Origin of the sequence: Aeromonas sp. MaB10011B (assembly GCF_017939325.1) — a bacterium.
GTDB classification, from domain to species: Bacteria; Pseudomonadota; Gammaproteobacteria; order Enterobacterales; family Aeromonadaceae; genus Aeromonas; species Aeromonas caviae.
In genome coordinates, this window is the sequence record NZ_JAGKRK010000002.1 from 115,147 (window position 1) to 171,073 (window position 55,927).

53 protein-coding genes, 1 tRNA gene and 3 pseudogenes (2 of these 57 running past the window's edge) are annotated in these 55,927 nt (G+C 63.0%); 29 read left to right on the top strand and 28 right to left on the bottom strand.

Annotated features, from left to right (window positions below; translation table 11 throughout):
- Both mgtE and rraA read left to right on the top strand, forming a co-directional pair.
- On the top strand, positions 1 to 627 hold the end of the coding sequence (gene mgtE / locus J9893_RS01280; protein ID WP_185975496.1) for a magnesium transporter. 798 nt of this gene lie to the left of the window's left edge; the window shows 627 of its 1,425 coding nt (coding positions 799-1,425); the start codon falls outside the window, past its left edge; it ends in the stop codon at positions 625 to 627.
- Positions 628 to 780: 153 nt separating this feature from the next.
- A complete protein-coding gene (gene rraA, locus J9893_RS01285; RefSeq protein ID WP_010676045.1) occupies positions 781 to 1,266 on the top strand; it encodes a ribonuclease E activity regulator RraA in 486 nt (161 codons plus the stop codon).
- Between the two features lie 271 nt (positions 1,267 to 1,537).
- Here the strand turns inward: rraA and J9893_RS01290 are convergent, their stop codons facing one another.
- From J9893_RS01290 to J9893_RS01300, 3 genes are all read right to left on the bottom strand, one after another.
- A complete protein-coding gene (locus J9893_RS01290; protein ID WP_010676046.1) occupies positions 1,538 to 2,212 on the bottom strand; it encodes a 7-cyano-7-deazaguanine/7-aminomethyl-7-deazaguanine transporter in 675 nt (224 codons plus the stop codon).
- A 144-nt stretch (positions 2,213 to 2,356) separates the two neighbouring features.
- On the bottom strand, positions 2,357 to 2,644 hold the full coding sequence (locus J9893_RS01295) for a DUF3630 family protein (RefSeq protein ID WP_041211964.1): 288 nt from the start codon (positions 2,642 to 2,644) through the stop codon (positions 2,357 to 2,359).
- A gap of 10 nt (positions 2,645 to 2,654) precedes the next feature.
- Positions 2,655 to 4,082 carry a protein adenylyltransferase SelO gene (locus tag J9893_RS01300; protein WP_143236914.1) on the bottom strand — a complete coding sequence of 476 codons (1,428 nt, stop codon included), beginning with the start codon at positions 4,080 to 4,082 and terminating at the stop codon, positions 2,655 to 2,657.
- Positions 4,083 to 4,186: 104 nt separating this feature from the next.
- On the opposite strand from J9893_RS01300, the gene J9893_RS01305 reads away from it, so the two are divergent.
- The gene (locus J9893_RS01305; protein ID WP_143236913.1) at positions 4,187 to 4,489 is read left to right on the top strand and encodes a cytochrome c; all 303 of its coding nucleotides are present in this window, start codon (positions 4,187 to 4,189) and stop codon (positions 4,487 to 4,489) included.
- Between the two features lie 48 nt (positions 4,490 to 4,537).
- Here J9893_RS01305 and recQ read toward each other — a convergent pair whose 3' ends face one another.
- A complete protein-coding gene (recQ, locus tag J9893_RS01310; RefSeq protein ID WP_039039660.1) occupies positions 4,538 to 6,373 on the bottom strand; it encodes an ATP-dependent DNA helicase RecQ in 1,836 nt (611 codons plus the stop codon).
- A 131-nt stretch (positions 6,374 to 6,504) separates the two neighbouring features.
- Between recQ and J9893_RS01315 the strand changes: the two genes are divergently transcribed.
- Together J9893_RS01315 and J9893_RS01320 are read left to right on the top strand one after the other, a co-directional pair.
- Positions 6,505 to 6,969, top strand: a complete 465-nt coding sequence (locus J9893_RS01315) for a thioesterase family protein (protein WP_039039661.1) — start codon at positions 6,505 to 6,507, stop codon at positions 6,967 to 6,969.
- A 123-nt stretch (positions 6,970 to 7,092) separates the two neighbouring features.
- The gene (locus J9893_RS01320) at positions 7,093 to 7,620 is read left to right on the top strand and encodes a hypothetical protein (RefSeq protein ID WP_010676052.1); all 528 of its coding nucleotides are present in this window, start codon (positions 7,093 to 7,095) and stop codon (positions 7,618 to 7,620) included.
- 241 nt (positions 7,621 to 7,861) lie between these two features.
- Here the strand turns inward: J9893_RS01320 and J9893_RS01325 are convergent.
- The 9 genes from J9893_RS01325 to J9893_RS01365 all read right to left on the bottom strand — a co-directional run bounded on the left by J9893_RS01325 (position 7,862) and on the right by J9893_RS01365 (position 17,163).
- Positions 7,862 to 7,938 (bottom strand) — tRNA-Pro (locus tag J9893_RS01325).
- A 140-nt stretch (positions 7,939 to 8,078) separates the two neighbouring features.
- Positions 8,079 to 8,804, bottom strand: coding sequence for an MOSC domain-containing protein (locus J9893_RS01330; protein ID WP_210557758.1), 726 nt, complete (start codon positions 8,802 to 8,804; stop codon positions 8,079 to 8,081).
- A 48-nt stretch (positions 8,805 to 8,852) separates the two neighbouring features.
- Positions 8,853 to 9,695: an ABC transporter permease subunit gene (locus J9893_RS01335; protein ID WP_010676054.1), complete on the bottom strand. Its 843-nt coding sequence runs from the start codon at positions 9,693 to 9,695 to the stop codon at positions 8,853 to 8,855.
- Positions 9,692 to 10,597: an ABC transporter permease subunit gene (locus J9893_RS01340; RefSeq protein WP_010676055.1), complete on the bottom strand. Its 906-nt coding sequence runs from the start codon at positions 10,595 to 10,597 to the stop codon at positions 9,692 to 9,694. The genes J9893_RS01335 and J9893_RS01340 overlap by 4 nt, the downstream gene beginning before the upstream one ends.
- On the bottom strand, positions 10,594 to 11,748 hold the full coding sequence (potA, locus tag J9893_RS01345; RefSeq protein WP_010676056.1) for a polyamine ABC transporter ATP-binding protein: 1,155 nt from the start codon (positions 11,746 to 11,748) through the stop codon (positions 10,594 to 10,596). The genes J9893_RS01340 and potA overlap by 4 nt, the downstream gene beginning before the upstream one ends.
- 76 nt (positions 11,749 to 11,824) lie before the next feature.
- The gene (locus J9893_RS01350; protein WP_050498258.1) at positions 11,825 to 12,910 is read right to left on the bottom strand and encodes a polyamine ABC transporter substrate-binding protein; all 1,086 of its coding nucleotides are present in this window, start codon (positions 12,908 to 12,910) and stop codon (positions 11,825 to 11,827) included.
- Positions 12,911 to 13,027: 117 nt separating this feature from the next.
- Complete coding sequence (locus tag J9893_RS01355; RefSeq protein WP_143236911.1) at positions 13,028 to 14,125, bottom strand: polyamine ABC transporter substrate-binding protein; 1,098 nt, start codon at positions 14,123 to 14,125, stop codon at positions 13,028 to 13,030.
- 54 nt (positions 14,126 to 14,179) lie between these two features.
- Positions 14,180 to 15,541: an aspartate aminotransferase family protein gene (locus tag J9893_RS01360; RefSeq protein ID WP_005306621.1), complete on the bottom strand. Its 1,362-nt coding sequence runs from the start codon at positions 15,539 to 15,541 to the stop codon at positions 14,180 to 14,182.
- A 290-nt stretch (positions 15,542 to 15,831) separates the two neighbouring features.
- Complete coding sequence (locus tag J9893_RS01365) at positions 15,832 to 17,163, bottom strand: glutamine synthetase family protein (RefSeq protein ID WP_010676060.1); 1,332 nt, start codon at positions 17,161 to 17,163, stop codon at positions 15,832 to 15,834.
- A gap of 462 nt (positions 17,164 to 17,625) precedes the next feature.
- Here J9893_RS01365 and J9893_RS01370 point away from each other — a divergent pair, with 462 nt between their 5' ends.
- The 9 genes from J9893_RS01370 (at position 17,626) to malZ (ending at position 26,385) form a co-directional block, all read left to right on the top strand.
- Complete coding sequence (locus J9893_RS01370; protein ID WP_010676061.1) at positions 17,626 to 18,012, top strand: TraR/DksA C4-type zinc finger protein; 387 nt, start codon at positions 17,626 to 17,628, stop codon at positions 18,010 to 18,012.
- Between the two features lie 156 nt (positions 18,013 to 18,168).
- Positions 18,169 to 19,029 carry a hypothetical protein gene (locus tag J9893_RS01375; RefSeq protein WP_010676062.1) on the top strand — a complete coding sequence of 287 codons (861 nt, stop codon included), beginning with the start codon at positions 18,169 to 18,171 and terminating at the stop codon, positions 19,027 to 19,029.
- A 285-nt stretch (positions 19,030 to 19,314) separates the two neighbouring features.
- Complete coding sequence (locus J9893_RS01380; RefSeq protein ID WP_041214237.1) at positions 19,315 to 19,761, top strand: Mpo1-like protein; 447 nt, start codon at positions 19,315 to 19,317, stop codon at positions 19,759 to 19,761.
- Positions 19,762 to 19,782: 21 nt separating this feature from the next.
- Positions 19,783 to 20,262, top strand: coding sequence for a CreA family protein (locus J9893_RS01385; protein WP_041214236.1), 480 nt, complete (start codon positions 19,783 to 19,785; stop codon positions 20,260 to 20,262).
- Between the two features lie 77 nt (positions 20,263 to 20,339).
- Positions 20,340 to 21,329 carry a 2-hydroxyacid dehydrogenase gene (locus J9893_RS01390; protein WP_010676065.1) on the top strand — a complete coding sequence of 330 codons (990 nt, stop codon included), beginning with the start codon at positions 20,340 to 20,342 and terminating at the stop codon, positions 21,327 to 21,329.
- A 104-nt stretch (positions 21,330 to 21,433) separates the two neighbouring features.
- On the top strand, positions 21,434 to 22,795 hold the full coding sequence (gene yegD / locus J9893_RS01395; RefSeq protein WP_109111942.1) for a molecular chaperone: 1,362 nt from the start codon (positions 21,434 to 21,436) through the stop codon (positions 22,793 to 22,795).
- Between the two features lie 178 nt (positions 22,796 to 22,973).
- Entirely contained in the window at positions 22,974 to 23,393 is a 420-nt protein-coding gene (locus J9893_RS01400; protein ID WP_143236910.1) for an META domain-containing protein, read from the top strand.
- A 68-nt stretch (positions 23,394 to 23,461) separates the two neighbouring features.
- Complete coding sequence (locus tag J9893_RS01405; protein ID WP_039039670.1) at positions 23,462 to 24,310, top strand: HDOD domain-containing protein; 849 nt, start codon at positions 23,462 to 23,464, stop codon at positions 24,308 to 24,310.
- A gap of 245 nt (positions 24,311 to 24,555) precedes the next feature.
- Positions 24,556 to 26,385, top strand: a complete 1,830-nt coding sequence (gene malZ / locus J9893_RS01410) for a maltodextrin glucosidase (protein ID WP_029314873.1) — start codon at positions 24,556 to 24,558, stop codon at positions 26,383 to 26,385.
- 154 nt (positions 26,386 to 26,539) lie between these two features.
- Here malZ and J9893_RS01415 read toward each other — a convergent pair whose 3' ends face one another.
- The gene (locus J9893_RS01415; RefSeq protein WP_042016441.1) at positions 26,540 to 27,073 is read right to left on the bottom strand and encodes an ATP--cob(I)alamin adenosyltransferase; all 534 of its coding nucleotides are present in this window, start codon (positions 27,071 to 27,073) and stop codon (positions 26,540 to 26,542) included.
- A 94-nt stretch (positions 27,074 to 27,167) separates the two neighbouring features.
- Positions 27,168 to 28,289, bottom strand: a complete 1,122-nt coding sequence (locus J9893_RS01420; protein WP_128296676.1) for a DUF5610 domain-containing protein — start codon at positions 28,287 to 28,289, stop codon at positions 27,168 to 27,170.
- Positions 28,290 to 28,458: 169 nt separating this feature from the next.
- Between J9893_RS01420 and trmA the strand changes: the two genes are divergently transcribed.
- The 6 genes and pseudogenes from trmA (at position 28,459) to J9893_RS01445 (ending at position 32,463) form a co-directional block, all read left to right on the top strand.
- Positions 28,459 to 29,592 (top strand): tRNA (uridine(54)-C5)-methyltransferase TrmA, encoded by a 1,134-nt coding sequence (trmA, locus tag J9893_RS01425; RefSeq protein WP_042882517.1) that lies wholly within the window; start codon positions 28,459 to 28,461, stop codon positions 29,590 to 29,592.
- Positions 29,593 to 29,849: 257 nt separating this feature from the next.
- A complete protein-coding gene (gene rstA / locus J9893_RS01430; RefSeq protein ID WP_113977661.1) occupies positions 29,850 to 30,557 on the top strand; it encodes a two-component system response regulator RstA in 708 nt (235 codons plus the stop codon).
- A 25-nt stretch (positions 30,558 to 30,582) separates the two neighbouring features.
- A pseudogene (locus J9893_RS21505) lies at positions 30,583 to 30,672 on the top strand (two-component system response regulator RstA); the annotation flags it as partial.
- A gap of 25 nt (positions 30,673 to 30,697) precedes the next feature.
- Positions 30,698 to 30,787 (top strand): annotated as a pseudogene (locus J9893_RS01435) (two-component system response regulator RstA); the annotation flags it as partial.
- A 113-nt stretch (positions 30,788 to 30,900) separates the two neighbouring features.
- Complete coding sequence (rstB, locus tag J9893_RS01440) at positions 30,901 to 32,226, top strand: two-component system sensor histidine kinase RstB (protein ID WP_113977659.1); 1,326 nt, start codon at positions 30,901 to 30,903, stop codon at positions 32,224 to 32,226.
- Positions 32,227 to 32,280: 54 nt separating this feature from the next.
- Positions 32,281 to 32,463 carry a hypothetical protein gene (locus tag J9893_RS01445; protein WP_010676075.1) on the top strand — a complete coding sequence of 61 codons (183 nt, stop codon included), beginning with the start codon at positions 32,281 to 32,283 and terminating at the stop codon, positions 32,461 to 32,463.
- A gap of 72 nt (positions 32,464 to 32,535) precedes the next feature.
- Here J9893_RS01445 and J9893_RS01450 read toward each other — a convergent pair whose 3' ends face one another.
- From J9893_RS01450 to rpmE, 3 genes are all read right to left on the bottom strand, one after another.
- Positions 32,536 to 33,792 carry a malic enzyme-like NAD(P)-binding protein gene (locus tag J9893_RS01450; protein ID WP_045522880.1) on the bottom strand — a complete coding sequence of 419 codons (1,257 nt, stop codon included), beginning with the start codon at positions 33,790 to 33,792 and terminating at the stop codon, positions 32,536 to 32,538.
- A 179-nt stretch (positions 33,793 to 33,971) separates the two neighbouring features.
- Positions 33,972 to 35,405, bottom strand: coding sequence for a DUF2867 domain-containing protein (locus J9893_RS01455; RefSeq protein WP_010676077.1), 1,434 nt, complete (start codon positions 35,403 to 35,405; stop codon positions 33,972 to 33,974).
- 116 nt (positions 35,406 to 35,521) lie between these two features.
- The gene (rpmE, locus tag J9893_RS01460) at positions 35,522 to 35,737 is read right to left on the bottom strand and encodes a 50S ribosomal protein L31 (protein WP_010676078.1); all 216 of its coding nucleotides are present in this window, start codon (positions 35,735 to 35,737) and stop codon (positions 35,522 to 35,524) included.
- Between the two features lie 147 nt (positions 35,738 to 35,884).
- Here rpmE and priA point away from each other — a divergent pair, with 147 nt between their 5' ends.
- Positions 35,885 to 38,092 carry a primosomal protein N' gene (gene priA, locus J9893_RS01465; protein ID WP_143236908.1) on the top strand — a complete coding sequence of 736 codons (2,208 nt, stop codon included), beginning with the start codon at positions 35,885 to 35,887 and terminating at the stop codon, positions 38,090 to 38,092.
- On the opposite strand, the gene J9893_RS01470 is transcribed toward priA, so the two are convergent.
- Complete coding sequence (locus J9893_RS01470; RefSeq protein WP_103859075.1) at positions 38,089 to 38,628, bottom strand: TetR/AcrR family transcriptional regulator; 540 nt, start codon at positions 38,626 to 38,628, stop codon at positions 38,089 to 38,091. The two genes, priA and J9893_RS01470, sit on opposite strands and share 4 nt — an antisense overlap.
- A 150-nt stretch (positions 38,629 to 38,778) precedes the next feature.
- Here J9893_RS01470 and J9893_RS01475 point away from each other — a divergent pair.
- Positions 38,779 to 39,174, top strand: a pseudogene (locus J9893_RS01475) (HPP family protein).
- A gap of 52 nt (positions 39,175 to 39,226) precedes the next feature.
- Here the strand turns inward: J9893_RS01475 and ompA are convergent.
- The 6 genes from ompA to ilvG form a co-directional block, all read right to left on the bottom strand.
- Positions 39,227 to 40,357, bottom strand: coding sequence for a porin OmpA (ompA, locus tag J9893_RS01480; RefSeq protein ID WP_048209598.1), 1,131 nt, complete (start codon positions 40,355 to 40,357; stop codon positions 39,227 to 39,229).
- Positions 40,358 to 40,605: 248 nt separating this feature from the next.
- Entirely contained in the window at positions 40,606 to 42,138 is a 1,533-nt protein-coding gene (gene ilvA, locus J9893_RS01485; RefSeq protein WP_041211987.1) for a threonine ammonia-lyase, biosynthetic, read from the bottom strand.
- A gap of 64 nt (positions 42,139 to 42,202) precedes the next feature.
- Positions 42,203 to 44,044 (bottom strand): dihydroxy-acid dehydratase, encoded by a 1,842-nt coding sequence (gene ilvD / locus J9893_RS01490; RefSeq protein ID WP_210600498.1) that lies wholly within the window; start codon positions 44,042 to 44,044, stop codon positions 42,203 to 42,205.
- Between the two features lie 146 nt (positions 44,045 to 44,190).
- Complete coding sequence (locus J9893_RS01495) at positions 44,191 to 45,135, bottom strand: branched-chain amino acid transaminase (RefSeq protein WP_039039680.1); 945 nt, start codon at positions 45,133 to 45,135, stop codon at positions 44,191 to 44,193.
- Positions 45,136 to 45,147: 12 nt separating this feature from the next.
- Positions 45,148 to 45,405 carry an acetolactate synthase 2 small subunit gene (gene ilvM / locus J9893_RS01500; protein ID WP_010676086.1) on the bottom strand — a complete coding sequence of 86 codons (258 nt, stop codon included), beginning with the start codon at positions 45,403 to 45,405 and terminating at the stop codon, positions 45,148 to 45,150.
- A complete protein-coding gene (ilvG, locus tag J9893_RS01505; RefSeq protein ID WP_039039681.1) occupies positions 45,402 to 47,048 on the bottom strand; it encodes an acetolactate synthase 2 catalytic subunit in 1,647 nt (548 codons plus the stop codon). The genes ilvM and ilvG overlap by 4 nt, the downstream gene beginning before the upstream one ends.
- Positions 47,049 to 47,432: 384 nt before the next feature.
- Between ilvG and J9893_RS01510 the strand changes: the two genes are divergently transcribed.
- The 3 genes from J9893_RS01510 to J9893_RS01520 all read left to right on the top strand — a co-directional run bounded on the left by J9893_RS01510 (position 47,433) and on the right by J9893_RS01520 (position 50,946).
- Entirely contained in the window at positions 47,433 to 48,950 is a 1,518-nt protein-coding gene (locus J9893_RS01510; protein WP_201894991.1) for a YifB family Mg chelatase-like AAA ATPase, read from the top strand.
- A 132-nt stretch (positions 48,951 to 49,082) separates the two neighbouring features.
- Entirely contained in the window at positions 49,083 to 49,982 is a 900-nt protein-coding gene (locus tag J9893_RS01515; protein WP_143236905.1) for an acyltransferase, read from the top strand.
- Between the two features lie 7 nt (positions 49,983 to 49,989).
- On the top strand, positions 49,990 to 50,946 hold the full coding sequence (locus J9893_RS01520; protein ID WP_143236904.1) for an acyltransferase: 957 nt from the start codon (positions 49,990 to 49,992) through the stop codon (positions 50,944 to 50,946).
- Here J9893_RS01520 and J9893_RS01525 read toward each other — a convergent pair.
- Genes J9893_RS01525 through J9893_RS01535 form a run of 3 tightly spaced genes read right to left on the bottom strand, consistent with a single transcriptional unit; the run spans position 50,892 to position 52,334 of the window.
- Entirely contained in the window at positions 50,892 to 51,365 is a 474-nt protein-coding gene (locus J9893_RS01525; protein WP_143236903.1) for a DUF523 domain-containing protein, read from the bottom strand. The genes J9893_RS01520 and J9893_RS01525 overlap by 55 nt on opposite strands.
- Positions 51,362 to 51,667 (bottom strand): hypothetical protein, encoded by a 306-nt coding sequence (locus J9893_RS01530; protein WP_143236902.1) that lies wholly within the window; start codon positions 51,665 to 51,667, stop codon positions 51,362 to 51,364. Before J9893_RS01530 ends, J9893_RS01525 begins: the two co-directional genes overlap by 4 nt.
- Positions 51,668 to 51,683: 16 nt before the next feature.
- Positions 51,684 to 52,334, bottom strand: coding sequence for a DNA mismatch repair protein MutT (locus J9893_RS01535; protein ID WP_104454977.1), 651 nt, complete (start codon positions 52,332 to 52,334; stop codon positions 51,684 to 51,686).
- Between the two features lie 74 nt (positions 52,335 to 52,408).
- Between J9893_RS01535 and J9893_RS01540 the strand changes: the two genes are divergently transcribed.
- The 4 genes from J9893_RS01540 to J9893_RS01555 all read left to right on the top strand — a co-directional run.
- Complete coding sequence (locus J9893_RS01540) at positions 52,409 to 53,044, top strand: nicotinamidase (protein WP_043153394.1); 636 nt, start codon at positions 52,409 to 52,411, stop codon at positions 53,042 to 53,044.
- A 1-nt stretch (position 53,045) separates the two neighbouring features.
- Positions 53,046 to 54,224 (top strand): nicotinate phosphoribosyltransferase, encoded by a 1,179-nt coding sequence (gene pncB, locus J9893_RS01545; RefSeq protein WP_104452104.1) that lies wholly within the window; start codon positions 53,046 to 53,048, stop codon positions 54,222 to 54,224.
- Between the two features lie 124 nt (positions 54,225 to 54,348).
- Positions 54,349 to 55,194: a putative selenate ABC transporter substrate-binding protein gene (locus J9893_RS01550; protein ID WP_043153390.1), complete on the top strand. Its 846-nt coding sequence runs from the start codon at positions 54,349 to 54,351 to the stop codon at positions 55,192 to 55,194.
- On the top strand, positions 55,191 to 55,927 hold the 5' portion of the coding sequence (locus tag J9893_RS01555) for an ATP-binding cassette domain-containing protein (protein ID WP_043153387.1). It continues 25 nt past the right edge of the window; the window shows 737 of its 762 coding nt (coding positions 1-737); the start codon lies at positions 55,191 to 55,193; its stop codon lies beyond the right edge, outside the window. Before J9893_RS01550 ends, J9893_RS01555 begins: the two co-directional genes overlap by 4 nt.

The window sequence follows — 55,927 nt, forward strand, 5'->3', positions numbered from 1 at the left end:
ATGGGACGGCTCACCGTCGCCGAGGTGGTGGACCTGGTCTATGAGGAGAGCGACACCGACCTGCGCCGCATGGGGGGGATCAGCGAGGAAGAAGATGTGTTCGCCCCCGTCTCCAAGGCGGTCAAGACCCGCTGGGCCTGGCTCGCCATCAATCTCTGCACCGCCTTCGTGGCATCGCGGGTGATCGGCCTGTTCGAGCACACCATCTCCCAGCTGGTGGCGCTGGCGGCCCTGATGCCTATCGTCGCCGGGATCGGCGGCAACACCGGCAACCAAACCATCACCATGATAGTGCGGGCGTTGGCGCTACAGCACATCCAGACCGGCAACGTCTCCTTCCTGCTGTGGCGCGAGCTGGGGGTAGCCCTGATCAACGGCCTGGTGTGGGGCGGCATCATGGGCATCGCCACCTTCCTGCTCTATCAGGATGCGGCGCTGGGCGCGGTGATGACGCTCGCCATGATCCTCAACCTGCTGGTGGCGGCCCTGATGGGGGTCATCATCCCCATGACCATGAGCCGGCTGGGGCGCGACCCGGCGGTGGGGGCCAGCGTGATGATCACCGCCATCACCGACACCGGCGGCTTCTTCATCTTCCTGGGGTTGGCGACCCTGTTTCTGCTCTAGGGCCCGAGGCTGACCGTCTGCGGCTCCTGCCATGACGCGGGGCCGCTTTCGCGCAAAACGGCATTTCCCGCCACTGGGCAAGGAATAGTCGTTGAAATGCCAACCCCACTCCTTATACTGGATCCACCTGTTTCCAGCGGTGGATCTGACACAATGGAATACAACACTTCAGAACTGTGCGACATCTATCAGGACATGGTGGATGTACTCGAACCCATGCTCTGCTCCTTCGGCGGCCGCGCCTCTTTCGGCGGCGTCATCACCACGGTCAAATGCTTCGAATCAAACGGCCTAATCCGTGAACTCGTCAAAGAGAACGGCGTTGGTCGCGTGCTGTTGATCGACGGTGGCGGCTCCATGCGTCGTGCCCTGATCGACAGCGAGATCGCCACCACGGCGGCGGAAAATGAGTGGGAAGGGATCGTCTGCTACGGTTGCGTCCGTGAGGTCGATATCCTGGAAGATCTCGACATCGGCATTCAGGCCCTGGCGGCCATTCCGGTGGGCGCCGACAGCAAGGATATCGGGGAAACCGATCTGCCGGTCAACTTCGGCGGCGTCACCTTCCTGCCGGACGACCACCTCTATGCCGATACCACAGGGGTGATCCTCTCCCCCGATGCCCTCGACATCGAGTAAACAGCGCTGAGTGAAAATGGGAGCCCTGGCTCCCATTTTTTATGCCCGCTGATGGCGGAAAAGACGCAAAAAAAGAGGGCCAGTAAACTACTGGCCCCTTAACTGGAAGCAATGTGAGCAATGTCGTGCCTTCACAAGAAGTCCATCACGTTGGAACAAATGAAGTCTTTCCCGGAAAACAAGTTAACAATAATCATTCTCATTTAACTGTGCAAGCCTTATTTGTGAAGATCACAAAAAAATTGACCACCCATGGGGGTGGTCAATCTCATCAGGCTTGTCGCGTAGCAGCTTGCAGGCCAGCCAATCCGGCCTCCCCCACCAGCTTGCGGCTGAGATAGCGCAGCAGCACACCGTAAAGCGGCACAAATAACCCCAGACTTATCAGCAACTTGAATACGTAATCCACGGTCGCGATCTCGACCCAGTGCTCGGCCATGAAGGGATCCGTGCTGCGCCAGAAGGCGATGCTGAAGAAGGCGATGGTATCCACCAGATTGCCGAACAGGGTGGAGGCCGCCGGTGCCACCCACCAGGCTTTCAGCAGGCGCAGGCGGTTGAACACCACCACATCCATGAACTGTCCCACCAGATAGGCCATAAAGCTGGCTAACGCGATCCGGGCAACAAAGAGATTGAACTCTGCCAGATTGCCCACCCCCTGGAAGCTCCCTTCGAAGAAGAGTACCGAGAGCACGTAGGATACGGTCAATGCCGGCAGCATCACGGTCTGGATGATCTTGCGCGCCAGGCCTGCGCCGAAAATCCGCACCGTCAGATCGGTGGCCAGGAAAATGAACGGGAAGCTGAAGGCACCCCAGGTGGTGTGGAAGCCAAAGATGGTGATCGGCAGCTGCACCAGGTAGTTGCTGCTGGCAATGATCAGGATGTGGAACAGCGAGAGACGCATCAGTGCCGTCTGGTACTGAGCCGGAGTCAGGTTCATATTGTGACCTTTTTGGTTAATGGGGTTAGGGAACCCATATCGCCACCATGGCGATAATCAAGGGGCGAGATTATACGCCCCCAAATTGATAGTTCAATCTTTATGCGGTTATCTCAAGGGATTGACTCGCATCGCACGCCAAGCTCACTCCCGGGACTGCCGAGCCAGCCAGAGCAGCGCCTCCGCGTCATCCGGCTGCACCGCCGCCAGCCAGCAGCCGCTGTAATGTTCGTACTCGAGCCGAAAGCGGCTGCCTTCAAACTCCAGCAGCCAGCTGTGGCGATCCGCCCCCCACTCCCGCTCGAGGGCCGCCAGCTCCCACTCCTGCAACAGGGCCTCTGCCAGAGTCGGGAAGCTGTCCCAGTCAAGGCCCGGGCAGGTCAGCATCACCACCCCGGCTTCCCTGTCTGTCTGCGTGATACGCCAGTTCATCTGCGGCTCCTCAACTGCTGCACGAGAGCTCGCCCCCGCAATACCAGCCCGGATGCGGGGTGGCGAGATCCTCGTATTCCGGTTGCTCATCATAGGGGTGCTGCAGGGCCGCAAACAGCCGCTCGAACGGCGCCATGTCGCCCCGTTCAGCCGCCTCTATTACCTGCTGGGCCAGGGCGTTGCGCAGCACATACTTGGGATTGACGGCGTCCATCTGCCCCTTGCGCACGCCATCCTCGCTCCCTTCCCGGGCGAGGCGCGCCCGATAGGCCTCAAGCCACCCCTGCCAGACGGCAGGATCGGGCAACAGGGCCAGCAGGCTGGCGGGCCATGCTCCCTCTCGCGTCACCTCACCGAGACGTCGCAGGAAGAGGTGGTAATCCACCTTGTGCGCCGCCAGCAGCCGGAACAACTCGCGGAACAGCGCCGGATCCTCCTCTTCCCACACCGCCAACCCCAGCTTGGCGCGCATCAGCTCGGAGTAGTGCAACATCAGCTGGTGCTCGTACTGGGCCAGGGCCGACGCGAGCGCGTCGCCATCCACATGGCCGGCCAGCGCCTGGGCCAGCTTCTGCAGGTTCCAGTAGCCGATCGCAGGCTGCTGATCCAGCGCATAGCGGCCATCCGGATCCGAGTGGTTGCAGACGAAGTCCGGCACATAGGCGTCGATGAAACCATAGGGGCCATAATCCAGGGTCAACCCGAGCAAGGACATGTTGTCGGTGTTCATCACCCCGTGACAGAACCCCGCCGCCTGCCACTTGGCGATGAGCCGCGCGGTGCGGCGAACTACTTCGGCAAACAGCTCGGCGCCATCGGTCAGCTCGGGGAAGTGGTAACACCGCGCATAGTCGATGAGGGCCGGGATCTTCTCCCCCTGCCCGCTCCAGGCGAAATACTCGAAGTGACCGAAGCGCAGATGGCTCGGCGCGGTGCGCAGCACGGTCGCCCCGCTCTCCACCTGCTCCCGGTAGACAGGCTCGTCACTGCCCAGCAGCACCAGAGCCCGGGTGGTGGGAATGCCGAGGGCATGCAGCGCCTCGGAAGCCAGGTACTCGCGAATGCTGGATCGCAGCACGGCACGGCCGTCGCCGAAGCGGGAGAATGGCGTCTTGCCCGCCCCTTTGAGGTGCAGGTCCCAACGGCCCCCATCCGGCGCCAGCTGCTCTCCCAGCAGCAGGGCGCGGCCATCCCCGAGACGCGGGCTGTAGCCGCCGAACTGGTGGCCCGCATAGACCTGAGCCACCGGCTGCATGCCCGGCAGGGGCTGCCCCTGGCCGCAACAGGCGAGCCACTGCGCCTCGCTCACCTTCCCGAGCCCCAGCTCCCCAAGCAGCGCACGGTTCAGATGCAGCAATCTGGGGCCATGCAGCGGCTGCGGGGCAACGGGCTCGCAAGCCCAGGGGAGTTCGGTGGCAAAAGTGTTGATCAACTTCATGGTGATGAGGGTTGTCCCTGCGTATGCTCGTGTCACTCTTTATACCGCCGTCGGCTCGTCGAGGCTAACAGGCGATCACGATTATTCATTTCAAGGAGAAGACGATGCCAAAGTGGGTCTATACCCTGCCCCTGCTGGCGCTTGCCTGGGGCCATCAGGCCAAGGCGGCCGACATAGACGCAGGCAAGGCCAAATCCGTGGTCTGTGCCGCCTGTCATGGCCCGGATGGCAAGGCGAGCGTCCCGATCTACCCCCACCTCGCGGGCCAGAACCAGGCCTATCTGCTCAAGCAGATGAAGGCGTTCAAGGAGGGGGCCCGTACCGAGCCGCTGATGGTTCCCTTCATGGCGATGCTGACCGAGGCGGACATGGAGAATCTGGCGGCCTATTACGCCAGCCTCAAATAATGCATGGCGCCGACCAACGGGCGCCTTTCCACTGTTTGTTGTGCCAGCCTACCGACGGCAATAGTCGATGATCAGGTCCATAAAGGCCTCACCGAAGCGCTCCAGCTTGCGGTGACCGACACCGTTGACCGCCAGCATTTCCTCCTCGGTCATCGGCATGAGCTGTGCCATCTCCACCAGGGTGGCGTCGTTGAACACCACATAGGGCGGCACCTCTTCATCCTCGGCGATCTGCTTGCGCAGGGCGCGCAGCTCCTTGAACAGCCGCTTGTCGTAGTTGGCGTTGTCGAGCAGGCCGTTGCGCTTCTCCTTGCGGCTGGAGATGGGCTGCAGGCGGGGTACCGCCAGTTCCAGCTTCATCTCGCCGCGCAGCACGGGGCGGGCCGCTTCGGTCAGCTGCAACACCAGATTGCGGGTGATGTTCTGGGTCAGCAACCCCTTGTGGATCAGCTGGCGGATGACGCTCATCCAGTATTCGTGGCTCTGATCCTTGCCGATGCCGTAGGTCGAGAGCTTGTCGTGACCGTGATCCTTGATGCGCTGGTTCAGCGATCCGCGCAGCACCTCCACCACATAACCCACCCCGAAATTCTGACCCACCCGCCAGACACAGGAGAGCGCCTTCTGGGCGTCTTCGGTGCCGTCATAACTCTGGGGCGGATCGAGGCAGATGTCGCAGTTGCCGCACGGCTTGTCGTTGTATTCGCCGAAGTAGTTGAGCAGCACCTGACGGCGGCAGGTCTGCGCCTCGGCGAAGGCCGCCATCACGTTGAGCTTGTACTGCTCCACCTGCAGCTGCTGGGGGTTTTCGATGTTGTCGAGCAGCCGGCGCACCCGCCCGATGTCGGCGGGATCGTAGAGCAGCAGCGCCTCGGCCGGAGTGCCGTCACGCCCGGCGCGGCCGGTTTCCTGATAGTAGGATTCGATGTTCTTCGGGATGTCGTAGTGCACCACGAAGCGCACGTTGGGCTTGTCGATGCCCATGCCGAACGCCACCGTCGCCACCACGATCTCGATGTCATCCTTGAGGAAGGCCTCCTGGGTCTGCTGACGCAGCTCCAGCGGCAGACCGGCATGATAGGGTGCCGCCTTGCAGCCGTGACGGGATAGCCGCTCGGCCACCTCCTCCACCCGATTGCGGCTGGAGCAGTAGACGATGCCGCAGTTGCCCTTCTGGCTCTGCACGTAGCGCAGCAGCTGCTCCGCCGCCTTGAACTTCTCCACCAGGCTGTAGCGGATATTGGGCCGATCGAAGCTGGCGGTGTGGATGAAGGGATCGTTCAGTTCCAGCCGGTGCAGCATGTCGCTGCGGGTCGCCTCGTCGGCGGTGGCGGTGAGCGCCACCACGGGCACCTGGGGGAACCACTGCTTGAGCCGTCCCAGCGCCGCATATTCCGGCCGAAAATCGTGCCCCCACTGGGAGACGCAGTGCGCCTCGTCGATGGCGAACAGGCCGAGGGGCAGCTCCGCCAACCGGTCCATGAACTCGTGCTGCAGCAAACGCTCGGGGGACACATAAACCAGCTTGATCTCGCCTCGGCGCATGGCGGCAAAGTTCTGGATCATCTCCTCCCGGCTCAGGGCCGAGTTGATGTAGACCGCCGCCACGCCGTTGGCACGCAGGGTGTCGACCTGATCCTTCATCAGCGAGATGAGGGGGGAGACCACCACCCCGAGCCCAGGTCGCAGCAGCGCCGGGATCTGGTAGCAAAGCGACTTGCCGCCGCCGGTGGGTTTGAGCACCAGGGCATCGCGCCCTGCCACTATCTGCTCGATGATCTCGAGCTGGCCCGGCCGAAACTGCTGATAGCCAAACACCGCCTGCAACAAGGCAAGGGGATTCTCTGGCTGAGGGTCAGGCAGGGTTTCGGCAATGACGGTCATGGGCTCTCCTTTGGGGTCGCCATTCTAAAGCAGCCGCCGCCCACAATAAACCTGCCATTGCGAGTGTTAAGGAAGTGTTGCAGACTGGCTGGGGTTTTTACTCGGCTTTGATGACAGGGCGGACTCAAGGAATGAAACAGATGCTCAAGAAGATGGCGCTCAGTGGCATAGCCAACCTGTTCGCCGAAAAGATGCCCTTCAACAAGCTGATCGGCATGCAAGTCACCCACTACGACTTCGATAAAGTGGAGCTGCGCATCAAGATGGAACAGAAGCTCATCGGCAACCCTTTCCACAACATACTGCACGGCGGCGTCACCGCCAGCCTGCTCGACGTGGCGGGCGGCATGATAGTCGCAGCCTCCTGCATCGACGAGCTGGAGGACTTCTCCCCCAGCTATCTCAAGGAGCGCTTCTCGCGGCTTGGCACCATCGATCTGCGGGTGGACTATCTTCGTCCCGGTCGCGGCAACGAGTTCATCGCCACCGCCCACATCATCCGGGCAGGCAGCAAGGTCGCGGTCGCCCGCATGGAGCTGCACAACGAAGAGGGCACCCACATCGCCTTTGGCACGGGCACCTACCTCGTCGGCTAATGGTTTTTATTGCATAAAAAGTGCGCTTCTAAGCTGATTTTAATCATTAGAATTCTTACCCCCTCCTCCGCTCAGGGTCCATACTGAAAGTCGGGATTCTGTGCAGAGGGAGGATTGCAGACGATGAGCGCGATACTGGCTACCCAACCATCCAGAGCCTTGCTGACACGACTTGAGGCCATGCGCGAAGAAGTGCAGACCCCAGAGTGCCGTCACTGGTTGGAACAGGAGCTGGAGGGGTATTCTCTCTGTTCACCCCTGCCCTGGTATCGCATCATTGCCTGTCGGCAACGCGGTCACTTCCTGAATCTGAAGACGGGGAAATATCTGACTTGCCATATCGGCAGCCAAACGCTAAGCCAACGCGACCTGGCCCAAGTTCAGTTCATCTATGCCCGTGAACCCGCCGCCCACTATTTACTGCGTCACGATTCCCATATCGAGCCCTGGCCGGAATCACTGCTGGAAGCGTATCGAGAGCAGCTGATCCCTGGTCATCTCTGCCTGCAAGCCTGGCATGAGCCCGTGTCTTCGCTGCGTTCACAACTGATGGAGGGAATAGCACATTTCATTAGTGAGTACCCCAAGCATGCGGCCCTGCAAACCCAACACGGTTTCAAGGCATTGCGGCATCAACACTGGCATATCTGAATGAGCGCCTGGGGCGCAAGGAGGGCACCATCGACAAGACCCATAACGAGATTGTCACAATCTAGAGTGCCGGAGTCAGGATCAGACTCCACCAGTGGGGCCACCGAGCGGTGGCCCTTTTAGTTGGGCAAATGAGGGGGATCGGAGCAGGAACAGGAACAGCAATCGACAATGGAAATGTCAGCTTTGCTTCAACAGACCAAATGCGAAAAGGCCGCTCATTGAGCGGCCTTTTCAAATGTGGTCGGTGTGAGAGGATTCGAACCTCCGACCCCTTCGTCCCGAACGAAGTGCGCTACCAAGCTGCGCTACACACCGATGTCTGCGGGGCGAGAATTTACCGAAAGCCCCGACCCGACACAAGCCTTTTTTTGCATTCACTCTAAAAAAATGGCTTTACGCTCAATAATTCAGCGAGTAGCAGCAAAAATCGCCACAAGGCATCTTTCCGCCTGCCTTCAGCCCTGTCGAGACAACCTGAACTCGGTCGGCCCCAGCAAACGCCGGCTCCAATCCGCCACCACTCCATGTTCCAGCCAATGAGCCGCATGCTGGCGCCAGTTGGGAGAGAGCGCCGGGTTCTCCAGCAGCAGTTGCAGCTCTTCCTCGTTGCGGGCCTGGTTGAACAGGATGTCGGCGGTGCGCTTCACCGTCAGCTCAGGGTAGGGTCTGTCCACCAGTGTCAGCTCCCCCTGCGGATCCACCCTTCCCTCTTCCAGCACCCGCAGCAGCCAGCCACAGCGGCCACTCAGCTGCATCACCTGGGAGAGCTGGCTATAGCCAAAGCGCTGGTTGAGCTTGAAACAGGGGGATCTGGGCTGACTTATCTGGATCAGCGCCTCTCCCAGTCGATAGACATCGCCGATGCAGGCCTGCGCCTCGGTCAGCCCCGAACCAGAGAGATTCTCACCAAAGGCAGCAGGCTGCCAGGGTGTGCGTGGTACAGGCAGCCCCAGCGCGGTTTGCCAAGTCTTCCACCAGGTGTAGTGCTCCGCCGGGTAATGGTGCAGGGCCCGATCCGGGCCGCCATGATGGCGTCTGTCGCTCTGCTCATCCCCGCGAAGGCCGAGGAAATCACACCACAGAGGGGCGTCGGCAGGCTGCTTGTGGATGGCACTGATGAGGCCGGGGGCCTGCTCTGGGTTCAGTTCGGCGCTCTGGCCGATGAAGAGGGAGATCCGCATTCCATTCTCCTGACGGATGGGGGAATGCGGATCTTATCACGGGGCAGGTCAGGCAACTGCCTGCATCTGGGTAGTCATGGCGATCTCGGCGCGACGGCGTTTCTCCGCCCGGGCCATCAGATACCAGCTACCGAAGGTGAACAGGGATACCGACAGCAGGATCAGGCTCGCGATGGCGTTGATCTCGGGCTTCACGCCGAGGCGCACCGCCGAGAACACTTCCATCGGCAGGGTGGTCGAACCCGGGCCGGAGACGAAGCTCGCCAGCACCAGGTCATCCAGCGACAGGGCGAACGACATCATGCCACCCGCCGCCAGCGACGGGGCTATCATCGGGATGGTGATCAGGAAGAACACCTTCCAGGGCTTGGCTCCCAGGTCCATGGCCGCCTCCTCGATGGAGAGATCCAGCTCCCGCAGCCGCGCCGACACCACGATCGCCACATAGGCGGTACAGAAGGTGGTATGCGCTATCCAGATGGTCAGCATGCCCCGCTCCGCGGGCCAACCCACCAGCTGGGCCATGGCCACGAACAGCAGCAGCAGGGAGAGACCGGTGATCACCTCGGGCATCACCAGCGGCGCCGTCACCATGCCGCCGAACAGGGTCCGGCCACGGAAGTGAGGGATCCGGGTCAGCACGAAGGCCGCCACCGTCCCCAGCGCCACCGCCGCGATGGCAGTGTAGAAGGCGATCTCCAGGGAGCGGAACACGGACCCGATCAACTGTTTGTTGTCGAGCAGGCCGAAGTACCACTTGAGCGACCAGCCTCCCCACACCGTCACCAGCTTGGAGGCGTTGAAGGAGTAGATGACCATGATGATCATGGGCAGGTAGATGAACAGCAGACCCAGCCACAGCATCAGCTTGGCAAAACCGAAACGTCTCATGCCTTGCCCTCCAGCTCTTTGGCCTGGTTGCGGTTGAACAGGATGATGGGAATGATCAGCACCGCCAGCATCACCACCGCCAGGGCGGAGGCCACCGGCCAGTCACGGTTGTTGAAGAACTCCTGCCACAACACCTTGCCGATCATCAGGGTCTCCGGACCACCCAGCATCTCGGGGATGACGAACTCGCCCACCACCGGGATGAAGACCAGCATGCAACCGGCGATGATGCCGTTCTTGGAGAGTGGCACCGTGATCTGCCAGAACCGGGTCAGGTTGCGGGCACCCAGATCGGAGGCCGCCTCCAGCAGGCTCTGGTCGTGCTTGACCAGGTTGGCGTAGAGCGGCAGCACCATGAACGGCAGGTAGGAATAAACGATGCCGATATAGACCGCCAGGTTGGTATTGAGGATCTGCAGCGGTTCGTCGATCACCCCGATGCCCAGCAGGACACTGTTGAGCAGGCCGTTGTTGCTGAGGATCCCCATCCAGGCGTATACCCGGATCAGGATCGCCGTCCAGGTCGGCATCATGATGAGCAGCAGCAGAACGGTCTGGGTCTCCTTGTTGGCCCGCGAAATGGCGTAAGCCATGGGATAACCGATCAACAGGCAGAGCAGGGTGCTGACCAGGGCTATCTTGAGGGACCCCAGATAAGCCGCAATGTAGAGCTCATCCTCCTGCAGCAGCAGGTAGTTGCCCAGGTTGAGCAGTATGGTGAGCTGATTGTCTGCCCAGCTCACCACGTCCGTGTAGGGCGGGATGGCCACGTCCGCTTCGGCGAAGCTGATCTTCACGACGATGATGAAGGGCAGCAGGAAGAAGAGGAAGAGCCAGAAGAAGGGGATGCCGATGACCAGCTGCCGCCCTCCCACCTGTTTGAGTCGTCTCAATGCCTTCATGATTGCAGCACCACGCCGCTGTCATCTTCCCAGTAGAGGAACACCTGGTCATCCCAGGTCGGCCGTTTGCCGTGGCGTTCGGCATTGGCGATGAAAGCCTGAACGATTTTGCCCGAGGGCAACTGGATGTGATACACGGAATGGCCGCCCAGATAGGCGATGTCATAAACCTCGCCTTTGGTCCAGTTGAAGTCCGGATGCTCGATCTCTTCCGGCTTTTGCAGGCTCATCAGCAGTTTTTCCGGACGCAGGGCATAGGTGACCTTCTTGTTCTCCGCCCGGGAGCTGATGCCGTGACCCACATAGATGGGCTGCTCCAGATCCGCACAGGCGATGATGGCGTGGTCCTGCTCATCCTCCACCAGCAGGCCGTCAAACAGGTTGACGTTGCCGATGAACTCGCACACCAGCCGGCTGGCCGGGGTTTCGTAGATGTCCATCGGGCTGCCGATCTGCTCGATGCAACCGAGGTGCATGATGGCGATCCGCTCGGCCATGGTCATGGCTTCTTCCTGATCGTGGGTCACCATGACGCAGGTCACGCCGACCCGCTCGATGATCTCGACCAGCTCGAGCTGCATGGTGGAGCGCAGCTTCTTGTCCAGCGCCCCCATGGGCTCGTCCAGCAGCAGCAGCTTGGGACGCTTGGCCAGGGAACGGGCCAGGGCCACCCGCTGACGCTGACCACCGGAGAGCTGGTGCGGCTTGCGGCGGGCGTACTGGGTCATCTGCACCAGCTTGAGCATCTCTTCCACCCGGGCATCGATCTCCGCCTTGGGCAGGCCATCCTGCTTGAGGCCGAAGGCGATGTTCTGGGCCACCGTCATGTGGGGGAACAGGGCGTAGGACTGGAACATCATGTTGATGGGGCGTTCATAGGGCGGCATGTCGGTAATGTCGACGCCGTCGAGGAACAGCCGTCCTTCCGTGGGTCGCTCGAACCCGGCCAGCATCCGCAGCAAGGTGGACTTGCCGGAGCCGGACCCACCCAGCAGGGCGAAAATCTCGCCCTTGTGGATGTTGAGAGACACGTTGTCGACCGCCAGCGTTTCGTCGAACTGCTTGCTTACCCTGTCTATTTTGACCAGCACTTCTTTACGCTGCTGGCTGCCCTCGAGGGCTTTCTTGTAGGCACTGGAGGCTATCGCCATTACCAAACTCCCAAAGGTGATTCCGGCCTGGGCCGATCCATCAATACAATCTGGCGCCCCGGGATGGGCGCCAAGGTTAGGTTCCGGATTTGATCTTGGTCCAACTCCGGGTGATCAGGCGCTGCACCGAGCGGGGATGTGCTTCCTGCACATACAGACGCTCAAGCACCGCCTGGGGGGGATAGACTGACTCGTCCTCGCGAACGGCCTTGTCCATGAACTCTCCCGCCTTGATGTTCGGGTTCGCGTAACCCACATAGTCGCTCACCTTGGCGATGACCTGCGGTTCGAGAATGTAGTTGATCAGGGCGTGAGCCTCTTTCACGTTGGTGGCATCGGCCGGGATCGCCATCATGTCGAACCAGAGATTGCCACCCTCCTTGGGGATGCTGTAGGCAATCTTGATCCCCTTGCCCGCCTCCTCGGCCCGGGACGCCGCCTGCAGGATGTCGCCGGAGAAACCCGCCGCCACGCAGATGTTGCCGTTGGCGAGGTCACCGATGTACTTGGAGGAGTGGAAGTAGGCCACATAGGGGCGCACCTTGAGCAGCTGCTCTTCGGCCCGCTTGATATCCGCCGGCTCATGGCTGTTGGGGTTGAGCCCAAGGTAGTTGAGGGCAGCCGGGATCATCTCGTCCGCCGAATCGAGGAAGGCCACGCCGCACTGGGAGAGCTTCTTCATGTTTTCCGGCTCGAAGATGGTCGCCCAGGAGTCAATCTTGTCGACACCCAGCACTTCCTTGATCTTGTCGACGTTGTAACCGATGCCGTTGGTGCCCCAGAGGTAGGGCACGGCGTACTGATGGCCCGGATCCACCTTCTCGAGCTGCTTGAGCAGCAAGGGGTCCAGGTTGCTCAGGTTTGGCAGCAGGGTGAGGTCCAGCTTCTGGAAGGCCCCCGCCTTGATCTGCTTGGCCAGGAAATTGTTGGAGGGCACGACCAGATCGTAGCCGGTGCGTCCGGTCAGCAGCTTGCCTTCCAGCGTCTCGTTGGAGTCAAACACGTCGTAGACGGTCTTGATCCCGGTCTTCTGCTGAAAGTCACTGAGGGTGGTCTCGCCGATATAATCGGACCAGTTGTAAAAATGAACCACAGGGGCTGCCTGGGTCAGATTTGCAAACCCCAGGGTCAGGGCCAGCGTTGCCATCTTGGTCATGTGCACTTATCAGTCCTCATTTGTGTGATTTTGCCAGTCGCGCATCCATACGCGCCGTCCAACCTGTCGGGTGGTCACCACCCTCCCGGCCGAACTGCGGACCGGGAGGGGTACTCGTCACTCTTACTTGCCTGACTTGATCTTGGTCCAGCTGCGGGTCATCAGACGCTGCACCTTGGCCGGCAGATCCGGGAAGGTGTAGATCTTCTTGAGGGTATCCGGCGTCGGGTAGATACCCGGGTCGGTACGGATCGCCTCGTCCACCAGCGGCGTGGCCGCCTTGTTGCCGTTCGGGAACTGCACCACGTTGGTGATGTTCGCGATCACGTCCGGCTTCATCAGGTAATTGATGAAGGTGTGGGCCGCCTCGACGTTCTTGGCATCCGCCGGGATGGCGATCATGTCGAAGAAGCTGCCCGCCCCCTCTTTCGGAATGGTGTAAGTCAGGCTGACACCGTTCTTGGCCTCGGCGGCACGCGCCTTGGACTGCTGCAGGTCACCGGAGTAACCCACTGCCACGCACAGGTTGCCGTTGGCCAGATCCGAAATGTACTTGGAGGAGTGGAAGTAGGCGGTGTAGGGACGGATGGAGAGGAACAGCTCCTCCGCCTTCTTCAGCTCGTCCGGCTTCTGGCTGTCCGGCTTGAAGCCCAGGTATTGCAGGGCGGCCGGCAGCATTTCAGTCGGCGAGTCGAGGAAGGAGACACCGCACTCCTTCAACTTGGCCATGTTTTCCGGTTTGAACACCAGATCCCAGGAGTCCACCGGTGCCTTGTCACCCAGCACGGCTTTCACCTTCTCCGGGTTGTAGGCATAACCGATGGTGCCCCACAGGTAAGGAATGGAGTACTGGTTACCCGGGTCGCTCGGTTCGAGCGCCTTGAGCAACGAGGTATCCAGGTTTTGCCAGTTGGAGAGCTTGGACTTGTCCAGTTTCTGGAACACGCCCGCCTTGATCTGCTTGGCCAGGAAGGGGTTGGACGGCACCACGATGTCATAACCCGAGCTGCCCGCCAGCAACTTGGCTTCCAGCACCTCGTTGCTGTCGAACACGTCGTAGACCACCTTGATGCCCGTCTCTTTCTGGAAGTCTTCCAGGGTGTTCGGCGCGATATAGTCGCTCCAGTTGTAGACGTGCAACACCTTGTCTTCGGCCATCGCCGCGCCGCTCATCATGACCAGCGCCACCGAGGCTGCAATCATTCCCGTTTTGAAAGACATCGTCCTTGTCTCCTAAGCAAATTGTATGCGCAAGCCAACCTGCCCGGCGCCCGTCTATCCCCGCAGCTTTGCCGCCGTCAGATCCAGACTGAGCCTGGCCAGATTGACCAATTCATCCACCTGTTCCTCGGTGATCACCAAGGGGGGCGATATGATCATGGTATCGCCGACCGCCCTCATCACCAAGCCATTGTTAAAGCAGAACTCCCGACAGGTCATACCGGCCTGCAGCTCAGCCGGGAAGCGGCTGTTGGTCTGCTTGTCCTGCACTATTTCCAGCGCGGCCACCAGGCCTTTGCCACGGGTTTCGCCCACCAGCGGATGGTCCGCCAGCTCCGCCCAGCGACGCTGCAAATAGGGGCCGATACTATCATGAACTCGCTTAACTATGCTTTCGTTTTGCATAAGCGTAATGTTGGCAATGGCCACGGCGCAGGCCACCGGATGACCGGAGTAGGTGAAGCCGTGGTTGAACTCCCCCCCCTCTTCCACCAGCACCTTGGCGACCCTGTCCCCCACCATCACGGCCCCCATCGGCAGGTAGCCGGAGGTGATCCCCTTGGCCAGGCACATGAGGTCCGGCTTGATGCCAAAACCCTCGCTGGCGAACCAGTGGCCGGTGCGGCCAAAGCCGCAGATCACCTCGTCGGCGATGAGCAGGATGCCGTACTTGTCGCAGATGCGCTGGATCTCGGGCCAGTAGCTGTCGGGCGGAATGATGACGCCGCCGGCGCCCTGGATCGGCTCGCCGATGAAGGCGGCCACCTGGTCCACCCCCAGCTCCAGAATCTTCTCCTCCAGCTGACGGGCACGGGCCAGCCCGAATTCGTGGGCGCTCATCCCCTGCCCCTCGCCGAAGTGATAGGGCTGATCGATGTGCACTATGCCGGGGATCGGCAACCCGCCCTGGGCGTGCATCCCCTTCATGCCGCCTAGGCTGGCCCCGGCCACGGTGGAGCCGTGGTAGGCATTGTGGCGGCTGATGATCACCTGCTTCTCCGGCTGCCCCTTGCTGGCCCAGTAGTGGCGCACCATGCGCAGCACGGTATCGTTGCACTCGGAACCCGAGCCGGTGAAGAAGACGTGGTTGAGGTGGGAGGGCGTCACTTCGGCCAGCAGGGTGGCCAGCTCGGCGGCAGGCGGGTGGCTGGTCTGGAAGAAGAGGTTGTAGTAGGGCAGTTGCTGCATCTGGCGGGTGGCGGCGTCCACCAGCTCCTGGCGACCGTAACCCAGGTTGACGCACCACAGACCCGCCATGCCGTCCAGAATGCGCTTACCTTCAGAGTCTTCCAGATAGACCCCCTCGGCACGGGTGATGATGCGGCTGCCTTTCTTGTTCAGCGCCTGAAAATCGGTAAACGGATGCAGATGATGGCTGGCTTCCAGTTGCTGCCACTCACGGGTGGTGTGCTGCATTGCTTGCTCCTCGGTTCCTTCGATTCGGCGAATCTTGTCGCCATTCATGAGGGCACGGATGGCCGGCCCGGTCACTGCCATTCACGGGGCTGGCACTCTCTTGCCTGCTCGATGCCTTTCCATGGGGCGAACATCGTCGCCAGTTGATTGCAGGTGACCCCCTCTCCATTGCGGGAGCGGGCCTCACCTTTACTCGGTGCCTTCCGGGTCGCGGGCGCCGCCGCGAGACGGGCCTTCAGCCCCTTGCTTGCGATATGACGGGGAGAGGCCTCGCCTCCCCCGGGGACAGATCAGACGTTCAGCAGCAGGAATTCCCGTTCCCAGCGGCTGATCACGCCGAAATAGGTCTCGTACTCCTTGCGCTTGACGGCCACGAAGGCGCGGATGAAGCGCTCCCCCAGCATGTCCTTGATGGGTTCACACTGCTCCAGGTGGCTCAGCGATTCCTCCAGCGAGCGGGGCAGGCTGTAGGGCAGGTCATAGGCACTCGCCTTCATCTCCTGCATGGGTTCGAGCTTCTCCAGCATGCCGAGGTAGCCGCAGGCCAGGGTGGCGGCCAGAGCCAGATACGGATTGGCATCGGCCCCGGCGAAGCGGTTCTCGACCCGGCGTGCGCTCGGTTCGGAGAAGGGGACCCGCAGGCCGCAGGTGCGGTTTTCCACCCCCCACTGCACGTTGCGCGGCGCACTCTCGCCAAAGGTGAGGCGGCGGTAGGAGTTGACGTTCGGCGCCAGCAGGGCGGTCACTGCCGGGGTGTATTTCTGCAGGCCGGCGATGAAATGCATGAACAGATCGGAGTTGCCCCCTTCGCTGGTACCAAACAGGTTGTTGCCATCCATGTCTTCCAGGCTCTGGTGGATGTGCATGGCGGAACCCGGTTCGTTGCTCATGGGCTTGGCCATGAAGGTGGCATAGATGCCGTGGCGATGGGCGGCCTCGCGCATGGTGCGCTTGAACAGAAACACCTGGTCGGCGAGATCGATGGCATCCCCGTGCAGGAAGTTGATCTCCATCTGGGCGGCGCCGGATTCGTGGATCAGGGTGTCCACCTCAAGCTCCTGGGCCTCGCAGTAGTCGTACATGTCCTCGAAGATGGGGTCGAATTCGTTCACCGCATCGATGCTGAACGACTGGCGGGCCGTTTCCGGGCGGCCGTTGCGGCCCACCGGCGGCACCAGCGGATAGTCGGGATCTTCGTTGCGGGTCACCAGGTAGAACTCCAGCTCCGGCGCCACCACCGGCTTCCAGCCCTGCTTCTCGTAGAATGACAGAACCCGGCGCAGCACGGAGCGGGGAGCGATGTCGATGAGCTTGCCGTTGACGTCAAAGCAGTCGTGGATCACCTGGGCGGTGGGCTCCAGCGCCCAGGGTACGAAACGAATGGTGTTGGGATCGGGATAGAGCTGCATGTCCCGCTCCAGCGGGTCTATCATGCTGTCGTCATCCGGGTACTCGCCGGTCACCGTCTGGGTGAAGATGACCTCGGGCAGCCGCATGCCCCCCTCGCGCAGAAACTTGTTGGCTGGAATGATCTTGCCTCGGGCATTGCCGGTGAAATCTGGAAACAGGCACTCCACTTCCGTGATGCGATTGCTCTCCATCCAGCCCTTGATACTGTCCATGTTAAACCCCGACTTTACGGTTGCCATTGTCAAGGGTGTCTAATATAAGGAACACCCTTGTTAAGAAAATGTAATCGACCACACCATAAAAGCCCGTGATAAAGGCCTTTGTCAAGCAGCGGTGTTTAAAAAACTATAAACAACGGCCTGTATAATGACCAGCGCGGCACCAAATACTAAACACTTTGTGTCACGATCAGCCCACTGCAAGCTCGATGCCAACGGCGGCGGGATCTCGTTCGATACTCAGTCAGACCCTGTCGGAGAAGGCCCATTTCTTTGCAAGGGCGCACACTCCTTATCCAATTTCCTTTGCATGTCTGCATTTTTTTGGTACAAGGCCCGCCCTGATTTGCATTCTCCTGCATGGATTTGGTGCAAAACGGGATACAAGGGCTTGGTCTGACGACAGACAGCCCCCATCAATGGGTAACATTGGGAAACTGACTGGTAGCAAACCGTATGTGTGATTTCATGACAGAAGACCAACTGACCTTCTACAAAGGCCAGATCGAGCGACAAATCCTTGAGCTCGAAGAACGTCTCAACTCCCAGGCCAGCCAGGCTATCGCCACCGATACCAACGAAATGGCGGATGAAATTGACCGTGCCAGTGTCGAGGAGGCCCGTCGCCTGGAGCTGAACCGCATCGAGCACGACAAGTTGCACCTGCGCAAGCTGAAAGGGGCGTTGAAGCGGATCAATGAAGGGGATTTCGGCTATTGCGAATCCTGTGGCGACGAGATCTCTCTCAAGCGGCTGCAGGCCCGTCCCGAGTCCCGCTTCTGTGTTGAATGCCAGAGCACCAAGGAATTCAACGACACTCACGTGTTCCGTCGCGTCGCCTGATGCGGCGAACAAGCCCGGCCTCGGTACGAGCCGGGCACAGGGCAGGTCATGCCCGAAGATGACGCGTCCGGGTGATCCCCGGCCCCTTTCACAGCAAGAGCGTGACAACTTCTGTTAGACTCCGGGCAAGTCCCGGATCCTACAGGAGATCAAAGCGTGAAATGGCTCATCAGGCTGTGCTTGTGCCTGCCATTACTGGCACAAGCACAGACGCTCACCGTCAAGGTCCCCAGCCGACCGATCAACGATCTCGACAACGAATACCAGCTCAAGCTGCTGGAACTGGCGCTCAACCACGCCGGGCAGCCCTACAAGCTGGAGCGGGTCGACCTCAATCTCAACCAGTACAGCCTCCAGCAGGCGCTTGCCAAGGGCAAGGTCATCAATGTGTTCTGGATGGGTACCTCCAGCGCGCTGGAATCCTCCCTCACCGCAGTGCCAATCCCGCTGTTTCGTGGCCTGGAAGGGCTGCGCCTCTCCTTCATCCACGCTGATGCCCAGGAGCGGTTCAACCAGATCAACACCCTGGCAGACCTCAAGAAACTGAAAGCCGCACAGGGGGTGGGCTGGGCCGACAACAAGATCCTGGAACTGGCAGGCATTCCCACCTATGCCGGGCGCTACAGCAACCTGTTTCGCCTGATGAATGACGGCGACAAGCTGGATTTCTTCCCCCGTGGTCTGGTGGAAATCTTCGCCGAACGCAGCGAGCTGGCGGCACAATATCCCAACCTGGTGATCGATCAGCACCTGCTGATCCGCTACCCCTTCGCCGAGTTCTTCTTCGTCAGCCCGGAGTCGCCGAAGCTGGCCAAGGCGATCCAGACCGGCCTCGAGCGTGCCTATGCCGACGGCAGCTTCATGGCGTTCTTTCGGGAGAACCCCAAGATCCGCGAGGCCCTGGCCAGCGCCAATCTGGAGCAGAGAGTCACCATCGCCCTGCCCAATCCCGACATGACCCCCTTGCTCAAAAGCATTCCGGCCCAATATTGGGAATATCCACCGTCGCAGGAGTAAATGGACACGATATCCGGCGTTGAGAATATCCACCGCTGCGAGCGTGAACAGACACGATATCTGGCGTTGAGAATATCCACCGCTGCGAGCATGAGCGGACACGGTCTCCGGCGTTGGGAATATCCACCGCTGCGAGCGTGAACGGACACGGTATCCCGGCATTGGGAATATCCACCGCCGGGAGCGTGATCAGCCGCGGGTCACCCCATCCGGTGGGCGCAGCCCGCCGCAGACGCACAGGAACGCGAGGTCGCCCGGCCTCAATACGCGCACCAGGGAGGTGCCATGAAACGACTGGATGACTGGTTTCGCGACTACGGCCAGAGCCATCAACACCCCGTCAATGTGGCCATCCACAAGGTGGCGGTGCCAGGCATCTACCTCTGCATCCTGGCACTGCTCTGGTGCCTGCCCGCCGGTCCCCTGCCAGCGTCCTTCAACTGGGCGGGGCTGGTGGCCATCCCGGTGCTGGTCTTCTACCTGCGGCTGTCGTTGACGATCTTTACGGGGATGACAGCCCTGACCGCCCTGGGACTGGCCTTCTGCCACGTCTGGCAGGGGCCGCTGCTGTGGCCTGCCCTTATCGGGTTCGTGCTGTTCTGGATAGCCCAGTTCGTCGGTCACCATATCGAGGGGAAACGCCCCTCCTTTCTCACCGACCTGCAATTTCTGCTGGTAGGCCCCGCCTGGGTGCTGGCCAGCCTCTATCGTCGTTTGGGCATCCCTTTCTGAGGGAGGCCAACAGGAGAGACCATGAGACATCTTCAGACCCTTGCTCGCACCCTGCCCCTGCTGCTGGGGGCACTGATGGCCGGCCCGGTGCTGGCCGACAAGGCCGATCCCGTCGGCGAGGTGAGCACCGCTTTCAAGCTGCTCGGACCCAACCACAAGATCCTGGTGGAGGCGTTCGACGACCCTAAAATCGCCGGTGTCGCCTGCTATCTGGCCCGCCCCAAGACCGGCGGCGTCAAGGGTGGCCTTGGGCTGGCGGAAGATCCCTCCCACGCCTCCCTCTCCTGCCACCAGATCGGCCCCATCACCCTGCCCGCCAAGCTGAAGGCGGGGGAAGAGGTGTTCGACGTCAGCACCTCGCTGGTGTTCAAGGAGCAGAAGGTGGTGCGTTTTTACGACGAGAAGCGCAATGCCCTTGTCTATCTGACTTACAGCACCAAGTTGGTGGATGGTTCGTACAAGAGTGCAGTGAGTGCCGTCCCCATCATGCCCTGGGGTTGAAACAGCACCACTTATCCCGTGATGACGGTCACTATTTGTTGTAATTTAACCACATCATTATCTACGGAGAGCGCACCATGAGAGTCGCCGTTTTCAGTACCAAGAGCTACGACAAGGAACATTTCCACCAGGCCAACACCCAGTACGGTTTCGATCTGGAGTTCTTCGACGTGCGGCTGGAGGCCAAGACGGCCCGTCTCGCCCACGGCTTCCCCGTGGTCTGCCTGTTCGTCAACGATGATGCCGACCGCGAAGTGTTGACCGAGCTGGCGCAGTACGGCACCAGGGTCATCGCCCTGCGCTGCGCTGGTTACAACAACGTGGATCTGGCCGCCGCCAAGGAGCTGGGACTCAAGGTGGTGCGGGTGCCTGCCTACTCCCCCGAGGCCGTTGCCGAACATGCGGTGGGCCTGATGATGACCCTCAACCGTCGCATCCATAAGGCGTATCAGCGCACCCGGGACGCCAACTTCTCCCTGGAGGGGCTGGTCGGCTTCAACATGCATGGCCGCACCGCCGGCATCATAGGCACCGGCAAGATCGGCATCGCCACCTTGCGCATCCTCAAGGGGTTCGGCATGCGCCTGCTGGTGAGCGATCCCTATCCGAACCAGGCGGCCATCGATCTGGGCGCCGAGTACGTTGATCTCGACACCCTATTCCGTCAGTCCGATGTCATCAGCCTGCACTGCCCCCTGTTCAAGGAGAACTATCACCTGCTGAACAAGGAGGCCTTCGCCAAGATGAAGGACGGGGTGATGATCATCAACACCAGCCGGGGCGGCCTGCTCGACTCCAACGCCGCCATCGAGGCCCTCAAGACCTCCCGCATCGGCGCCCTGGGACTGGACGTCTACGAGGAGGAGGAAGACCTCTTCTTCGAGGACAAGTCCAACGAGGTGATCACCGACGACGTCTTCCGCCGCCTGTCTGCCTGTCACAACGTGCTGTTCACCGGTCACCAGGCCTTCCTGACCCGGGAGGCGCTGCACGCCATCGCCGACACCACCCTCAGCAACATCCAGGCCATCGAGAGCCAGGGCCGCTCTGACAACGAAGTGGAGTGATCCCTGAGGCGTTGTCGCCACGCCATTGATCCCGCCGCCGGGTTGTGAGACCCGGCGGCATCGGGTAGGCTACCAGCCCTTTTTTGTACAGGAGTCTGGCCAGCATGTTCATCGGATTTGATTACGGTACCTCCAACTGTGCCGTCGCCGTGATGGAACAGGGCAGCCCCAGGCTGCTGACCCTCTCCGGTTCCCATTACCTTCCCTCCACCCTGCACGCCCCCCACCGGGACGCCATCGCCGGCCTCCTGGCCGAAGGGCTGGCCCCCGTCCAGCAGAGCGAATACCTCAAGCTGCGCGGTCCCGTGGTGACCCGGGCACAAGCGGTGCGCCGCCAGATGCGCGAAGAGGGACTCATCGACGAGCTGAGCTTCGGCGGTGCGGCGCTGACGCGCTATCTGGAAGAGCCGGACGAGGGCTACTACATCAAGTCCCCCAAATCCTTTCTCGGGGCCTATGGCCTCAAGGCTCCCCAGATCGCCCTGTTCGAGGACATCGTCTGCGCCATGATGCTGCACGTGCGCCGGGAGGCGGAGCAGCAGACGGGCAGCACCATCCGCCAGGCGGTGATCGGCCGACCGGTCAACTTCCAGGGACTGGCGGGGGAAGAGAGCAACCGCCAGGCCATCGCCATCCTGAGGGAGGCGGCACGCCTCGCCGGGTTCGAGCGGGTGGAGTTCCTCTATGAGCCGGTGGCCGCCGGCTTCGAGTTCGAAGCGCGCCTCACCGAGGATGCGGTTGTGCTGGTGGTGGACATCGGGGGCGGGACCACCGACTGCTCCGTGCTGCGCATGGGCCCGAGCCACCGTGACCAGCTGGATCGCAGCGGCGACCTGCTCGGTCACAGCGGCCAGCGCATCGGGGGCAACGACTTCGACATCCGCCTGACCGTTGAGGGCATGATGCCGCTGCTCGGCATGCACGAGACCCTCAAGACCGGCAAGCCACTGCCCCATCCCCTGTTCTGGGACGCCGCCGCCATCAATGACGTCAGTGCCCAGAGCCGTTTCTACAGCCTGGATACAGCACGTCAGTTGCAGGATCTCCAGCTCGACAGCCAGCCGGGCAGCAAGCTCCCGCGCCTCGCCAGCCTGCGGGCCCACAAGCTCAGCCATCAACTGGTGTGGCGCGCCGAGCAGGGCAAAATCGCCCTCTCCGACCACGAGCACAATCACCAGACCCTGAACGAGCTGGAAAAAGGGCTGGAGGCGGCACTCACCCGCCCCCAGCTGGCCAGTGCTTCCGCCCCCTTGCTGGAGAAGATTGGCGAGCTGATGGACGAGGCTATCCTGGCGGCAGGCGTGCAGCCTGACCGGGTCTTCGTCACCGGCGGCAGTGCCCGCTCCCCCCTCATCAAGGCCTTCATCCAGCAGAAACTGCCCAAGGTACCGCTGGAGGGGGGTGATGACTTCGGTTCGGTGGCCTCGGGCCTCGCCCGCTATGCCGAGCGGCTGTTTGCGGACTGAAACAGCCAGGGGAGCCATGGGCAACCGGTAGACAGGTTCGCTCGGGGCGGGTGTTGCCATTTGCCGACACCCCCTCTTCCCCCGGGGCGACAGAAGCGGTCGGGCTCCTCCCCCCTCGCCCTGCCGCCCGGGCCCGGGGACGGGTATGCTTGTCATACCCACCACCGGAGCCCCTTCAATGCCCAGATACCTGCTACTGCTGCTCGCCCTGCTTCTGCTCAGCGCCTGCAGCAGTGCTCCCCGCTTTGCCTCGCAAGACCTGCAACACCATCACTGGGTGCTCGATCGGCTGGATGGCCAGGCCATCGCCAGCCACCGCAGCAATCCCCCCGACATCGAGATCGGTGTGCACTTCACCGTCAACGGCATCGCCGGTTGCAACCGCTACTTCGGCCAGGGTCACCTCAAGGGGAACAAGCTCTGGGTCACCAGCCTCGGCAGCACCGCCATGGCCTGCCCCCCCGAACTCGATCTGATAGAGCAGGCCGTGCTCGCCACCCTGACGGAGGGGGCCACACTGAGCGGTTCCACCCAGACCCTGATCCTCCAGGGAAAACGGCACCGTTTGGAATACAGACTGCAAGACTGGGTGTACTAGGCTCACAAAACCGCTCGCCAGCAGGAACAACTGGCCAGGCTGTGGCACAATATGAGGCATTGTTAGCAATGGAGGCTGCCTCAGCCATGTCGATGGATCGCCTGTTTGGCAAGATCAAGCAACTGCCCACAATTCCGAAACTGCTGCACGAGCTAATGCAGAGTTTCAACGACGAGAATGCCCGCATCGACGAGATCGCGGCCAAGATCGCCATGGACCAGGTGATCAGCGTCAAGGTACTGCGGATGGCCAACTCCGCTGCCCTGCGCCGTGGCAATGAAATCACCTCCATCGAACAGGCGGTGATCCGCCTCGGTTTCAACCGCCTGCGCTCCGTGGTGGTCGCCTCCGGCATCATCAGCAGCTTCAAGGCCCCCCCCGGCTTTGACAAGCTCCACTTCTGGACCCAGACCTTCCAGGTCGCCACCATTGCCCGCACCCTGGCACAGCAGACCACCTCGGTGGATCCCGAGACCGCCTTCACCTGCGCCCTCATTCACAACATTGGCGAGCTGCTGATCCAGAGCACCCTGCCGGAAGAGGCGGGGCTCATCAATCTGGCCATCGAGAAAGGCAGCAGCCGGGTCGATGCCCAGCGGGAGATGCTGGGTTACGACTATGCCCAGCTCGGCGCAGAGCTGGCGCGGCGCTGGAACCTGTCGCCCGCCTTCGTGGATGCCATCGCCCAGCAGCTCGACCCCCTCTCCCACGATCCGGTCAGCAAGGAGGCCGTGCTCATCCGGCTCGCCGTCTTCGTCTCCTTCGCCTGGCAGGCCGGCGTACCGGCACAGGCCATCATCGCCCGTTTCCCCAGAACCCTGGCTGACCAGCTGGGGCTGGATCCCGCCAGCCTGGCGGATCAGCTGGAGCAGCTCCACGAGCAGGGCAACGCCCTGGCCGATTTGCTGACCCAGTAGATGTACAACGGCCGATCAGCAGGAGCCGGATCCCCGTCTCATTCTGGCGGATCAGCTCGAACAGCTGCACGAACAGGGCAACGCCCTTGCCGATTTGCTGACCCAATAGCGTCACGGCAGACCGCCCAGCCAAGCCGGAAGCACCGTCTCATTCTGGCCGGTCGTCACATACACACGCCCATGGACGGGATAAGATGGCCTGCGCCCATCCCCCACTCCTGAGCCTCTCTGACACAGTAGATACCATGACCCATCCCTTCCTGTTTCACCCCCAGGCGGCACCCTGGTTCAAAGAGAGTGCCGACACCCTGCAGCTCACCCTGTTCAGCGAGCTGGACGCCCCCATCCGCGAGGTGTGGCTGCGCCACGAGCCGGACAACGAGGAGTATCTGGTCGCCATGACGCCGGTCGCCACCCGGGACAGGCTTCAGGTCTGGCAGGTCGAACTGCCGCTGGCCAGGGGGCAGGAGATCCACCTCTACTGCTTCAAGTGCCTCACCGACGAGGAGCAGTGGTGGCTGCACGGGGCGGGCGTCAGCGCCGCCATGCCGCCGCGGGAGCAGCATTTCCGCTTCAACAGCCATCACCAGCCCCCGGCCTGGGTGCAGGATCAGGTGTTCTACCAGATCTTCCCCGACCGCTTCTGCAACGGCGACCCGTCGCTGAGCGTCAAGCATCACGAGTACGAGTATAGGGGCAAGGCGGTCATCAGCAAGGCCTGGGGCGAGCCGGTCAGCCGCCACGAAGAGGGGCACGGCGCCTGTGAATTCTACGGCGGGGATCTGGCGGGCATCGACGCCAAGCTGCACTACCTGCAATCCCTGGGGGTGACGGCGCTCTACCTCAACCCCATCTTCGATTCGCCGAGCAACCACAAGTACGACACCCAGGACTACTTCAAGGTGGATGCGCACCTCGGTACCAATGCCCAGTTTGCCGAGCTGACCCGCAACCTGCACCAGCGCGGCATGAGGATCATCCTGGATGCGGTGGTCAACCACACCTCCACCGAGCACCCCTGGTTCTGCCCGCCGCTGGGCGCCCAGAGCAACCCGGACTCCCCCTGGCGCAGCTTCTACACCTTCGATCAGGAAGGGGATTATGTTAGCTGGAAAGGGATCCGCAGCTTGCCCAAGCTGGATTTCTCAAGTGAACAGGTGCAGGACGCCGTTTATCGGGCAGACAACGCCATTCTGCGCTACTGGATGCGCGCCCCCTACCAGATCGATGGCTGGCGCTTCGACGTCATCCACATGCTGGGGGAGCGGGGCACTGCCGAGGGCAATCGCGGCCATGTGCGCGCCATTCGCGGCGCGGTGAAGCAGGAGAATCCGGACGCCTACGTCCTCGGCGAGCACTTCTTCGAGGCGAGCCAGTGGCTGCAGGGGGATCAGGAGGATGGCGCCATGAACTACTACGGCTTCGCCCACCCCATCCGCGCCTTCCTGGCGGGGCAGGACATCGCCTATCATCCCATCAAGATCAGCGCCACCGAGCTGGATCACTGGCTCAAGCTGGCGCGGGCCCATATTCCGTTCAAGAACCAGCTGGCCCAGTTCAACCTGCTGGACAGCCACGACACCGCCCGCTTCCTGCACCTGCTGGGGGAAGACAAGCAGCGGATGCGACTCGCCGCCACCCTGCTCATCACCTACATCGGCGTGCCCTCCATCTACTACGGCGACGAGGTGGGGCTCTCCGGCGGCAACGACCCGGACTGCCGCCGCTGCTTCCCCTGGGATACCACCGACTGGGATCACGTGCTGCACGACCACTATCGCCGCCTGATCCAGCTGCGCCGCCAGCGCCCGGCCCTGCGCCGGGGAGACATCCAGACCCTCTACGCCGGCCCTCACAGCTATGTGTTCGCCCGTACCCTGCAAAGCGATCAGGTGGTGGTCGCCTGCAACCGCCACCCGACGGAGCCGCGCACCATCAGCCTGCCCCTGTGGCAGACCGCCAGCCCCGCCAGCCGCTTCACCGACGCCTTCAACGGCGACAAGTTCGAGGTGGTGCAGGGGGAGGTGCAGCTCACCATCCCGGCCAACTCCGCCAGGGTACTGCTGTCGAGCTAGGGATCGCGGCAATAGAAAACCGGCGCTCGGGGCGCCGGTTTTTTTATGCCTGCATCCCCCGAAGTGACGGATGCTGCCTCATCGCTGTTTTTCGATCCGATAACCCTACGCCGCCATGTGTGATGCGACGAATACATCAAACATCATCTCTTCATCAGTAGTTGATGCTGACATAGGGGACTTCGGTCACATCCCACGCCTGCTTGAGGTAGACGGTGAGCACGAAGAAGAAGTTGGCCAGCAGATTGGCGAAGCGATAGAGGATGGGATCGAAGCGCACGCCGCTCTCTTCCAGGCGTACCAGCAGACGCACCACCTTCTTGCTGCCACAGCGGCATAGGTGCAGGGTGGGAATGGGCTGGGGCCCCTGGGGCAGCACGAAGCCGGTCACCCGGCCGCGACTCGCCTCGTTGTAGTGATCGTACCGTCCCTTCAGCCAGTCCAGATCCTCCTCGAAGATGCCGAGCCGTCCCCGCACCGAGCCGTTGAGGTTGTAGATGAGCCGCTGCAGGGTCGCCAGATCCGCCATCACGGGCCGGGTATCCTCATCCGGCATCAGATGAGAGAGCACGGCCCCCACCTGGCAGCAGAGCTCGTCGGTGGCGATCTCGTAGTCGCACTGAAACTGGGTTTCGAAGATGAAGGGGTAGCAGAGCTCGCGCTTGTCTCTTGGCTTCTTGGGGTTCATGGCATCGCCGGGCTGGGGAAAAGGGCAGTGTGCCAGCCCGGGGACGGGCTGGCAAACACCCCGCCCCCGCCGGCATCACGGGGGCGTCGCCAGACTAGCCGGTCGCCATCTGCTGGCCAAGCAGTCGCATGGCCTCCAGCATCCGCTGGTTGAAGCCCATGAAGCCTGCCCCCTGGGTCGCCCCGTCCTGACCCCGCGCCGCCAGCACGGTGGGTGTCAGCGCCTCCTGCTGGGAAGGGGGCAGCAGGGCGTCGGCCTGCTGCTGCAACCGGCTGAGCCTCGGCAGGTAGTCCGCCAGGGGCTTGAGGCTCTCCTGCAGGGAACTGGCCCCCTGGTAGGTCTGACTCAACTTGGCCGATTGCTTGAGCTTGAGGGAGTAGGAGACCAGCTGGCTGTCATCCAGTTGCAGCCCGTTCAGCCCGTCCGCCAGGGTCTTGCCGTCGCCCCCCTTGAAGAACTGCCCGGCCAGCTCGTCCAGCCCCTTGACCAGGGTGCCGATGGCATCCATCTCGGCACTGTCGAGATCCCCCTCCAGGGAGAAGTCGAAGCTCTGGCTCGACTTGAGGCTGAACTGGCTGCCGCCCCCATCGCTCTGGGACTTGAACTGCCAGCTGTCGCTGAAGCGCAACATCACCTTGTCCCCGTCCCGGGTCTCGATCTCGAGGAGGGCCTGCTGGCGGCTGGCCATCCTGGCATCCCCCAGATCCGTGGTCGACACCTTGCCGAAGAACTCCTTCTCGAACTCGTCGAGCCCCTTCTGGATCAGCTTGTAGCTCTGATCCATGCCGGTCTTGATGTCCTCGTTGTCCGCCCAGTCGCCGAGCAGCTTCCTGGCGTCACCGAAGCCCTTGTCCACCCCCTTGCGGGCCTGCTCCATCATCTTGGTCAGGTCGTCGTCGGACTTGCCGTCCGCACGGGCCGCGCCTATCCGCCCGGTGACGAACTGCAACACGTTGTCCGCCACCGACTGGAAATCGAACAGGGTCTCCGGGGTGATCTCCTGGGGTTCCTGCACCTTGGGTGCCTTGTAGCCCTGGCCGTTGATCTCCAGCGCAAATTGCAGCGCCTGCTGGATCAACACCTGGGCCCATTTCGGGGGCTTGTTCAGGGAGACCTCATCCCCCTTGTCCGCCGTTTTCGACTCCGTCTGTTGAGGCGATTTGGGAGCAATGCCCACTCCCTTGGGTTGGGCTGCGCCCATGCCATCAATTTGCATCATTACTCTCCCGCCTATAGTGGTGGATCGGTTATCGGCCCGACTGGCCACTTCTTGACCACAAAAAACTTGGACAATCCGCAACGGCCTTTTAAAATCCCCACCCTTTGGTTGGCTGCGGCCTTCCCCCGGTCTTTCCCCGGCTCAGCCCGGTGCATGCGAGGTATCCATGACTCAATCCCAGCCCTCTTCCGCCGACGCCCAGGGCAGACGGACTCCTGCCGACTACCAGGCCCAGCTCGACGAGAAGCGCGATCGCCTCACCCAGCTGTTCGCCCCCTTCAATCCGCCTGCGCTGGAGCTGCACGCCTCTCCCGCCGAACACTACCGGATGCGCGCCGAGTTCCGCATCTGGCACGAGGGGGATGACCTCTTCCACTGCATGTATGCACCGGCCACCAAGGAGATCATCCGGGTCGACAGCTTCCCCACCGCCAGCTTGCTCATCAACCGGCTGATGCCGGTGCTGCTGGCCGGGCTGCGCCCGCACCCCGTGCTGCGCAAGAAGCTGTTCCAGATCGACTACCTCTCCACCCAGTCCGGCCAGATCTGCGTCAGCCTGCTCTACCACCGCAAGCTGGAAGCCGAGTGGCAGCAGGCCGCCGAGGCGCTGCAGGCCGACCTGCGTGCCAAGGGGTTCGAGCTGCAACTGATTGGCCGCGCCCACAAGCAGAAGATCTGCCTGGGGGATGACTTCGTCATCGAACGCCTGACCGTGCAGGGGCGCGAGCTGGTCTACAAACAGGTGGAAAACAGCTTCACCCAGCCCAACGCCGCCATCAATGAACAGATGCTGGGCTGGGCCCTGGACGTGACCAAGGAGAGCGAGGGGGACCTGCTGGAGCTCTACTGCGGCAACGGCAACTTCTCCATCGCCCTGGCGCAGAACTTTCGCAAGGTGCTGGCCACCGAGATCGCCAAGCCGAGCGTGGACTCCGCCCAGTTCAACATCGCCGCCAACGGTGTCGACAACCTGATCATCCTGCGTATGTCGGCGGAGGAGTTCACCATGGCGATGCGCGGTGAGCGGGAGTTCAACCGCCTCAAGGGGGTCGATCTTCGCGCCTACCAGTGCAACACCATCTTCGTCGACCCGCCCCGGGCCGGTCTGGACGACGCCACCGTCAAGCTGGTGCAGGATTACGACAATATCCTCTACATCTCCTGCAACCCCGAGACCCTGCAGGCCAACATGGCCGTGCTCGGTGAAACCCACGAGATCGCCCGCTTCGCCCTGTTCGACCAGTTCCCCTGGACCCACCACATGGAAGCCGGGGTGTACCTGAAGCGCAAGGGCGGCTGATCCGGGCGGTTTCCCGGCTGCCCCATGGCAGCCGGAGCCGCTATGGCCACTGAAGGGCACGGATCCTGCCTCATCGGACCGACCCGCCACGGGACAAGTGGGGCGGCCCGATGCCAACCGGTTCATTCTGCCCCCCATCCCCCCGGGAGAAGGGGCAAAAACCCCCGCATTGATTAGTTATCCCGGTGCAGAGCGCGGACGCAGCCGTTATGCTGGCGACACGCCCACTCACGCCATGACCGGGGAACCACGCCACCATGCCACGCGTTCTGTTTGTTGAAGACGATCCCGAGATAGGCCAGCTCATCAGCAGCTGGCTCGGTCGCCACGACATCGAGGTGCTGCTGGAGACCCGGGGTGACCGGGCCCTCGACAGGGCCCTGGCCGAGCAGCCGGATCTGGTGCTGCTCGACATCATGCTGCCGGGGCAGGATGGCCTCTCCCTGTGCCGGGATCTGCGCCCGCGCTTTGCCGGCCCCATCGTCATGCTCACCTCGCTCGACAGCGACATGAACCAGATCCTGAGCCTGGAGCTGGGGGCCAACGACTACATCCTCAAGACCACGCCCCCCTCGGTGCTGCTGGCCCGGCTGCGGGTCCAGTTTCGCCAGCAGGGGCAGAGCCAGCAGGCCGTGGTCCCCGCCGCCCCGCCCCAGCGCCTGCAGTTCGGCCGCTTCCAGATAGACGGCCCGGGTCGGGACGTGCGCCTCGATGGGGAGAGCATTCCCCTCTCCACCGCCGATTTCGACCTCCTGTGGGAGCTGGCCTGCCACGCCGGCCAGATCCTGGGGCGGGAGGCGCTGTTTCGCAGCCTGCGGGGGCGCGACTACGACGGCCAGGATCGCAGCATGGACGTGGCCATCTCCCGTCTGCGCCGCCGGCTCGGGGATGACAGCAACAACCCGACCCGCATCAAGACGGTGCGCCAAAAGGGTTATCTACTCGTACCCCAGGCCTGGGAATGAGCTGGTGTCTCACACGCCTGCACACCAGAAGCCAGGGAATGACAGCAACAACTCGATCTGGATCAAGACGGTGCGCCAGAAGGGTTATCTACTCGTCCCCCAGGCTTGGGAATGAGCTGGTGTCTCACACGCCTGCACACCAGAAGCCAGGGAATGACAGCAACAACTCGATCTGGATCAAGACGGTGCGCCAGAAAGGTTACCTGCTGGTGCCCCAGGCCTGGGAATAAGCCCCGCCGAATGACCTTGATGCACTCAGCCTTCTCCCCTTGCGGGAGAAGGGTTGGGGATGAGGGGCAACAAGGCAATGTCCAGACACAATCCAGGCAAGAGGAGAGCCCCGATGCGACGCCTGTTTATCCAGTTCTATCTGTTGCTGATAGGCTGCTTCGCCCTCGCCATTCTGCTCATCGGGCTGGTCTATCAGGTCAGTGCAGAGCGGGCGGGGGACCGTTATCTGGAGCGGATGATGCAAGGCTCCCTCGGCCTGCTCACTGGCGAGCTGGCCCGGCTGCCGCCGGAACACTGGGCCGCCCGCACCGGCGAACAGAGCCGCCAGCTCAATCTGCCGCTGCAGATCGGCGTCCTCGCCAACCAGCCCCTGGCCAGCGAGGATCAGGCCTTCCTCGAGGCGGGCAACATCGTCATCGTCGAGGAGGATGACACCTTCCTGCAGCGCATCCCGAACACCGACAAGGTGCTGATCGTCGGCCCCGTCCCCTACCTCTCCTACCTGCACGAGCTGCACTGGGTGGACGTGGGGCTGTTGCTGCTCATCGGCCTTTCCCTCGGCCTGCCCATCCTGCTCTGGCTGCGCCCCCACTGGCGCGGCCTGCAACAGCTCGAACAGACCGCCCGCCGGGTCGGCGACGGGGATCTCTCCTGTCGCACCGGTTTGCCGCCCGGCAGCAGCCTGGGCCGGGTCGGCCGCACCTTCGACCAGATGGCGGAGCAGTTGCAGGCCATGCTGGCCAGTCGCAAGCAGTTGACCGACGCCATCGCCCACGAGCTGCGCTCCCCCCTGGTGCGGCTGCGCTATCGCCTCGCCATGCTGGCCGAGCCTCCCTCACCCGAGGAGCAGCAGGGACTGGAGCGGGACCTCGGCGCCCTCGATGCCCTCATCGAGGAGATGCTGACCTATGCCAGGCTCGATCGCCCCGAACTGCCGCTGCAATGCAGCGATCTGGAGCTCGGCAGCTGGGCCGGCAGCCGCCTGGCCGACTGGCAGGCCCTGCGACCGGACAAGCGGCTCGACCTCGTGCGCCCGGCCATGCCCCTGCCCTGGCGCGGCGACACCCGATTGCTGGACCGGGCGCTGGAGAACCTCATCGGCAACGCCCTGCGCCATGCCACCAGCCAGGCAAGCCTCTGCATAGCGCGACAGGGGGACGACTATCTGCTGGAGGTGGCCGACGATGGCCCCGGCATCGATCCCGCGCTGGCCCCGCAAATCTTCGAGCCCTTCGTGCGCCTGGATCAGAGCCGGGACAGACGCACCGGCGGCGCAGGGCTGGGGCTGGCCATCGTGCGCAGCATCGCCCAACACCACGGCGGCGAGGTGCAACTGCTGCCAAGCAGCAGCGGTGCCCGTTTCTGCCTGACCCTGCCCGTACATTTGGATACAAACCGTCACCAGTCGCTCACTGAACCGCAGGTCGAACAGCCCTAGGATGAAGTCATGGAGAAACGCTCCATGTCATCAAACCGAACGAGGAACTGGAATATGAACAAGCTGATCCCCCTGACTCTGGCCGCTGTCTTCGCCCTGACCTCCGGCTTCACCATGGCCGCCACCCCGACCAAGGCCGCCGCTCCCCACGCCACCCAGACCAAGGTCGTGAAAAAACATCACAAGGCAGCCCACGCCAAGGCGCCGGCCGTCAAGGTTGCCCCCAAGACCAAGTAAGCCGCCCGCTCCCGCCATGAAAAAGGGGCCCCCGACAGGGGCCCCTTCTGTTTTTTGCGCGCTTGCCGTGACTCAACCCAGCATGTAATCCCCTGGCAGTTCGATGCGGGCCACCCCGGAGGCAACCGCCGCCAGCGCCACGGCACGGGCAACCCGCGGCAGCAGGCGGGCGTCCATGGGCTTGGGAATGACGTAATCCTTGCCGAAGGCGAGTTCACTCACGCCAGCGGCGGTCAGCACCTCGGCGGGCACCGGCTCCTTGGCCAGAGCCCGGATCGCCTCCACTGCCGCGATCTTCATGGCATCGTTGATGCGGCTGGCACGGGCGTCGAGGGCGCCGCGGAAGATGAAGGGGAAGCAGAGCACGTTGTTGATCTGGTTCGGGTAGTCCGAGCGGCCGGTTCCCATGATGAGATCACCGCGCACTCCGTGAGCCAGGGCAGGCTTGATCTCGGGGTCCGGGTTGGAACAGGCAAAGATCACCGGGTTGGGGGCCATCAGGGCCACCGCCTCGGCAGGCAGTACGTCCGGGCCGGAGACGCCGACGAAGACGTCAGCCCCGTCGATGACATCCATCAGAGTGCGCAGAGGGGTGTCGTTGGCGAAACGCTGCTTGTACTGGTTCAGATCGGTGCGGCCGCTGTGGATCACACCCTGGCGGTCCAGCATGAAGATGTTGTGCGGCGCAGCCCCGCACTTGATCAGCAGATCCATGCAGGCGGTGGCGGCGGCGCCGGCGCCCATGCAGACGATGCGGCTGGTGCCAATCTCCTTGCCCTGCACTTCCAGCGCGTTGAGCAGCCCGGCGGCGGTGACGATGGCGGTACCGTGCTGGTCATCGTGGAACACCGGGATGTCGCAGCGGGCGATCAGCGCCTCTTCAATCTCGAAGCACTCGGGGGCCTTGATGTCTTCCAGGTTGATGCCGCCGAAGGTGTCGGCGATGGCGGCCACCGTATCGATGAACTGGGCGCTGGTCTCGTGCTTCACCTCGATGTCGATGGCGTCGATGCCGGCAAAGCGCTTGAACAGCAGGGCCTTGCCCTCCATCACCGGCTTGGAGGCCAGCGGGCCCAGATTGCCCAGCCCCAGGATGGCGGTGCCGTTGGAGATGACGGCCACCAGGTTGCCCTTGCCGGTGTAACGGTAGGCATCGGCCGGATTGGCGGCGATCTCGCGTACCGGTTCGGCTACGCCCGGGCTGTAGGCCAGCGCCAGATCGCGAGCGGTCTCGGCGGGCTTGGTGAGGGCGATGGCGATTTTGCCCGGAACGGGTTGGGCGTGGTAGTCGAGTGCCTGTTGGCGGAGATCGTGCTGCTGATCGGACATGGGGGACCCCGATACGGAAATGAATGAGTGATGCGTTGGCTCGCCAGCGGGCGAGGGCTGAGGATCATAAAGAAATCCCCCGCCCTTTCACAGCATAAAATATCGCTGGATAGCAATGACACGCTAGTCAGTAGCATGTCATGCCACCCATAATTACCCAATTAGTTATAGATTCGATTTCAATCCATGACTGGAATGCCGGCTTTTGCCTCTGCCTGCCGGGCGATGGCCTCCGTCATCCCCTGGAAGATGAAGAGGTGAAACGGCAGCATGGCAAGCCAGTAGGCCAGCCCCCAGGCCCCCTGCGGATGCCAGTGGGCCGTCACCCGCAGCCGGGTCAGGCCGGACTCCAGGGGCTGGATGTTGAACTCCAGCCGACCGACGCCGGGGGCCTTCATGTTGAACAACAGATCCAGCCTGCGTCCTTCATCCACCCCGAGGATCTGCCAGGAGTCCAGCATGTCCCCCTTCACGAAGCGATCCGGGTTGGTGCGCCCCCGGGTCCGGGCCGGGCCGCCGATCAGATGATCCATCCATTCGCGCACCACCCACAGCTCGTTCATGTAGAAGTAGCGCTGCTCACCCCCCAGTTGCTGCAACACCTGCCACACCACCTCGGGGGCGGCGAGGCAATCCGCCTCCCCGCTGGCGGTGCGGTCGTAGAAGCCATATTCGGGATGGCGCCAGCGCAGACCAAGGGGCGTCTCCTCCCCGTGCTGCTCGGCACCGAGCCTCTGCTCCAGCGCCAGGCTCTCCGCCAGCGCCTCATCGAAGCTGAGCAGATGCTGGGGCAGCAGGGCGCGCAAGGGGCCGTCATCCGCCGGGATGTCGTGCTTGAGCCCCCCCACCAGCGCCTTGGCGATGGGCTGGGGAACCGAGGTGGCGAACTGCAGCCACCAGGCGGAGAGCCGGGGGCTCAAAAAGGGGATCGGAATGATGGGGCAGCGTTTGCCGATGTGGGCGGCGAACTTCTGGAGCTGCTGCTGGTAGCTGAGCAGCTCGGGGCCGGCCGCATTGAAGATCTGGCCATCCACCCCGTCGGCTTCCACCAGCCCGCCCAGATAGTGCAAGAGGTTGGAGAGGGCGATGGGGGGCGTGCGGGAACGCACCCACTTGGGCGTCACCATCATGGGCAGGTTGTACACCAGATCCCGCATCACCTCGAACGCCGCCGAGCCGGGGCCTATGATGATGCCGGCACGCAGCTCTACCGTGGGCACCCCTGCGCTGCGAAACAGCTCGCCACAGTAGCGCCGGGAGTTGAGGTGGCGACTGTTGCAGGGCTCGGGCTGGATGGCGCCGAGATAGACGATGCGGCGCACCCCGGCGGCACGGGCGGCAGCAGCGAAGTTCTTCACTCCCTGCTGCTCCAGCCGGTGAAAACCGGCCCCCGCCCCCATGGCGTGTACCAGATAGAAGACGGTGTCGACCCCCGCCAGCGCAGGGGGCAGGGTGGCAGGCTTGAGGCTGTCGGCGAGGCGAAACGCCACCCCCTCCGGCAGACGGCAGGGACGACGGGCCCCGGCGATGACCCTGTACCCCAGACCCTGCAGATGGGGCACCAGGTAGGATCCTATGTACCCGGCAGCTCCCATCACCAGACATGTGCGCATCGGCTCTTCTCCCTTGGTTGAGCCAACACCATAGGGCAAAGCGGGGAATTACAGAATGGCGGCCAATAAAAAAGGCACCCGATGGGCGCCTTTTTCAGAATTCTTCAGAAGCAAGATTACTTCTTGGAGGTCAAGCCACCGAAACGCTTGTTGAACTTGTCTACGCGGCCGCCGCTAGAAACTTCTTTCTGCTTGCCGGTGTAGAACGGGTGGCACTCGGAGCACACGTCCAGGTTCAGATCTTTACCGATGGTAGAGAAGGTGTTGATGACGTTACCGCAAGAGCACTTGGCGGTGATGGCTACGTAGTCAGGATGGATACCAGCTTTCATGGACAACCTCAATTATCAGGCCGTGTCGCCATCCGATCTCTTGTCGGACACCACACGATTGTTGAACACAGTTTCAAAGGCTGCGAATAATATAGGAAACGCCTGAGATCAGGCAAGTGGCTTCGCAGAAAAAATAGGCAACCCCTGGTGAATTCTTCCCAAACGCTGGATCTGGTTCGTGTGGCTGTGCCGGTGCCGTTACGCCGTCATTTCGACTATCTCTCTCCCCTGCCCTTGCCTGCCCTCGGTTGCCGGGTCGAGATCCCGTTCGGCCCGCAGACCCTGGTCGGTCTGGTGGTGGATCACCCGACCGAGAGCCAGGTCCCCCGCAACAAATTAAAGCCCTTGAAGAGGGTGCTCGACAGCGCCCCCGTGCTGGGGCCCGACATCCTGGCGCTGATGGCCTGGAGCGCCGGTTACTACCAGCACCCGCTGGGGGAGGTACTGCCCCACGCCCTGCCGGTGCTGGTGCGCAAGGGGGAACCCGCCGCCTATCGGGAGCTGGAGTTCTGGTTTGCCACCGAGGCCGGCATGGCCATCGACCTCAACGAGCTCAAGCGGGCGGCCAAGCAGCAGCAGGCCCTCGCCTTGCTGCGCAAGGGGCCGCAGACCCCCTCCGCCCTCAAACAGGAGGAAATCCAGAGCGCGGCCCTCACCGCGCTGGAGAAGAAGGGACTGCTGGAGAAGCGCTCGCTGGAGCCGAGCCATGATGGCGACTGGGCCACCCGCTTCGAGCCGGGTGAGGGGCTGCGCCTCAACGGCGAGCAGGCGCTGGCGGTGGCCGCCGTCACCAGCCAGAGCAACAAGTTCGGTGCCTTCCTGCTGGACGGCATCACGGGCTCCGGCAAGACCGAGGTTTACCTCAGCATCCTCGAGCCCCTGCTCAAGGCGGGCAAGCAGGCGCTGGTGATGGTGCCGGAAATCGGCCTCACCCCCCAGACCATCAACCGCTTTCGCCGCCGCTTCAACGTACCCGTGGTGGCAATGAACTCCGCCATGAACGACAGGGAGCGGCTCGATGCCTGGCTCGCCTGCCGCGACGGTGGTGCCGCCATTCTGATCGGCACCCGATCCGCGGTGTTCACGCCGTTCAAGGACCTCGGCATCATCATCATCGACGAGGAGCACGACGGCTCCTTCAAGCAACAGGACGGCTTTCGCTACCACGCGCGGGATCTGGCGGTGATGCGGGCCCATCGCGCCGGCATTCCCATCCTGCTTGGATCTGCCACCCCGTCGCTGGAGACGCTGCACAACGCCCGCAGCGGCAAGTATCACCACCTCAGCCTGACCCGGCGCGCCGGCAACGCCCAGACCGCTCGCCAGGTGATCCTGGATATCAAGAACGTGCGGTTGCAGGCCGGGCTCTCCCCCCAGCTGGAACAGCTGATGGCCGAGCACCTGGCGGCGGGCAACCAGGTGATGCTGTTTCTCAACCGCCGGGGCTATGCGCCGGCACTCATCTGCCACCAGTGCGGCTGGAGTGCCGCCTGCGAGCGCTGTGACGCCTGGTACACCTGGCACCAGGCCGGGCGGCGACTGCACTGCCACCACTGCGACAGCGTGCGCCCGCTGCCCCACCACTGTCCCGAGTGTGGCAGCAGCGAGCTCATCGGCTCCGGGGTCGGCACCGAACAGCTGGAGCAACTGCTCGGCACCGTGTTCCCGCAATATCCGGTGGTGCGCATCGACCGGGACAACACCCGCCGCAAGGGGGAGCTGGAGACCCACCTCGGCGACATCAAGGCGGGCAAGTACAAGATCCTGATCGGCACCCAGATGCTGGCCAAGGGCCACCACTTCCCGGACGTGACGCTAGTGGGCCTGCTGGACGTGGATGGCGCCCTGTTCAGCGCCGATTTTCGCGCCGCCGAGAAGCTGGCCCAGCTCTACACCCAGGTGGCGGGCCGGGCTGGTCGCGCCAGCAAACCCGGGCTGGTGGTGCTGCAGAGCCACCATCCCGAACACGCCCTGCTGCAGGATCTGACCCAGAACGGCTATGGCCACTTCGCCGACACGACGCTGAAAGAGCGCCGCCTGCTGGGGCTGCCACCGTTCAGCCATCAGGGACTGTTCCGGGCCGAGGCCAACGGCCGCGACGAGGTACAGCTGTTCCTCAGTCGTCTCGCCGATACCCTACGCAGCGCCCGCTATCCCCAGGTGCAGGTGCTGGGGCCCATCAGCGGCTTTATGGAGCGCAAGGCGGGCAAGTTTCGCATGCAGCTGCTGGTGCAGGGGCCCAGCCGGGCACCGCTGGCCCAGTTGCTCGACTGGGCGGTGACGGAGCTGGAGGGGTGGCCCGAGACCAAGCGGGTGCGCTGGAGTCTGGATATCGACCCCACGGAGCTGAACTAGCGCGGCTCTGCCAGCACGGCCTCCGCCAACACCCTGGCCTGTTCCAGAGCCAGAGGCTGCTCATAGCTGTGGGCCATCACCACGGCCCCTTCCAGCAGCAGGCATAACCCGGTGGCCTGCACCTCGGTGCATTCGAGGGCCTCCCTGACCCAGTTCAGCAACGCACGCTTGTGGGCCACCACCAGCTTGCGCACCGGGTGGCGAGGATCGGAGAACTCGGCGCTCGCGTTGATGAAGTTGCAGCCGTAGAAGTCGCTGCGGCCAAACCAGTCCGCAAAGCCATCGAGCAGCGCCAGCAACCTGGCCTCCCGCCCCGATACCCCATCCATCCTGGCATCGAGCAGGGCAAAGAACTCCGCATCCCGTGCCATCAGCACCGCTTCGATCAAGGCATCCTTGGTGGGGAAGTGGCGATAGAGGGTACGTTTGGTACTGCCTGCCTCGGCCCAGATGCGATCGATGCCGGTGGCGTGAAAGCCGTGACGATTGAACAACCGATAGGCTGTCGTCATCAGCTGCTGCCGTTTTTCGCTCATGGTGAATTTCCTCTTGAAGTACACCGATCTGTCTACCTAATGTCGCAGGCTGGATCAAGTGATCCGGCACAGACAAGGAGACAGGAGATGGAAACAAGACGATGGCGAAGTGCCTGGCTGGCAGGGCTCGGAGCCTGCCTGGCCATAATGTTGCTCGGCTGGCTGGACATGAGCTGGCAGTCAACCCTGTTGATGGCACCGTTCGGGGCAAGCTGTGTGCTGCTCTTCTCCCTGCCGGACAGTCCGCTGGCCCGTCCGCAGAACGTGCTGGGAGGCCACCTGTTATAGGCCACCGTGGGATTGGTGGTGCAATTGCTACCGCTACCGATGGAACTCAAGCTGGCGCTGGGTGTGGGCCTGTCCATTGCACTCATGCAGGGACTGGGGCTGATCCACCCCCCCGCCGGAGCCAATCCACTGTTGATCCTGCTCACCACCCAGTCCTGGCCTTTCCTCTGGCAAACAGTGCTGCCCGGCGCCTTGCTGCTGATCATGGTGAGTCATTGCGCCAAGCGGCTGCAAACGTCACGACTCACACCCACATAAACAACGAGGGGGCCAAGGCCCCCTCGTTGTTTAATAGCAAGGCAAAGATGGCTTATTCGGCGACCTGGGAGACCCCGGTCAGGCGCACCTCGACCCGGCGATCCGGGGCCAGGCAGGCGATCATCTGCGCCTTGGCGCCATCCGGGCAGCTGCCCCCGGTCACGGGCGAAGACTCTCCCCGCCCTTCGGCACGCACCTTGTCGGCAAACAATCCCTTGGCGATGAGATAATCCGCCACCGTGCGGGCACGCTGTTCGGAGAGGGACTGGTTGTAGGCCTCCGAGCCGATGCGGTCGGTATGACCGATCACCGTCGCCACCCCGTCTTTCGGATTGGCCGCCAGGATCTGGGCAAACAGGTTGTCGAGGGCCTGACTGGCGGCCGGCTTCAGGGTCGCCTTGTTGAACTCGAACAGCACATCGGAATCCAGGCTGAACTGCTTCTCCACCAGCACGGGGGCCGGGGCGGGCGCAGGTTCGGGCGCAGGCGTTGGTGCCACCGGCTCGTCGCCTATCTGGCCGAAGCGATAGAGCATGCCGACCGACAGCAGGCCGTTGTCCATCTCGATGCCTGATTCGTCGAGGGAAGTCTTCCCAAGGGGTGTGGTGTACTGGTATTCGAGGCGGGCGGCCCAATCCTTGTCGATGGCGTATTCGACCCCCAGCGCCCCGACAAAGGCGGCACCATGATATTTGTTGCCCTCATGGGATTCGGAGAGGCTGCTGGTGCCATCGCTGGCCCGGACGTTGAGTGAGCTCTCGGTCCAGGCATAGGCCCCCCCGAGACGGCCGTAGATATCCAGTGCCGAGGTTGCAGGCAGGATGATCTTCATGGTGGCCTGCACCATCTGGGCCTTGGCCTCGCCATCGAGTGCGAAATCAACCCCGTTGCCCGAGTAGTGCTTGTCCACCTGATACTTGCCGAGCCAGTCATAGCCGAGCTCAACCGCCACGTTTCTGTTCACCTGATAACCGGCAAACAGCCCCAGACCGAGATCATCGCTGTTCTCGTTCACCTTGGTCGCATCGAACAGCTCTTCGACCTGAGCGTTGTAATCCACCCCGTAATAATTTGACCAGCCGGCCTTGCCGCCGACATACCAAGTGTTGTCCTGGGCGGCAGCCTGCACCGTCCCTGTTGCCATCAAAGCGCCGATCAGGACGGCGAGCATAGATCTGTTCATGGATGAGCCCCTGCAATGAATTGTTATGACGCTGCTGCGTCTCTCTTCCCTGACGGGGCCCTGAACCCAAGCCCCGCATTCAGATTATCCCATCTGCAACCAGCCTCAAACGACCAGGGACTCAGGAGTGTGATATTGGCGACATTATCAGCCACCGTGCCCCCAATCATGGGGGCCGGCGCGTTGCCCATAAAAAAACGAAGAGCCGCGCTCTTCGTTTTTCATCTGGCAAGGGGATGGCTCCCCGCTCACTGACTGCCCTGGCTCGCCAGGAACAAGCGGTAGGCGGGATCCTCGCTCACCTCTTTCCAGCCGTAGCCAATCTCGTGCAGGTAGTCGTGGAAAGCCGCCACGTCCTCGTCCGGCAGCTCGAAGGCGCAGAGCACCCGTCCGTAGTCGGCGCCGTGGTTGCGGTAGTGGAACAGGCTGATGTTCCAGCGACAGCCCAGGGTCTCGAGGAAGCGCATCAGGGCCCCCGGCTGCTCCGGGAACTTGAAGCTGTAGAGACGCTCACCGAGGGGCCGGGCCGGGCGGCCGCCAATCATGTAACGCACGTGGTTCTTGGCCAGCTCGCTCTCGGTCATGTTGACCACCGGATAACCGTTGCCGCCGAGCTGATCGATGATCTGGCCCAGCTCCTCGTCACCGCCGGTGAGGCGCACCGAAACGAACAGCGACGCCTGCTCGGCATCCGCATAGCGATAGTTGAATTCGGTCACCATGCGCGGCCCCAGCTGACGACAGAAGTCGAGGAAGGCCCCCTTGCGCTCGGGGATGGTCACCGCCAGCATGCCCTCGCGCTTCTCACCGATCTCGCAGCGCTCCGACACGTAACGCAGGCTGTGGAAGTTCACGTTGGCGCCGGACAGAATGGCCGCCATCCGCCCCCCTTTCACCTGCTCTCGCTCGCTGTACGCTTTGAGGCCTGCCAGGGACAAGGCCCCCGACGGCTCGGCGATGGCGCGGCAGTCGTCGAAGATGTCTTTGAGCGCGGCGCAAATCTGGTCGTTGGAGACGGTCACCACCTCGTCCAGATACTGGTTGCACAGCCGGAAGGTCTCCTCGCCGATACGCTTGACCGCCACCCCGTCCGCAAACAGGGAGACCCGTTCCAGGTTGACCGGCTCGCCGGCCGCCAGCGCGGCCTTGAGGCAGGCGGACCCCTCCGCCTCCACCCCGATCACCTTCACATCCGGCAGCAGTTGCTTGATGTAGACCGCCACCCCGGCGGCCAGGCCGCCGCCGCCCACCGGCACGAAGACGTGGGTGAGGTGGGTATCCTGCTCCAGTAGCTCCTTGCCGATGGTGCCCTGGCCCGCGATCACCTCGACGTCGTCGAACGGCGGGATCAGGGTGTAGCCCTCCAACTCGGCGAGTCGGCGGCTCTCGCCGTAGGCCTCATCGAAGCTGTTGCCAAACAGCATGACGTTGCCGCCCTGACGGCGCACCGCGTCGATCTTGATGTCCGGCGTGGTCTTGGGCATCACGATGATCGCCTTGATGCCGAGCTTGGCGGCCGACAGGGCGACCCCCTGGGCGTGGTTGCCGGCGGAGGCGGCGATGACGCCGCGTTCTTTCTGCTCCTGGGTCAGGGTGGCGATCTTGTGGTAGGCGCCGCGCAGCTTGAAGGAGTGAACCGGTTGCAGATCCTCCCGCTTCAGGCTGACGTGATTGCCAAGCCGCTCGGAGAGTTTCTTCAGGGTTTGCAAAGGGGTGACCCGCGCCGCCTCGTAGACGGGGGAGAGCAGTACCTTGCGTAGATAATCCGCCGCAGAGACCATGGTTTATACCCCCGTCTCGTGGCGAAGGGCGCGCAATGCGCCCATATCATGACAGTTCATTCTCTCACTTCCCCAGCAGGGTGCGATCGCGCACCGCGCCCTTGTCGGCGCTGGTGGCGAACATGGCGTAGGCGCGCAGGGCAAAGGAGACCTCGCGCTGACGATCGACCGGCTTCCAGCCACGGGCAGAGACGGCGGCGCGACGAGCAGCCAGCACGCTGTCTGCCACCTCCAGCACCATGCTGCGGGCCGGGATGTCGATGTTGATGATGTCGCCATCCTCCACCAGACCGATAGTGCCACCGGAGGCCGCCTCCGGGGAGACATGACCGATGGAGAGACCCGAGGTACCGCCGGAGAAGCGACCGTCGGTGATGAGGGCGCATGCCTTGCCCAATCCCATGGACTTGAGATAGGTGGTGGGATAGAGCATCTCCTGCATGCCGGGGCCCCCTTTCGGGCCCTCGTAGCGGATCACCACCACTTCACCGGCTTTCACCGTGCCGTCCAGAATGCCGCTCACCGCGCTCTCCTGGCTCTCGAATACCCGGGCCGGGCCGCGGAAGGTGAGGTTCTCCTCGTCCACCCCGGCGGTCTTGACGATGGCCCCGTTGAGGGCGAGGTTGCCAGCGAGGACCGCCAGGCCACCTTCCTGGCTGTAGGCGTGCTCGAAGGAGCGGATGCACCCCTCGGCGCGGTCCAGATCCAGCTCGGGCCAGCGGCAATCCTGACTGAACGCCTTGGTGGTACGGATGCCGGCAGGACCTGCACGGTAGAAGTCGTGAACCCCCTTGTCATTGCTGCGGCTGACGTCATATTCGGCCAGCAGCTCCACCAGGGAGGAGCCCAGCACGTTGCGGGTATCCCCGTGCACCAGGCCCGCTTTTTCCAGCTGACCCAGGATGGCGACCACGCCGCCGGCGCGGTGCACGTCTTCCATGTGGTACTTCTGGGTGGAAGGCGCCACCTTGCAGAGCTGGGGCACCTTGCGGGACATGCGGTCGATGTCGACCATGGTGAAGTCGACACCCGCCTCCTGGGCTGCCGCCAGCAGGTGCAGCACGGTGTTGGTGGAGCCGCCCATGGCGATGTCGAGCGCCATGGCGTTCTCGAACGCCGCCTTGGTGGCGATGTTGCGCGGCAGTGCCGAGGCATCGTCCTGCTCATACCAGCGCTTGGCCAGAGTGACGATACGCTGGCCCGCCAGCTTGAACAGCTGCTCGCGATCGGCGTGGGTCGCCAGCAGGGAGCCATTGCCCGGCTGGGAGAGACCCAGTGCCTCGGTCAGGCAGTTCATGGAGTTGGCGGTGAACATGCCGGAGCAGGAGCCGCAGGTGGGGCAGGCGCTGCGCTCGATCTGATCGCTCTGTGCATCGGAGACCTTGGGGTCGGCGCCCTGGATCATGGCGTCCACCAGATCCAGCTTGATGATCTGGTCGGAAAGCTTGGTCTTGCCCGCTTCCATGGGGCCGCCGGAGACGAAGATCACCGGGATGTTGATGCGCAGGGCAGCCATCAGCATCCCCGGGGTGATCTTGTCGCAGTTGGAGATGCAGACCATGGCGTCGGCGCAGTGGGCGTTGACCATGTACTCCACGGAATCGGCGATGAGCTCCCGGGACGGCAGGGAATAGAGCATGCCGCCGTGGCCCATGGCGATGCCGTCATCCACGGCGATGGTGTTGAACTCCTTGGCGACGCCGCCGGCGGCCTCGATCTCCCGGGCCACCAGCTGGCCGAGATCCTTGAGGTGCACGTGACCGGGCACGAACTGGGTGAAGGAGTTGACCACGGCGATGATGGGCTTGCCGAAATCCTGATCTGTCATGCCGGTGGCACGCCAGAGGGCGCGGGCCCCGGCCATGTTACGTCCGTGGGTGGTGGTGGCGGATCTCAACTTCGGCATTGTCTCTACTCCCTGAATGCCCCTGGGGCGCATTGTCTTTCAACATGAATGTGTGATTCGCGGATCGGGAATCGATCCTGGTGAAGGCACCTCGGGGAGCCTTCACCGGAAGCGACTCGGGGAGGCGTGACGCCTCCCCGCTATCATCAGTCGTTGACCGGCGTCAGCCAGCCCCACTTGTCTTCGGTCTTGCCGTTGAACAGGCCGAAGAAGGCGTTCTGCAACTGCTCGGTCACCGGGCCACGGCAACCGGCGCCCACCTTCATCCGATCCACCGAGCGCACCGGGGTCACCTCGGCGGCGGTGCCGGTCATGAAGATTTCGTCTGCGACGTACAGCGCTTCACGGGGCAGCGCCTGCTCGCGTACCTCGTAACCCAAGTCGCGCGCCAGCGTCATGATGGTGTCGCGGGTGATGCCGGGCAGGATGGCGGCGGTGGCGGGCGGGGTGAACAGCACGCCGTTCTTCACCAGAAACAGGTTCTCCCCCGCCCCTTCGCTCAGATAGCCGTTCACATCCAGCGCCAGCCCCTCGGCGAAGCCGTTGCGCTTGGCCTCGCGGCTGATGAGCTGGGAAGAGAGATAGTTGCCCCCCGCCTTGGCACCGGTCGGGATGGTGTTGGGAGCGAGCCGGTTCCAGGAGGTGACGCACACATCCACTCCGTTTTTCAACCCCTCTTCACCGAGGTAGGCGCCCCAGGGCAGGGCCGCGACCATGAGGTCGGCCTTGGCATCCAGCGGCGGATGCAGCCCCAGCCCCACGTTGCCGACAAAGGCCAGCGGGCGCAGGTAGCCGCTCTTCAGGCCGTTCTCGCGCACCACGGTGCGGCAGGCTTCATTCACCTCAGACTCGCTGTAGGGGACGTCCATCCAGTAGATCTTGGCGGAGTCGAACAGGCGGCGGGTGTGCTCCTGCAGGCGGAAGATGCAGGTCCCCTTGGGAGTGTCATAGGCCCGCACCCCCTCGAACACCGAGGAGCCGTAGTGCAGGGCATGGCTCATGACATGCACCTGGGCATCCTGCCAGGGGACCAGCTTGCCGTTGAACCAGATGTATTGGGGGTGGGCGGCGGATTGGGAAGGCTGTGACATTGGCTTGGCTCCTTAAGCTCTGATCCGGGGTTGCTGTTCCAGTGCATCGACCCGGGAGACATCCACCAGCTTCACCAGCTGGCTCCACAACTGCTGGATGGGACGTACCGATTCGACAGTAACCGTGATCCGCAGCTGTTGGCAATCCTGCTCCATGTTGAGGGCGCAGAGATTGAAACCGCGGTGACGGACCACCCGCAGCACCCGTTCCATCACTTCGGGTCTGGGTTGGGCATGGATTTCCAGGGTGCTGGTATTGAGCTGGTTCATGGGCGTTGCTCCATCATCTTGTGGTTGGCGACTCCTGGCGGAACCAGGGGCCAGACATTTTCTTCCTCTGAAATAGCCACATGCAGCAGATAGGCACTCTCGCTCGCCAGCAGGCGATCCAGTGCCGGACCTATCTCTTCCTTGCATGTGATGGTCTCGCCGGGAATGCCGAAGGCAGCGGCCAGGGCGACGAAATCGGGGTTGTCGGACAGATTGGTCTCGCTGTAGCGACCGTCGAAGAACAGCTCCTGCCATTGGCGCACCATGCCGAGGCGCTGGTTGTCCAGCAGCACCATCTTCACCTTGAGCCGGGCCCGGCGGATGGTGCCGAGCTCCTGCACGTTCATCATGAAGGAGCCGTCGCCGCTCACCAGCACCACCTCGTCATCGGGGCGCGACATCTTGGCGCCGATGGCGGCGGGCAGGCCGAAGCCCATGGTGCCGAGGCCGGCACTGGAGAGGTGGTTGCGCGGGCTGGTGAAACGCATGTGCTGGGCCACCCACATCTGGTGCTGACCCACGTCGCAGGCCACCACGCTGGTGTCAGGTAGCTGGCTTGAAAGCTCTTTGAGCAGGGCCGGGGCGTAGATGGCCTGACCCGGATGGTCGTAGCGGAAGGCGTATTCCCGAGCCATGGTGGCGCAGTGCTCGCGCCAGGGGTCGAGGGTCAGCGTCATCGCCAGGGCGGGCAGCACACGCTTGAGATCCGTGGTGATCCCCACATCGGCGGCGCGGCGCTTGCCGAACTCGGCGGCGTCCACATCCAGGTGGATCACCTTCGCCTCGGGGGCGAACTCCTCCAGCTTGCCGGTCACCCGATCATCGAAACGGGCGCCTACTACCACCAGCAGATCGCACTGCTGTACCGCCAGGTTGGCGGCCTTGGTACCGTGCATGCCGAGCATGCCCAGATAAACGGGGCTGTCGGGGTCGAGGGCACCTATCCCCTTGAGGGTGGTGACCGCCGGCATCCCCGTGGTGGCGGCAAAGTCGCGCAGCTGCTGCTCGGCATTGGCCATGCCCACCCCACCACCGACGTAGAGTACCGGACGCTCGGCACCGGCCAGCAGGGTGCGGGCGACCGTCAGCTCGGCCGGATTCAGGGGCTCGGGTTCCTCCACGGCAAACAGCGGGCTTTGAGAAGGAACGGCGGCCAGCTGCACATCCTTGGGCAGGTCGATGAGCACGGGACCCGGACGCCCTTCGGTGGCGATGGCGAAGGCTTCGGCAATGACCCGTCCCAGATCCGCCGGGTCAGTCACCATGAAGGAGTGCTTGGTGCAGGAAAGGGACATGCCGAGCACGTCCACTTCCTGAAAGGCATCGGTACCGACGGCGGCGCAGGGCACCTGGCCGCTGATGGCCACCAGCGGTACCGAATCGAGCAGTGCCTCCGCGAGGCCGGTGACCAGGTTGGTGGCGCCGGGGCCAGAGGTGGCGATGCAGACCCCCACCTGACCGGAAGCGCGGGCATAACCCACCGCAGCCATGGCGGCACCCTGCTCGTGGCGGCAGAGCTGATGGGCCAGGCCACCGTCATACAGGGCGTCATAGACCGGCATGATGGCCCCGCCCGGGTAACCAAACACCTGGGTCACCCCCTGTTTTTTGAGAGCCTGTACCAAAAACTGCGCGCCGTTCATGTGGAAAATCCTGTCCTTTGGTCGAAAAAAAACCCCCGGGCCGTGAGGCTCGGGGGTCGCTTGTTTCGTTCTGTCCGGTGGTGGGTCTATCCCTTGTTCCGTGCAGCCAAACGAGCCCCGAGCGGTGAGATAATAATCACCACTAGGACCACAATAATGCTGACGAAACGGGAGGCCATGTTCATAGTTACAACCGGAAATCCTGTGAAATGGGAGCGGAGCTTGCCGCGAATGGCTATTAGAACTAGCACGGTGATTTTTATTGGGCAAGCACTTTTTACCTGACAAGACTCTGATTTTGACTGCTCTGAAACCTGACAACTGGAACAAAAAACTAATAAAAAACGGTTAACCAGCATATACATCAAACCAAGGACGGTATTTATGTCATTAGCTGTTGTTTATAGCCGTGCCAGCCTGGGGATAGCGGCGCCGCAAGTCACGGTGGAGGTGCACCTCTCCAACGGCCTGCCCGCCTTCAACATGGTGGGGTTGCCGGAAACCTCGGTGAAAGAGTCGCGGGATCGGGTGCGCAGCGCCCTGCTCAACGGCAATTTCGAGTTCCCGAGCAAACACATCACGGTCAACCTGGCCCCTGCGGATCTGCCCAAAGAGGGGGGCCGCTTCGACCTGGCCATCGCCATCGGCATTCTCGCCGCATCCAAGCAGATACCCTCAAAATACCTGCTCGATCACGAATTTTTAGGGGAATTGGCCCTGACGGGCGAGATCCGCCCCGTGCTTGGGGTGCTCCCCTCGGTGCTCGCCTGCCGCGACGCGGGGCGCACCCTGCTGGTCCCACGGGAGAACGGTCCGGAGGCTTCCCTCATACAGGATGCCGAGGTGCGCACCGCCCACCAGCTGCTGGCGGTCACCGCCTGGCTGGCGGGCCAGTACGAACTGCCGCTGCCGGAACCCCAGAGCGCGGAGACCCTGCCCGACGTGCCGGATCTGCAGGACGTGATCGGTCAGTCCCAGGCGAAGCGGGCGCTGGAGATCGCCGCCGCCGGCAGCCACAACCTGCTGTTCATCGGCCCCCCCGGCACCGGCAAGAGCATGTTGGCCAGCCGTCTGCCCGGCATTCTGCCGCCGCTCAGCGAACAGGAGGCGCAGCAGACCGCCGCCATCCACTCCATCGGCGGCCTCACCCCCCGCGCCGGCCACTGGCACCACAGGCCGTATCGCACGCCCCATCACAGCGCCTCGGCGGTGGCGCTGGTGGGCGGGGGTACCCATCCCAGGCCTGGCGAAATTTCCCTCGCCCACAACGGGGTACTGTTTCTGGATGAACTGCCGGAGTTCGAGCGCAAGGTGCTCGACTCCCTTCGCGAGCCGCTGGAAACCGGGCACATTACCATCAGTCGCGCCGCCCGTCAGGTGGATTTTCCCGCCCGCTTCCAGCTGGTGGGAGCCATGAATCCCAGCCCCTGCGGCCATTATGGCGACGGCCAGACCCGCTCCAGCCCGGATCAGATCCTGCGCTATCTGGGCAAGCTCTCCGGCCCCTTTCTCGATCGGTTCGATCTGACGGTAGAGGTCCCGCTCTTGCCCAGGGGGAGCCTGACCGGCAAGGCGGAGCGGGGGGAATCGAGCCAGCAGATACGCGAACGGGTGCTGGGGGCGCGAGAGCGCATGCTGAGTCGCAGCGGAAAACTCAACAACCTGCTGGATAGTCGTGAAATCGAAGATGTTTGCAGATTATCGCCACAGGATGCCGAGTTTCTGGAAGGTGCCATCCAGAAGCTGGGGCTCAGCATCCGGGCCTGGCACCGCATCCTGCGGGTATCGCGCACCATCGCCGATCTGGCGGGGCACGCCACCATCGAGAGAGCGCATCTGATCGAAGCCCTGGGCTATCGTGCCATGGACAGGCTGTTGTCGCGGCTGCGCGGGGGCCAGTGAGCGGGGGAACGGCAGCAGCCACCACACGACCCGGAAAGGGCGCCACCATGGTCTAGTCGTGGGCCGGCTGATATTATGGCAACAGATCTGACCACTTGGTTGCCATCCACCTATACGAAGACGGATTCCACCATGCCCAACAAGCTGATAGAGCGACTGCGCGGCAGCCTCTCGACCCTGCTCTATTTCATCAACACCCTGTTCTGGTTTGTCCCCGTCCTGCTGCTTGGCCTCATCAAGCTGCTGCTGCCCTTCAAGGGGGCGCGACGTCTCTGCAACACCCTCCTGGACGGCTGCGCCACCCACTGGATAGGTTTTAACAATCTGATCCAGAAAACCATTATCAACACCCCTTTCGATGTGGTCGGAGTGGACAAAGGGCGCCGGAATGAGTGGTATATGGTGATTGCCAACCACCAATCCTGGGTCGACATACTGGTATTGCAGCGGATTTTTAATCAAAAAATCCCCTTCCTGAAGTTTTTCCTCAAGAAAGAACTGATTTGGGTACCTTTTCTCGGTCTGGCCTGGTGGGCGCTGGATTTCCCATTCATGCGGCGTTATTCCCGAAAATTTCTGGAAAAGCACCCGCATCTGAGGGGAAAAGACATAGAAACCACGCGCAAGGCGTGTGCCCGTTTCCGCCATATGCCGGTGAGTGTGATGAACTTCGTGGAAGGGACCCGCTTCACCGTCGGCAAGCACGACAGGCAAGGGGCACCCTATCGTCATCTGCTGCACCCGAGAGCAGGGGGCATCGCCTTCACCCTAGCGGCCATGGGGGATCAACTGCACAAGCTGGTGGATGTGACCATCGCCTATCCCGGCGGCGTCCCCAGCTACTGGGACTTCATGTGCGGTCGGGTCAAGGAGATCAAGGTTCGGGTCCGCTTTCTGCCGATCGAACGCAATCTGGTGGGGGATTACTTCAATGACCCCGAGTTCCAACAAGAGTTTCAACAGTGGTTGAACGGGATCTGGTGCGAGAAGGACCAGACCCTGGATAAGCTGCTGGCGGACAAGACGCAGTAAGACACTCATGCCAAACCTGCTCCCGGGCCCCCTGGTGCTGTTCATCAGCGCCGGCCTGACCATACTGTTTACCGCCCTGTGTGCCAGCCTGATCCTGCTGGTTTCTCTGGCCAAACTGCTGCTGCCCGTACCGGCCTTCGGTCGTGCCTGCAGTCGCCTCAACAACCGTTTCATGCGCCTGTGGCTCGGCTGCAACGCCCTGGTGATCCGCCTCACCACCCGCATCGACTGGCAGGTGGAGGACGACACCCGGCTACGCAAGGATGGCTGGTATCTCATCATCAGCAACCACCTGAGCTGGACCGACATCGTCGTGCTGGGCCATCTCTTCCGCGACCGGCTGCCGGTGCCCAAGTTCTTCATGAAGCACGAGCTCATCTACATCCCGCTGCTGGGGCTCGCCTGCTGGGGGCTGGACATGCCCTTTATGCGCCGCTATTCGAGAGAGTTTCTGCTGCGCAATCCGCACCTGCGGGGCAAGGACATCGAGACCACCCGCAACGCCTGCGAGAAGTTTCGCCACATCCCCACCACCGTCATCAACTTCGTGGAGGGGACCCGCTTCACCGAACAGAAGCGTGACGCCTCCCGCTCCCGCTTTCGCCACCTGATGCCGCCCAAGGCGGCCGGGCTCGCCTTCACCCTGGCGGCCATGGGCGATCAGTTCGACAGCCTGATCAACGTCACCATCAGCTACCCGGACAACACCGAGACCCCCTTCAAGGACTTCCTGATGGGGCGGATGAAGCGCATCCGGGTGCGGATCGAGGAGCTGCCGGTGGACGAGCAACTGGTGGGGGACTACTTCAACGACAAGCAGTTCAAACGCGGTTTCCAGGAGTGGCTGAACGCACGCTGGAAGGAAAAAGACGACGTGCTGGCGCAGTGGCAGGCGGCCGATGCGGCGGCTCAGACCGATCCGCAGGCAGCCAAGGCGAGCGCCGAGGCCAGCTCGGGCAGCTGATCCTCGCTGAACACCGCGATGCCATGGCGGCGCAGCAGGGCGGTGGTCTTGCCCTCGCCCGCCACCGAGACCCCTTCGAAGCGGCCGTTGTAGATACGGCCGCTGCCGCAGGAGGGGCTCCCCTCTTTCAGCAGGGCGAAGCGAATGCCCTGCTGCTGGCAGAGCGCCAGCGCCAGGGCGGCGCCGCGATCGAACTCGGTCGTCACATCCAGCCCGCTTTCGGTGACTACAGACTCACCCTGCCGCTCGGCGGGTGGTCGCGGGGTCGGCAGCCCCCCCGCCACCTCGGGACAGAAGGCCAGCACCCGCCCCTCGGCGCCCAACTCGGCCAGCCAGTCGCTGATGATGCCCTTGCTGCGGCCGTCGTAGCGCACCGGCTGGCCCAGTAGACAGGAGCTGACTAAGATTTTTTCCTTCACACCTGTGCCTTATGAATTTTATTAAAGCCAACCCACCCGGTACTTTTTGCTGTTTCAACAATGAAATCCATATCTATTAGATCGCCATCGGGCAGTAGCTCTTCACTAATTTCTATAGAGCCATAAAAGCACTGTTCATGGTCTGCCCATCCGACAGCAGCAAGAGTGTAAACTTGCATTCCTTCATGCAAACGAAGCCCTGAAAATGGTGCGAAAGGCAAGTTAAGCTCTTTGGAACCACTGCAAAAACAGGTCTTATCTACATCCCGCACAATTAATGAAAGCTTCACTTTGTAATTCATAGCAATAGCGCTCTCTTCATGCCTCAGCCCCGTTCATCACCTGATCGAACATCACGCAGCAGGGGCTCTCCAGCCGGTAGAGAATGGCGGGCCGCTGCTTGCCGGTACGCTTGCGGCCGGTGTCCGTCAGGATGTCGGCCCGGTGGATCCGCTTGCGAAACGCCGCCGTGTTCATGGGGGTCTGCAGGATGATCTCGAAGGCGCGCTGCACCTCGGAGAGGGTGAACTCCGACCCCAGCAGGTGCAGCGGCAAGGTGCTGTAACGGCTCTTGATGCGCAGCCGCTCCAGCCCCATGGCGATGAGCTGGGGATGGTCGAAGGCGAGTTGCAGGTTGGGCAGGTCATCCAGAGGGTGCCAGCAGCCGCGCACGGCGCCGGCCTCGGGCTCCGCCAGGCACAGGTAGACGAGGGTGGTGGACCAACCCCGGGGATCCCGCTCCAGGTTGCCGAGGGTGCAGACCTGCTCGCTGTAGCACTGCGCCAGCCCCCACTGCGCCAGCAGGCGGTGGCGGGCGGCATCCAGATCCCGATCCCGGGTCTCGTCGATGCGCAGGGCCGGCAGCTGCCAGCAGTGGGCAAAGGGGGGGCGATCCCGGGTTTCGAGGAGCAGTTCGAGCCGCTCCTCGCGCAACCGCAGCACCACCATATCCAGACTCATTCTCGGCATCCTGGTCGACCTGCTCGCCTTCTAATAATGTTTGGTAGATAATATCACAAGAATATTATGTGCAGGAGTCACCCATGGGAACCATCGCCAGCCTGGATATTGATGCGCAGAAGGGGTTTACTCCGCTCTGTCCGAACGAGCTGCCCGTCGCAGGCGGGGATGATATTGTGGCGGCGCTCAACGCCCAGGCCGCCCTCGCCACCCTGCGAGTCGGCAGCAAGGACGCCCACCCCGCGAACGCTGCCTGGGTCGTGAGCGAGCCGGCCGCCATGCTGCAACCGCTGGATCTGCCCAACGCCGACCTCACCTGGCCGGCCCATTGCGTGCCGGGCACCCCTGGCTTCGAGCTGCTCGACGGCCTGCCCGCCCCCATCGACTACGACTTCTTCGTCTGGAAGGGGGTCGAGCCGGATCTGCACCCCTATGGCGCCTGCTACCACGACCTCGCCGAGCGTCGCAGCACCGGGCTCATCGAGTTCCTGCAGGCCCGCGGCGTCGCGACCGTGCTGGTCGGCGGCCTCGCCACCGACTACTGCGTCAAGACCAGCGTGCTGCAACTGCTCCGCGCCGGCTTCCGGGTCATCGTCCACCTCGATGCCTGCCGCGGCATCGCCCCCGAGACGATCGCCCAGGCCCGTGCCCAGATGATCGAGGCCGGCGCCGAGCTGGCCCAGACCCTGGCCGATGTACAACGCCTGCTGGACGCCTGATATGCCCCCGATCCTCAACAGCCTGCTCGACACCGATGCCTACAAGCTGCACATGCAGCAGGCTGTGTTCCATCGCTACCCGGATGCCGAGGTGGTGGCCGAATTCCACAGCCGCAACGAAGAGGATCTGCTGCCCATGATGGGCGAGATCGAGGAGCAGCTGCGCCTCGCCGGCTCCCTGCGGCTGACCCGACCCGAGCTCGATTTTCTGGCCGAGCGCCCCTTCTTCACCCCGGATTATCTGGATCACCTGCGCCGCAAGCCGCTGGATGCCTCCCTGCTCAAGGTGTTCGAGCAGGATGGCCGCATCAATGTGCGGGTCGAAGGGCCCTGGCAGGACGTCATCCTGTGGGAGATCCCGGTGCTCGCCATCATCAGCGAGATGCGCAACCGCTTCCGCTACCCCCAGTTCGGCGTCAGCCAGGCACTGGAGCGGCTCGACCAGAAGATCGACAAGCTGGAACGGGAGCTGAGCCGGGAGGAGATGACCGAGTTCAACCTCATCGACTTCGGCACCCGCCGCCGCTTCTCCCATGCGGTGCAGGATGCCGTGGTGGGCCGCCTCCAGGATCGGCTGCCGGCGTTTCGCGGCACCAGCAACTACCAGCTGGCCCAGAAATACCGGCTGCCGGCGGTGGGCACCCAGGCCCACGAGTGGTTCCAGGCTCACCAGCAACTCGGCTTCCCGCTGGAACTCAGCCAGCGCGCGGCCCTCACCAGCTGGCTGGACGAGTTCACCAACCACCTCGGCATCGCCCTGACCGACTGCATCACCATGGATGCCTTCCTGCGCGACTTCGACTTCGAGCTGGCGAGCCGATATCAGGGGTTGCGCCACGACTCCGGTGACCCCGTGGTCTGGGGCGAGAAGGCCATCAGCCACTACCAGCGCCTCGGTATCGATCCCGCCACCAAGACGCTGGTCTTCTCCGACGGCCTCGACCTCGACAAGGCAGTCCGGCTGTTCCGCCACTTCAGTGGTCGCATCAACACCAGCTTCGGCATCGGCACCAAGCTCACCTGCGATCTGCCAGGCGTCACCCCGATGAACATCGTCTTCAAGCTGATGGAGTGCAACGGCGGCCCGGTCGCCAAGATCTCCGACAGCCCGGGCAAGACCCTGTGCCGGGACGCGGACTTCATCCGCAACCTCAAGCAGGCCTTCCACGTCGGGGTATAAGACGCCTTTTTGAGTGTCCCATCTTGCGCACTGCGCCGATGGCCCCCTACCATGACTCACCTGAAAGGTCCGGCCCCCGTCGGACCTTTCGCTTGTTCGAACGCCAGACCACAAGGAACCACTCATGACCTCCAGATGGATATTCGCCCTCACCACCCTGCTCGCCAGCCTGAGCGCCGTCGCCGCCGAACCGCTGCGGGTCTCCGCCATCCCGGACGAAGCCCCCACCGAGCTGCAGCGCAAGTTTGCCCCCCTGGGTGACTACCTGGCCGAGAAAACAGGCCGCGAGGTGGTGTTCGTGCCGGTCAACGACTACGCCGCCGTGGTCGAGGCGCTGGCCGCCGGCAAGCTGGACATGGCCTGGCTCGGGGGCTTCACCTATGTGCAGGCACACCGCCGTGCCGACAAGGTGGTACCCCTGGTGCAGCGTCAGGAAGATGCCCAGTTCACCTCCAAGTTCATCGCCAATGCCGACAGCGGCATCAAGACCCTGGCCGACACCAAGGGCAAGGACTTCGCGTTCGGCTCCCCCTCCTCCACCTCCGGTCACCTGATGCCACGCCACTTCCTGGCCGAGCAGGGCATCAACCCGGAACGTGACTTCGCCCACGTCGCCTTCTCCGGCGCCCACGACGCCACCGTCGCCTGGGTCGCCTCCGGCAAGGTGCCGGCCGGTGCGCTCAACGCCTCCGTGTGGGAGAAACTGGTGGAAGAGGGCAAGGTCGACACCACCAAGGTCAAGGTGATCTGGACCACCCCGACCTACTTTGACTACAACTGGACAGTACGCGGTGATATGGATCCGGCCCTGCAAGAGAAGATCAAGCAAGCCTTCCTCAGCCTGGATCCGGCGGTGCCCGCCCAGGCCGAGATCCTCAAGCTGCAACGCGCTACCCGCTTCATCGAGACCAAGCCCGAGAATTACCTGGGCATCGAAGCCGCCGCCACCCAGGCCGGCCTGCTGAAGTGATCGCCGTCGCGCTGGACGGGGAAGGATTGCGGCTCGGCCAGAGCCGCATCCTGCAGCCGTTCAACCTGCAGATAACGGCAGGCGAGTGCGTGGCCATCATAGGGCCGAGCGGCGCGGGCAAGACCAGCCTGCTGCGGCTGCTCGGCACCGAGCTGCGCGGCGAAGGCAGGCTCACCCTCTGGGACCAGGATCCCTGGACCCTCTCCACCCGGGACCGCCAGCGGCTGCGCAGCCGGATCGGCATGGTCTGGCAGCAACCGCCGCTGCCCGCCTCCCAGCAGGTGGTGACCGCCGTGCTGGCCGGCCGGCTCGGTCAGTGGTCCCTCGGCCGTTCCTTACTCTCCCTGCTGCGCCCCTGCGACCCCGAAGGCGCGCTAGCCGAGCTGGCGCGCCTCGGCCTCGCCGACAAGTGGCAACAGCGCTGCGGCGAGCTCTCCGGTGGCCAGTTGCAGCGGGTCGGCATCGCACGGGTGCTCTATCAGCAGCCGGATCTGATCCTGGCGGACGAGCCCGTCTCCGCCCTCGATCCCGTGCTCGCCCAAGGCAGCCTGGATGCCCTGCTGGCACAGGCCCGCGCCCGGGGCAGCACACTCATCGCCAACCTGCATGCGGTCGAGCTGGCGCTCGGCCGTTTCCCCCGCATCATCGGCCTGCGGGAGGGGCGAGTGCTGTTCGACTGTCCGGCGGCGGCCGTCACCCCGGCCATGCTGGCCGAGCTCTACGCCGGTGATGA

Excerpts from the sequence above, each read along its gene's own strand:
- J9893_RS01340 (WP_010676055.1), bottom strand. The coding sequence starts at position 10,597 with ATGAAGGCATTGAGACGACTCAAACAGGTGGGAGGGCGGCAGCTGGTC.
- J9893_RS01335 (WP_010676054.1), bottom strand. The coding sequence starts at position 9,695 with ATGAGACGTTTCGGTTTTGCCAAGCTGATGCTGTGGCTGGGTCTGCTG.
- yegD (WP_109111942.1), top strand. The coding sequence starts at position 21,434 with ATGTTCATCGGATTTGATTACGGTACCTCCAACTGTGCCGTCGCCGTG.
- J9893_RS01495 (WP_039039680.1), bottom strand. The coding sequence starts at position 45,135 with ATGTCACAGCCTTCCCAATCCGCCGCCCACCCCCAATACATCTGGTTC.
- J9893_RS01470 (WP_103859075.1), bottom strand. The coding sequence starts at position 38,628 with ATGAGCGAAAAACGGCAGCAGCTGATGACGACAGCCTATCGGTTGTTC.
- rstB (WP_113977659.1), top strand. The coding sequence starts at position 30,901 with ATGCGACGCCTGTTTATCCAGTTCTATCTGTTGCTGATAGGCTGCTTC.
- J9893_RS01385 (WP_041214236.1), top strand. The coding sequence starts at position 19,783 with ATGAGACATCTTCAGACCCTTGCTCGCACCCTGCCCCTGCTGCTGGGG.
- J9893_RS01530 (WP_143236902.1), bottom strand. The coding sequence starts at position 51,667 with ATGAATTACAAAGTGAAGCTTTCATTAATTGTGCGGGATGTAGATAAG.
- pncB (WP_104452104.1), top strand. The coding sequence starts at position 53,046 with ATGCCCCCGATCCTCAACAGCCTGCTCGACACCGATGCCTACAAGCTG.
- J9893_RS01420 (WP_128296676.1), bottom strand. The coding sequence starts at position 28,289 with ATGCAAATTGATGGCATGGGCGCAGCCCAACCCAAGGGAGTGGGCATT.
- J9893_RS01300 (WP_143236914.1), bottom strand. The coding sequence starts at position 4,082 with ATGAAGTTGATCAACACTTTTGCCACCGAACTCCCCTGGGCTTGCGAG.
- J9893_RS01305 (WP_143236913.1), top strand. The coding sequence starts at position 4,187 with ATGCCAAAGTGGGTCTATACCCTGCCCCTGCTGGCGCTTGCCTGGGGC.
- malZ (WP_029314873.1), top strand. The coding sequence starts at position 24,556 with ATGACCCATCCCTTCCTGTTTCACCCCCAGGCGGCACCCTGGTTCAAA.
- J9893_RS01550 (WP_043153390.1), top strand. The coding sequence starts at position 54,349 with ATGACCTCCAGATGGATATTCGCCCTCACCACCCTGCTCGCCAGCCTG.
- potA (WP_010676056.1), bottom strand. The coding sequence starts at position 11,748 with ATGGCGATAGCCTCCAGTGCCTACAAGAAAGCCCTCGAGGGCAGCCAG.
- J9893_RS01330 (WP_210557758.1), bottom strand. The coding sequence starts at position 8,804 with ATGCGGATCTCCCTCTTCATCGGCCAGAGCGCCGAACTGAACCCAGAG.
- J9893_RS01445 (WP_010676075.1), top strand. The coding sequence starts at position 32,281 with ATGAACAAGCTGATCCCCCTGACTCTGGCCGCTGTCTTCGCCCTGACC.
- trmA (WP_042882517.1), top strand. The coding sequence starts at position 28,459 with ATGACTCAATCCCAGCCCTCTTCCGCCGACGCCCAGGGCAGACGGACT.
- J9893_RS01450 (WP_045522880.1), bottom strand. The coding sequence starts at position 33,792 with ATGTCCGATCAGCAGCACGATCTCCGCCAACAGGCACTCGACTACCAC.
- J9893_RS01515 (WP_143236905.1), top strand. The coding sequence starts at position 49,083 with ATGCCCAACAAGCTGATAGAGCGACTGCGCGGCAGCCTCTCGACCCTG.
- J9893_RS01290 (WP_010676046.1), bottom strand. The coding sequence starts at position 2,212 with ATGAACCTGACTCCGGCTCAGTACCAGACGGCACTGATGCGTCTCTCG.
- J9893_RS01365 (WP_010676060.1), bottom strand. The coding sequence starts at position 17,163 with ATGGACAGTATCAAGGGCTGGATGGAGAGCAATCGCATCACGGAAGTG.
- ilvM (WP_010676086.1), bottom strand. The coding sequence starts at position 45,405 with ATGAACCAGCTCAATACCAGCACCCTGGAAATCCATGCCCAACCCAGA.
- rpmE (WP_010676078.1), bottom strand. The coding sequence starts at position 35,737 with ATGAAAGCTGGTATCCATCCTGACTACGTAGCCATCACCGCCAAGTGC.
- J9893_RS01415 (WP_042016441.1), bottom strand. The coding sequence starts at position 27,073 with ATGAACCCCAAGAAGCCAAGAGACAAGCGCGAGCTCTGCTACCCCTTC.
- recQ (WP_039039660.1), bottom strand. The coding sequence starts at position 6,373 with ATGACCGTCATTGCCGAAACCCTGCCTGACCCTCAGCCAGAGAATCCC.
- J9893_RS01315 (WP_039039661.1), top strand. The coding sequence starts at position 6,505 with ATGAAACAGATGCTCAAGAAGATGGCGCTCAGTGGCATAGCCAACCTG.
- J9893_RS01535 (WP_104454977.1), bottom strand. The coding sequence starts at position 52,334 with ATGCCGAGAATGAGTCTGGATATGGTGGTGCTGCGGTTGCGCGAGGAG.
- ilvG (WP_039039681.1), bottom strand. The coding sequence starts at position 47,048 with ATGAACGGCGCGCAGTTTTTGGTACAGGCTCTCAAAAAACAGGGGGTG.
- J9893_RS01320 (WP_010676052.1), top strand. The coding sequence starts at position 7,093 with ATGAGCGCGATACTGGCTACCCAACCATCCAGAGCCTTGCTGACACGA.
- J9893_RS01540 (WP_043153394.1), top strand. The coding sequence starts at position 52,409 with ATGGGAACCATCGCCAGCCTGGATATTGATGCGCAGAAGGGGTTTACT.
- ompA (WP_048209598.1), bottom strand. The coding sequence starts at position 40,357 with ATGAACAGATCTATGCTCGCCGTCCTGATCGGCGCTTTGATGGCAACA.
- J9893_RS01400 (WP_143236910.1), top strand. The coding sequence starts at position 22,974 with ATGCCCAGATACCTGCTACTGCTGCTCGCCCTGCTTCTGCTCAGCGCC.
- J9893_RS01380 (WP_041214237.1), top strand. The coding sequence starts at position 19,315 with ATGAAACGACTGGATGACTGGTTTCGCGACTACGGCCAGAGCCATCAA.
- rstA (WP_113977661.1), top strand. The coding sequence starts at position 29,850 with ATGCCACGCGTTCTGTTTGTTGAAGACGATCCCGAGATAGGCCAGCTC.
- ilvA (WP_041211987.1), bottom strand. The coding sequence starts at position 42,138 with ATGGTCTCTGCGGCGGATTATCTACGCAAGGTACTGCTCTCCCCCGTC.
- J9893_RS01390 (WP_010676065.1), top strand. The coding sequence starts at position 20,340 with ATGAGAGTCGCCGTTTTCAGTACCAAGAGCTACGACAAGGAACATTTC.
- J9893_RS01370 (WP_010676061.1), top strand. The coding sequence starts at position 17,626 with ATGTGTGATTTCATGACAGAAGACCAACTGACCTTCTACAAAGGCCAG.
- J9893_RS01360 (WP_005306621.1), bottom strand. The coding sequence starts at position 15,541 with ATGCAGCACACCACCCGTGAGTGGCAGCAACTGGAAGCCAGCCATCAT.
- ilvD (WP_210600498.1), bottom strand. The coding sequence starts at position 44,044 with ATGCCGAAGTTGAGATCCGCCACCACCACCCACGGACGTAACATGGCC.
- J9893_RS01355 (WP_143236911.1), bottom strand. The coding sequence starts at position 14,125 with ATGTCTTTCAAAACGGGAATGATTGCAGCCTCGGTGGCGCTGGTCATG.
- J9893_RS01520 (WP_143236904.1), top strand. The coding sequence starts at position 49,990 with ATGCCAAACCTGCTCCCGGGCCCCCTGGTGCTGTTCATCAGCGCCGGC.
- rraA (WP_010676045.1), top strand. The coding sequence starts at position 781 with ATGGAATACAACACTTCAGAACTGTGCGACATCTATCAGGACATGGTG.
- J9893_RS01455 (WP_010676077.1), bottom strand. The coding sequence starts at position 35,405 with ATGCGCACATGTCTGGTGATGGGAGCTGCCGGGTACATAGGATCCTAC.
- J9893_RS01295 (WP_041211964.1), bottom strand. The coding sequence starts at position 2,644 with ATGAACTGGCGTATCACGCAGACAGACAGGGAAGCCGGGGTGGTGATG.
- J9893_RS01405 (WP_039039670.1), top strand. The coding sequence starts at position 23,462 with ATGGAGGCTGCCTCAGCCATGTCGATGGATCGCCTGTTTGGCAAGATC.
- J9893_RS01510 (WP_201894991.1), top strand. The coding sequence starts at position 47,433 with ATGTCATTAGCTGTTGTTTATAGCCGTGCCAGCCTGGGGATAGCGGCG.